At 39.4% G+C, this 49998-nt stretch carries 42 protein-coding genes and 1 tRNA gene; 18 read left to right on the plus strand and 25 right to left on the minus strand.

Annotation, left to right across the window (positions count from 1 at the left end; all coding sequences use genetic code 11):
• Positions 1–573: 573 nt before the first annotated feature.
• Positions 574–1386 (minus strand): SDR family oxidoreductase, encoded by an 813-nt coding sequence (locus K1X82_03485; protein ID MBX7181153.1) that lies wholly within the window; start codon positions 1384–1386, stop codon positions 574–576.
• 254 nt (positions 1387–1640) lie between these two features.
• On the opposite strand from K1X82_03485, the gene K1X82_03490 reads away from it, so the two are divergent.
• Positions 1641–1714 (plus strand) — tRNA-Asp (locus tag K1X82_03490).
• 106 nt (positions 1715–1820) lie between these two features.
• On the opposite strand, the gene K1X82_03495 is transcribed toward K1X82_03490, so the two are convergent.
• Genes K1X82_03495 through K1X82_03505 form a run of 3 tightly spaced genes read right to left on the minus strand, consistent with a single transcriptional unit; the run spans position 1821 to position 4664 of the window.
• Positions 1821–2558 (minus strand): YesU family protein, encoded by a 738-nt coding sequence (locus K1X82_03495; protein MBX7181154.1) that lies wholly within the window; start codon positions 2556–2558, stop codon positions 1821–1823.
• Entirely contained in the window at positions 2534–3076 is a 543-nt protein-coding gene (locus K1X82_03500) for a dihydrofolate reductase family protein (protein ID MBX7181155.1), read from the minus strand. Before K1X82_03500 ends, K1X82_03495 begins: the two co-directional genes overlap by 25 nt.
• Before the next feature lie 16 nt (positions 3077–3092).
• Positions 3093–4664 carry a hypothetical protein gene (locus K1X82_03505; protein ID MBX7181156.1) on the minus strand — a complete coding sequence of 524 codons (1572 nt, stop codon included), beginning with the start codon at positions 4662–4664 and terminating at the stop codon, positions 3093–3095.
• A gap of 553 nt (positions 4665–5217) precedes the next feature.
• Here K1X82_03505 and pdhA point away from each other — a divergent pair.
• The 6 genes from pdhA (at position 5218) to trmD (ending at position 11477) form a co-directional block, all read left to right on the plus strand.
• Complete coding sequence (pdhA, locus tag K1X82_03510) at positions 5218–6213, plus strand: pyruvate dehydrogenase (acetyl-transferring) E1 component subunit alpha (protein MBX7181157.1); 996 nt, start codon at positions 5218–5220, stop codon at positions 6211–6213.
• Between the two features lie 20 nt (positions 6214–6233).
• Complete coding sequence (locus K1X82_03515) at positions 6234–7505, plus strand: pyruvate dehydrogenase complex dihydrolipoamide acetyltransferase (protein MBX7181158.1); 1272 nt, start codon at positions 6234–6236, stop codon at positions 7503–7505.
• Positions 7506–7626: 121 nt separating this feature from the next.
• Positions 7627–7878 (plus strand): NifU family protein, encoded by a 252-nt coding sequence (locus K1X82_03520; protein MBX7181159.1) that lies wholly within the window; start codon positions 7627–7629, stop codon positions 7876–7878.
• A 14-nt stretch (positions 7879–7892) separates the two neighbouring features.
• Positions 7893–9746 carry a 2-oxoacid:acceptor oxidoreductase subunit alpha gene (locus K1X82_03525; GenBank protein MBX7181160.1) on the plus strand — a complete coding sequence of 618 codons (1854 nt, stop codon included), beginning with the start codon at positions 7893–7895 and terminating at the stop codon, positions 9744–9746.
• An 11-nt stretch (positions 9747–9757) separates the two neighbouring features.
• On the plus strand, positions 9758–10786 hold the full coding sequence (locus K1X82_03530; protein ID MBX7181161.1) for a 2-oxoacid:ferredoxin oxidoreductase subunit beta: 1029 nt from the start codon (positions 9758–9760) through the stop codon (positions 10784–10786).
• Between the two features lie 16 nt (positions 10787–10802).
• On the plus strand, positions 10803–11477 hold the full coding sequence (gene trmD / locus K1X82_03535) for a tRNA (guanosine(37)-N1)-methyltransferase TrmD (GenBank protein ID MBX7181162.1): 675 nt from the start codon (positions 10803–10805) through the stop codon (positions 11475–11477).
• 34 nt (positions 11478–11511) lie between these two features.
• Here the strand turns inward: trmD and K1X82_03540 are convergent, their stop codons facing one another.
• From K1X82_03540 to K1X82_03565, 6 genes are all read right to left on the minus strand, one after another.
• On the minus strand, positions 11512–12330 hold the full coding sequence (locus tag K1X82_03540; protein ID MBX7181163.1) for an Omp28-related outer membrane protein: 819 nt from the start codon (positions 12328–12330) through the stop codon (positions 11512–11514).
• Between the two features lie 9 nt (positions 12331–12339).
• Positions 12340–13524, minus strand: a complete 1185-nt coding sequence (locus K1X82_03545) for a hypothetical protein (protein ID MBX7181164.1) — start codon at positions 13522–13524, stop codon at positions 12340–12342.
• Between the two features lie 375 nt (positions 13525–13899).
• The gene (locus tag K1X82_03550) at positions 13900–14541 is read right to left on the minus strand and encodes a hypothetical protein (protein ID MBX7181165.1); all 642 of its coding nucleotides are present in this window, start codon (positions 14539–14541) and stop codon (positions 13900–13902) included.
• Positions 14542–14633: 92 nt separating this feature from the next.
• Positions 14634–15962: a M20/M25/M40 family metallo-hydrolase gene (locus K1X82_03555; protein ID MBX7181166.1), complete on the minus strand. Its 1329-nt coding sequence runs from the start codon at positions 15960–15962 to the stop codon at positions 14634–14636.
• Positions 15963–16020: 58 nt separating this feature from the next.
• A complete protein-coding gene (locus K1X82_03560; protein ID MBX7181167.1) occupies positions 16021–19347 on the minus strand; it encodes a T9SS type A sorting domain-containing protein in 3327 nt (1108 codons plus the stop codon).
• A gap of 63 nt (positions 19348–19410) precedes the next feature.
• Entirely contained in the window at positions 19411–20235 is an 825-nt protein-coding gene (locus K1X82_03565) for a hypothetical protein (protein MBX7181168.1), read from the minus strand.
• Positions 20236–20339: 104 nt separating this feature from the next.
• On the opposite strand from K1X82_03565, the gene K1X82_03570 reads away from it, so the two are divergent.
• On the plus strand, positions 20340–21239 hold the full coding sequence (locus K1X82_03570) for a universal stress protein (GenBank protein ID MBX7181169.1): 900 nt from the start codon (positions 20340–20342) through the stop codon (positions 21237–21239).
• 462 nt (positions 21240–21701) lie between these two features.
• On the opposite strand, the gene K1X82_03575 is transcribed toward K1X82_03570, so the two are convergent.
• From K1X82_03575 to K1X82_03590, 4 genes are all read right to left on the minus strand, one after another.
• Complete coding sequence (locus tag K1X82_03575; GenBank protein ID MBX7181170.1) at positions 21702–22784, minus strand: tetratricopeptide repeat protein; 1083 nt, start codon at positions 22782–22784, stop codon at positions 21702–21704.
• Positions 22781–23767, minus strand: coding sequence for a methylmalonyl Co-A mutase-associated GTPase MeaB (gene meaB / locus K1X82_03580; protein ID MBX7181171.1), 987 nt, complete (start codon positions 23765–23767; stop codon positions 22781–22783). The genes K1X82_03575 and meaB overlap by 4 nt, the downstream gene beginning before the upstream one ends.
• A 471-nt stretch (positions 23768–24238) precedes the next feature.
• A complete protein-coding gene (locus tag K1X82_03585; GenBank protein MBX7181172.1) occupies positions 24239–24760 on the minus strand; it encodes a periplasmic heavy metal sensor in 522 nt (173 codons plus the stop codon).
• 60 nt (positions 24761–24820) lie between these two features.
• Positions 24821–25318, minus strand: a complete 498-nt coding sequence (locus K1X82_03590; GenBank protein MBX7181173.1) for a cupin domain-containing protein — start codon at positions 25316–25318, stop codon at positions 24821–24823.
• Here K1X82_03590 and K1X82_03595 point away from each other — a divergent pair.
• Entirely contained in the window at positions 25317–26522 is a 1206-nt protein-coding gene (locus tag K1X82_03595; protein ID MBX7181174.1) for a glycosyltransferase, read from the plus strand. The two genes, K1X82_03590 and K1X82_03595, sit on opposite strands and share 2 nt — an antisense overlap.
• 71 nt (positions 26523–26593) lie before the next feature.
• Positions 26594–28507 carry a T9SS type A sorting domain-containing protein gene (locus tag K1X82_03600; protein MBX7181175.1) on the plus strand — a complete coding sequence of 638 codons (1914 nt, stop codon included), beginning with the start codon at positions 26594–26596 and terminating at the stop codon, positions 28505–28507.
• A 629-nt stretch (positions 28508–29136) separates the two neighbouring features.
• On the opposite strand, the gene K1X82_03605 is transcribed toward K1X82_03600, so the two are convergent.
• From K1X82_03605 to K1X82_03640, 8 genes are all read right to left on the minus strand, one after another.
• Positions 29137–30012, minus strand: coding sequence for a glycosyltransferase family 2 protein (locus K1X82_03605; protein ID MBX7181176.1), 876 nt, complete (start codon positions 30010–30012; stop codon positions 29137–29139).
• 65 nt (positions 30013–30077) lie between these two features.
• On the minus strand, positions 30078–30266 hold the full coding sequence (locus tag K1X82_03610; GenBank protein MBX7181177.1) for a hypothetical protein: 189 nt from the start codon (positions 30264–30266) through the stop codon (positions 30078–30080).
• A gap of 524 nt (positions 30267–30790) precedes the next feature.
• On the minus strand, positions 30791–32620 hold the full coding sequence (locus K1X82_03615) for an HAD-IB family phosphatase (GenBank protein MBX7181178.1): 1830 nt from the start codon (positions 32618–32620) through the stop codon (positions 30791–30793).
• Positions 32621–32850: 230 nt separating this feature from the next.
• Complete coding sequence (gene bioA, locus K1X82_03620; GenBank protein ID MBX7181179.1) at positions 32851–34146, minus strand: adenosylmethionine--8-amino-7-oxononanoate transaminase; 1296 nt, start codon at positions 34144–34146, stop codon at positions 32851–32853.
• A gap of 20 nt (positions 34147–34166) precedes the next feature.
• Positions 34167–34610, minus strand: coding sequence for a hypothetical protein (locus K1X82_03625; protein ID MBX7181180.1), 444 nt, complete (start codon positions 34608–34610; stop codon positions 34167–34169).
• Between the two features lie 19 nt (positions 34611–34629).
• Positions 34630–36219: an acyl-CoA carboxylase subunit beta gene (locus K1X82_03630; protein ID MBX7181181.1), complete on the minus strand. Its 1590-nt coding sequence runs from the start codon at positions 36217–36219 to the stop codon at positions 34630–34632.
• Between the two features lie 250 nt (positions 36220–36469).
• Positions 36470–37000 (minus strand): hypothetical protein, encoded by a 531-nt coding sequence (locus K1X82_03635; GenBank protein MBX7181182.1) that lies wholly within the window; start codon positions 36998–37000, stop codon positions 36470–36472.
• 63 nt (positions 37001–37063) lie between these two features.
• On the minus strand, positions 37064–37789 hold the full coding sequence (locus K1X82_03640) for an FAD-dependent oxidoreductase (protein MBX7181183.1): 726 nt from the start codon (positions 37787–37789) through the stop codon (positions 37064–37066).
• Positions 37790–38208: 419 nt separating this feature from the next.
• Here K1X82_03640 and purT point away from each other — a divergent pair, with 419 nt between their 5' ends.
• From purT to K1X82_03680, 8 genes are all read left to right on the plus strand, one after another.
• Positions 38209–39378: a formate-dependent phosphoribosylglycinamide formyltransferase gene (purT, locus tag K1X82_03645; protein MBX7181184.1), complete on the plus strand. Its 1170-nt coding sequence runs from the start codon at positions 38209–38211 to the stop codon at positions 39376–39378.
• A 3-nt stretch (positions 39379–39381) separates the two neighbouring features.
• Positions 39382–40677, plus strand: coding sequence for a hypothetical protein (locus tag K1X82_03650; GenBank protein ID MBX7181185.1), 1296 nt, complete (start codon positions 39382–39384; stop codon positions 40675–40677).
• A 375-nt stretch (positions 40678–41052) separates the two neighbouring features.
• Positions 41053–41628 (plus strand): hypothetical protein, encoded by a 576-nt coding sequence (locus K1X82_03655; GenBank protein MBX7181186.1) that lies wholly within the window; start codon positions 41053–41055, stop codon positions 41626–41628.
• A 410-nt stretch (positions 41629–42038) separates the two neighbouring features.
• On the plus strand, positions 42039–42614 hold the full coding sequence (locus tag K1X82_03660; GenBank protein MBX7181187.1) for a hypothetical protein: 576 nt from the start codon (positions 42039–42041) through the stop codon (positions 42612–42614).
• A 15-nt stretch (positions 42615–42629) separates the two neighbouring features.
• Entirely contained in the window at positions 42630–43106 is a 477-nt protein-coding gene (locus tag K1X82_03665) for a GyrI-like domain-containing protein (protein ID MBX7181188.1), read from the plus strand.
• Between the two features lie 76 nt (positions 43107–43182).
• The gene (locus K1X82_03670; protein MBX7181189.1) at positions 43183–43716 is read left to right on the plus strand and encodes a hypothetical protein; all 534 of its coding nucleotides are present in this window, start codon (positions 43183–43185) and stop codon (positions 43714–43716) included.
• Positions 43717–44296: 580 nt separating this feature from the next.
• Positions 44297–45316, plus strand: coding sequence for an SGNH/GDSL hydrolase family protein (locus K1X82_03675; GenBank protein MBX7181190.1), 1020 nt, complete (start codon positions 44297–44299; stop codon positions 45314–45316).
• A gap of 736 nt (positions 45317–46052) precedes the next feature.
• Positions 46053–47447: a T9SS type A sorting domain-containing protein gene (locus K1X82_03680; protein MBX7181191.1), complete on the plus strand. Its 1395-nt coding sequence runs from the start codon at positions 46053–46055 to the stop codon at positions 47445–47447.
• A gap of 89 nt (positions 47448–47536) precedes the next feature.
• Here K1X82_03680 and K1X82_03685 read toward each other — a convergent pair whose 3' ends face one another.
• Genes K1X82_03685 through K1X82_03695 form a run of 3 tightly spaced genes read right to left on the minus strand, consistent with a single transcriptional unit; the run spans position 47537 to position 49925 of the window.
• Positions 47537–48223 carry an RNA methyltransferase gene (locus K1X82_03685; GenBank protein ID MBX7181192.1) on the minus strand — a complete coding sequence of 229 codons (687 nt, stop codon included), beginning with the start codon at positions 48221–48223 and terminating at the stop codon, positions 47537–47539.
• Positions 48224–48233: 10 nt separating this feature from the next.
• Positions 48234–48794 (minus strand): aminoacyl-tRNA hydrolase, encoded by a 561-nt coding sequence (pth, locus tag K1X82_03690; GenBank protein MBX7181193.1) that lies wholly within the window; start codon positions 48792–48794, stop codon positions 48234–48236.
• A 27-nt stretch (positions 48795–48821) separates the two neighbouring features.
• Entirely contained in the window at positions 48822–49925 is a 1104-nt protein-coding gene (locus tag K1X82_03695) for a hypothetical protein (GenBank protein ID MBX7181194.1), read from the minus strand.
• Between the last annotated feature and the right edge of the window lie 73 nt (positions 49926–49998).

Consider the following 49998-nt stretch of genomic DNA (forward strand, 5'->3'; position numbering starts at 1 on the left):
TTTGCTTGTTCCCTTTTCTCCGCCAGACTGAATTTTTGACCCTTAGTTTCCTTGATGTTATTCTTGTAAAATCCAATTCAAACTCCAGGTAAACTTCCTACCCTATTTTTGCTTTTGTTTTGGAACATTTTTTCCAAATAATTTAACTCATGTTCCGAACAACATTCATCCTATTCTAAAAAAGAATAAAGCCATTAACCCCCAATTGGCAATAGTCATTTTAAACCGATTTTCCAGTCAAGTATTGGTGAGGCTTTCAGGGTTATTAGATGTTAAAGATTTCCTAAGCAATAGCGATAGCAAAGCTGCAATTCGTAAAATCGCCATAGTTGATTAATTTTTGCACTTCCCCTATTAGAAAGCACTGCCCCTTCGGGCAGGGATAGAGCAGGTTACCCCACAGGGCCGCGTGGCGATAGCAGCGGACCGAGGAGTAACAGCGATAGCCCGGCCATGAGCCTTGCCTCTGCCGATATGGAACCTAAATAGTATTGCGAATGGGCCCGCATAATTCAAAAAAAAAGCGAGAAACAAGCCCGAAAACCTGATTCCCTCTCGTACAAAAGCAGCTACTTATTCTCCTAAACCTTCTAATACAGCCGGATTTATGCCCATGGAAGAAAAACCTCCGTCGTGGAAAAGATTTTGCATCGTTACCATGCGGGTATAGTCACTAAACATCATCACGCAATAATTAGCACAATCGTCGGCTGTGGCATTGCCCAAAGGTGACATTTTATCGGCATAACCAAAAAAATCGGAAAATCCCTTAACTCCACTTCCGGCAGTTGTTTTGGTCGGACTCTGTGAAATCGAATTTACCCTTACCCGTTTCTTGGTACCATAATGATATCCAAAACTACGGGTAATACTTTCCAAAATGGCTTTGGCATCGGCCATATCATTGTAGTCCGGAAACACCCTTTGTCCGGCAATATAACTTAAAGTTAGCACTGAACCCCAATCGTTAATAGCATCCAATTTCATGGCAGTTTGCAAAACCCGGTGCAGGGAAAGAGCCGATATGTCTAATGTTTTATGAAAAAAATCATAATTGGTATCGGTGTACTCACGTCCTTTTCGAACATTGAGCGACATGCCTACCGAGTGCAAAACAAAATCCAATTTACCACCCAGGATTTCCATGCTTTGGGTAAAAAGCTTTTCCAAATCCTCGTTAAGGGTAACATCGGCCGGAATAATTTGAGCATTGCATTGTTGGGCTAACTCATTCATGGTTCCCATGCGAAGTGCAACAGGTGCATTGGTCAAGGTAAAGGTTGCACCCTCTGAATGAGCCTTTTGCGCCACTTTCCAGGCGATGGAGTTGGAATCAAGGGCACCAAAAATGATTCCTCGCTTTCCGGATAGGATATTGTTTGCCATGCGACAAAGGTAATACCAATTTTAATTTATAAATAGTACGAAGGCTTTTATAAATTTAGATTGGTAAGTACCGAGGATACAATATGTTAGGCCAATTTTTTTAAGATAATTAATACATAAAATTGGACTAAACATAATGTCCATTCGGTATAATTTTTGTTTGGAATTAGAAAATTGAGAAAAGACGAAAAAAAATCAAAAAAAAGTTTGGTTGTAAGAAAAAAGCTACTACTTTTGCACTCCCATTAAGGAACGGTTCGGTAGTTCAGCTGGTTAGAATACATGCCTGTCACGCATGGGGTCGCGGGTTCGAGTCCCGTCCGGACCGCAAAAGCCTAATACATTCAATGTGTTAGGCTTTTTGCTTTTAATCCCTCCCCTTTTTCCTTGGATTGAATTTATTGTCCAATTTCACCTGTTTTTCTTCTTCTTCCCTACTCCACCGACCATACCCTAAAATTCCGGTAACGGAAATTTGTCCACTTCATCTGTCTCCAACCTATCTTACCCCCTCCTAAAGCTTGTTCATCCTTCCAATCAATCACCACCCGATCGTCTACAAAAAACTGAATTTTCCCACCATGTTTTACCAACCTGCATCGATGCACTTCTTTGGATCGCTTTGGGATACCTTCCCGCAACGATTGTACCTTCTTAAATCCTTTGTTCTTGCGTAAATTAGCCTTTACCCTGCCCCACTCCCTCGGATTATTCGCATAATAACTAAGGTGGTAATTGTTGATATCGCCTTGGGTATATTGCTTAAAAACTCCCGTTCTACCTGCCAACTTTTCTGAAAACAAATCTTCTCCATGAAGTCCGGTTGCTGCAAAAAACACAATGCATAACCCAGCCTCCGGATGCAAATTCTGAACCTCCCACTCTGCAATAAAATCGGCCGGGAACTCCTGTGGACACCAAAATACAAAATGCCCCGACTCACCGGGAGAATACAGTTGCAACCAAGCATCCCGTACATTCCATCTTCCCTGTCCTTCCATGCGCCATTCCTGAAGTTTGGTTGTATCCATTAAATCCAATTCATACTCCAGTTTTCCTTTCTTAATGCTTTGACCAAAACTTGCATTCAAGAAAATAGCCCAAACTAACAAAGTACAAACCGGGTAAAAAAATAAGTCTCTACCAGTCATTCCTGTTTTTTTAAATTCCATTCCAAATTAATCAGGCCTGTTTCAAAAACCTGAGTACGCACCAATTCCCAATCACTTGAAACTGAATGTGGACTAAACAATGGTATACCATCACCAATCATGCGAGGTACGATGGTTAGATGAAGGTGGTCAACCAATTGATTCTTTATCAACAAACTATTCAATTCTCCGCCTCCAACCAACCAAATATCCTTTTCATTTTTTGTTTTAACCGACTTAATTAAATCTACAATTTCAGAACCAATTAAGGTAGTTTGAGGGGTAGAAATCGGATAATTTGAGTTGGAACTAACTACATATGTTTGGTAGGATTCATATGGCCATTCAATGCCAAATTTCAGCAGTTCTTCATACGTTTTCCTGCCCATTACCAGGGTATCTATTCTTTCCAAAAGTGCCTGGTAACCATAATCTCCAACTTTCGGATTCGGAATCGAAGTTAACCAATCCAAACTGCCATCCTTTCTGGCAATATATCCATCCAAACTTTTGGCTATATACAAAATTACTTTTCCCATAGTATGCAATCTTAATCTACGAATTATCCTTGGTTACTTTTTTTTGCAATGTCAATATACAAGCTAAAAAAACCGAAACGTACATCAACGGACTCAAGCTATGCATATACCTCGGGAAGCCTAAGGTATGCAAAAAGCCAACGCTGAGGTAGTACAAGAGTATGGCCCCAAAAATAGAACTTCCCCACCAGGGCAATTGGCCTTTCCAAACTGCCAATCCAAGGTAAATCAATGAAATCAAAAACAACACTTGCAAAGGAATACATATAAGCAAAAAGAAGGCATCCATCACCCAAGGCCTATTCAATACAACCAATTGTCCTGGCTTATACCCCATGTTTTGAAGCAAAATCTCCTGCTCCACCCGACTCGACTCAAACGATTGTTCGTATTTTAAATGAAACGGAAAACCCAAAAAATTTTGATAGGTAATAAGCATGGCATATACATTTTCCCTTACCATCTTTTTGGCCAAAGACCAAGGCCTCTGAACTACCAATTTAGTGGCCCAACCATAAAAGTAATTATTATACGCCGAATCACTTTTGGCAGCAAGCTCTTTCGACGAAATACTTTCCATTTTCCCTTGCGACAACCTGGCGCATTTCGAATTAAAATAAGCGTACAAATCCTTACCCGATAACTCGTACTGTAGTTTATCCAAGTTATATCCCAAAGCCTTGTAATAAGCACTTCCGCCTCCTTTCTCCTGTAAAACCAGGTGCATATCACGTTTAAAAAAAGTGGTATCAAAATCAGCTTCAACCCAATTCCCTTGTTCTACCAGGTCTAAAACAGAAGTAACCTGACTATACACCAATTGCCTCATTGCAAAAGAACGACCAACAGTATCAAATTTTCTACTCAAATAAATCTCAGGGTAAACCACTAAGACACTGACTATCAATGACAAAACAAAAAAAACTATTCGGTACCACCCCAAGCGCTTCTCCTTCCAAATTTCCCTGGCCAACACCAGGCCTATACAGCCGAATGAAAGCATAAACCTTGGATGTAACAAAGCAAGTAACACAAGAAAAATAATTAATAACCAGGCTATTAACCATTTCAATCCGGGCGATTCTGCCAAATCGTATTTCAGCAATCCTGAAATTAAAACCAGTAAACTAGCCATTCCCAATCCTTCCGGCCTTAGGCAATGTTCATAAAGATAAATATTTCCATCCCAGGCCATCAAAAGTATCAACAACAGCAGCATGGTTCTTGCAATTGGCAGCAATCCCTTATCCAGCTTGGTTTCTAACCATTCGTCCATGCTGTGGTAAAACAGAACTAAACTTCCCAATGCAATGGTCATTTGAACCAAAGCTACCACAAATAAATTCTTAAAAATGGTCCAGATTCCTAATAAAAACAAGGGATACACATAGGATCGACCGTAAACATGGTCGGGTTGGCCTTGAAGCAGAAAATTCAGTGCCGGACTTGCATATCCGGTTGAATCGGGGTCCAGCAACAAGGTATGAGGTTGCAACAGTCTAAGCAAGATTCCAATTCCCAAAACCCCTATCAATAGTAGGTTACGACGGGCATTCAGCAATTCCGGCAGATTTCTAAGTTTCTCCAAACCTCGATATTTTGTTTTCCATTCGCAAGGTATGATTTTCGCTCCATTCAACAACTCTCAAAAACAAGTCCAGCCTTTTACCTTAAACTTAAATGAATCATAAGCAGGATTCCTAATCCTAACTACTTGATTTAATTGGTTTTACCCCGAGTTAAGGCATTTCTAATGCGTAATCTTGAATTAAAAATCGTCTATAACTGATTAATTTTTAGAGCAATATATTTTTTATTAGGCGGGTCCCATTCGCAACGAAGGAAATTGCAAGCCATAAAATTCTGCATGCTCATGGTCGGGCTATTCGTTTCAAGTCCTCGCCGCCCGGGCTAAAGCCACGGCCGTCTGTGGGCTTTCCACTGCTATCCCTACCCGACCGAACCCCAACCTGTGGTATTTCAAAAGTGGAGTTATCGAATCCAATCCAAAATAAAAAAAACTTGCAAAGGCTACAGAAACTACCACTGCCAAAGCTATTCACAATACATGGTGAACAGCAAGTGTGAAACTTACACTTTCTATTCCCAATTCCCCTACTTTTGCTGTTGAAAATCAGACTATGGGAAAGACAACTTTCAGTAAAGAACAATACTTAAAATGGTACGAGGAAATGCTACTCTACCGCAAGTTTGAAGAAAAATCAGGACAACTTTACATTCAGCAGAAAATACGAGGATTTTGCCACCTGTATATTGGACAGGAAGCATTGGTAGCCGGGGCTTCCAGTGTTATCCGACACAGTGATAACATGATTACCGCTTACCGCGATCACGTTCATCCAATTGCAAAAGGGGTTAGTCCACGAGAAGTAATGGCCGAATTATTTGGAAAAATTACCGGTTGCTCCAAAGGAAAGGGTGGCAGTATGCACATGTTTTCGAAGGAACATCGCTTTTTTGGCGGACATGGTATTGTGGGTGCTCAAATTCCAATGGGTGCAGGTATTGCCTTTGCAGATAAATACAGCGGAAACGACAGCGTTACCCTTTGCTACATGGGAGATGGAGCAGTTAGGCAAGGTGCATTTCACGAAGCATTAAACATGGCTATGACTTGGAAATTACCGGTTATATTCATTATTGAAAACAACAACTATGCAATGGGAACTTCGGTGGAGCGAACTTCCAACATAACCGATTTATACAAGTTGGGGCATGCCTATGAAATGCCTTCTTTTGCTGTGGATGGTATGACCGTTGAAGCGGTGCATGAGGCTATAGCAGAGGCAACCGACCGGGCCAGAAAAGGTTTGGGTCCAACCTTATTGGAAATGAAAACCTACCGTTACCGAGGACACAGCATGAGCGATCCGGCCAAATACAGAACCAAGGAGGAAGTGGAGGCTTATAAAGCACAAGATCCTATACAAAAAGTTCTGACAACCATTTTAGAAAATAAATGGGCCGGGGACGAAGAATTAGAAGCAATTCAAAAACGAATAATCGACGTGGTAGAAGACTCCGTAAAATTCGCAGATGAATCACCATATCCTGATCCAAGCGAACTCTTTGTGGATGTATATGTAGAAAATGATTACCCTTATTTAAAAGATTAATAAAACCAATTTAAGACAGTATGGCTGAAATAGTTAAAATGCCAAAACTCAGCGACACCATGACCGAAGGAGTGGTAGCAAAATGGCATAAGAAAGTGGGCGACCCGGTTAAATCTGGCGAATTACTTGCCGACATTGAAACCGACAAAGCCACCATGGAATTTGAGTCTTTTCAGGATGGAGTATTATTACACATTGGGGTTTTGGAAGGCAAAGCAGCTCCGGTTGACAGCATATTAGCCATTTTAGGGAAAGCCGGAGAAGATATTTCCGAATTGTTAACCCAGGCTCAAACACCACCACCAAGCATTGAAACTCCTGCAACCCCGGAAGCAAAACCTAACAAACCTGAGCCTGTTGTTGCTCCGGAACCGGTTGCCAAAACAGCGCCGGTTCAAACTAAAGAAACTACTTCCAATAGTGTTACAGTTTCAACCCATACAAGTAGCGATCGATTAAAAGCTTCTCCATTAGCCAAAATGTTAGCCCAGGAAAAAGGAGTAGATGTTAATCAGATAAAAGGAAGTGGTGATGGCGGAAGAGTAATTAAACGGGATATTGAAAACTTCCAAACCGGAAATAAAACCATTATACGAGAAGAGAAATATACCGAAGTAATGGTTTCACAAATGCGTAAAACTATTGCCAAACGACTAGCGGAAAGCAAATTCAGTGCGCCTCACTTTTATTTAACAGTCTCCATCGATATGGAGGCAGCAGCGCAGGCAAGAACCATTTTAAATGAAGTAAGTCCGGTAAAACTATCTTTTAATGATTTGGTAATCAAGGCCTGTGCCTTAAGTTTAAAAAAACATCCGGCCATTAATTCATCCTGGTTGGGAGATCGAATCCGATACAATGAACATACCCACATTGGAGTGGCTGTTGCAGTAGAAGATGGATTATTAGTACCGGTTGTTAGGTTTGCCGATTCCAAATCTTTATCAGAAATTTCTGCCGAAGTAAAGGACTTAGGAAAAAGAGCCAAGGAGAAAAAACTTCAACCTGCTGATTGGCAAGGAAATACCTTTACAATTAGCAACTTGGGTATGTTTGGAATAGAAGAATTTACAGCCATTATTAACCCGCCGGACGCTTGCATTTTAGCCGTTGGAGGAATACACCAGGTTCCTGTGGTAAAAAACGGATCGATTGTACCAGGACAGCTAATGAAAGTAACTTTAAGTTGCGATCATCGGGTGGTGGATGGTGCCACCGGAGCCTCCTTTTTACAAACCTTGAAACGTTACCTTGAAAATCCCATTTTGTTGGTTGGAGAAGGTTCCATTTAAAGTCGGTAAATTTAGACTAAACACCTAGAAAAACATGACAAAAAGCAGGATTTAATTCCTGTTTTTTTGCATCTTTGCATAAACGTAAATAAGCCTACACCTAGAACCTATAAAGCTAATTATGAATGATTTAGAAAGCCGTGTTTTATCAGCCTTGGAATCACTTCGTCCGTTTTTGGTAAACGATGGTGGAGATATAGAGTTTATAGAAATAACTCCGGAGTTGGTTGTGAAGGTTAGACTTTTGGGTGCATGTTCATCTTGTAGCATGCGGCATATGACTATGAAAGCCGGTGTTGAAGAAACAATCAAGAAGGCAGCTCCAGAAATCAGTGCAGTTGAATCTGTTCCGGAAGACTTATTTACCATTTAATGAACGTAGCTGACATGAATAAAACAATAGAATTAAAAAAGGATGTCACCATACTTTTTGCCGGTGACAGTGGAGATGGAATTCAATTAACCGGAACCCAATTTACCAATACCAATGCCTTGTTTGGAAACGATTTAAGTACTTTTCCAAACTTCCCGGCCGAGATTCGTGCCCCACAAGGTACCTTAGCCGGTGTATCCGGATTTCAGTTGCACTTTGGCAGTATCGAAATTTATACCCCCGGCGACGATTGCGATGTTTTAGTAGTTATGAATGCCGCTGCATTAAAAGCTAATTTAAAGCAATTAAAACAAGGCGGGGTTATTATTGCAAACATTGATGGATTTGATCCTAAAAACCTCAAATTATCCAAATATCCGGATGGAGTAAATCCTTTGGAAGATAACTCATTAGCTAATTACAAGGTATTTAAATTAGACATTACCAAAATGACTAAGGCAGCCTTGGCAGATAGCGGATTGGGAATTAAAGAAATAGATCGAACCAAAAACATGTTTGTTTTGGGATTTATTCTATGGATGTATAACCGTTCTTTAGACAACAGTTTAAATTACATTAAAGAGCAATTCAAAAAGAAACCGGAAATTGTAGAGGCTAATACCAAGGTACTCAAGGCAGGTTACCATTTTGGAGAAACCAGTGAAACCTTTATGACCCGCTACCAGGTGGAAAAAGCCACCATGAAACCCGGAACTTATAGAAACATTATGGGGAATCAGGCTACGGCCTTAGGATTAATTGCGGCGGCCAAAAAGGCAGGCTTGCAATTATTTTATGGAACCTACCCTATTACACCGGCATCAGACATTTTGCACGAACTATCCAAACACAAAAAATTTGGAGTAAAGACCTTTCAAGCCGAAGATGAAATAGCTGCAGTTGCATCGGCAATTGGAGCTAGCTTTGGTGGAGCTTTAGGCGTTACAGCATCATCAGGACCCGGTATTGCACTGAAAGGAGAAGCCATTGGTTTAGCCCTCATGTTGGAATTACCTCTGGTATTGATAAATGTACAACGTGGCGGGCCTTCCACCGGACTTCCAACCAAAACGGAACAAGCGGATTTATTACAGGCAATTTATGGTCGAAACGGCGAATCACCTGTGGCAGTAATTGCAGCCCAATCTCCATCCGATTGCTTTGATACCGTGATTGAAGCAACCCGATTAGCAGTGGAACACATGTTACCTGTGTTCTTTTTATCAGATGGATATATCGCCAATGGTGCAGAACCCTGGAAATTTCCTCAATCGTCTGAATTACCAACCATCAAACCGGTATTTGCTACCATCAATTCTAAAACTGAAGATGGTAAATACTTACCTTACAAACGTGATGAAAAATTAAGTCGGGAATGGGCCATACCCGGTACTAAGGGACTCGAGCACCGAATAGGTGGAATTGAAAAAGAACATGAAACGGGTAATATTAGTTACGATCCGGCAAACCATGAATTTATGGTTAAAATGCGCCAGGCAAAGGTGGATAAAATTGCTGATTATATTCCGCTACAAACCATTGACAGCGGAGGAGCAAAAGGAAAATTACTGATTGTTGGCTGGGGAAGCACGTATGGTTCCATCACCGCAGCAGTTAAACAGGCACTGGCTGAGGGTTTGGAAGTATCTCATGTTCATATTAAGTACCTTAACCCTTTCCCTAAGAACCTGGGTGAAATTCTCAATAACTTTGATAAAATAATTGTACCGGAAATGAACAATGGACAATTAGTAAGGTTATTACGTGATAAATATTTAGTGCCAGCCCAAGGTTTCAATAAAATAAAAGGTATTCCATTTACAGCCAAAGAGATTAAAGATAAAATTGACGAAGTATTGGCTAATTAAACTCTATTCCTATGACAGAAATTACAGCAACATCCACTGCCTATACCTCCAAAGAATTAGTAACCGACCAGGACGTGCGGTGGTGTCCGGGTTGTGGCGATTACTCTATTTTAAAACAAGTACAAACCGTAATTCCGGAATTAGGAATTCCAAAAGAACAATTGGTTTTTGTATCAGGAATTGGATGTTCAAGCCGATTCCCATATTATATGGAAACCTTCGGAATGCATAGTATTCATGGACGAGCTACAGCCATTGCCAGCGGTTTAAAAGCTGCCCGTCCAGACCTAAGCGTTTGGTTGGTAACCGGGGATGGAGATGCACTTTCCATCGGAGGAAATCACCTTATCCATTTATTGAGAAGAAACTTTGATGTAAATGTACTTTTATTCAATAACCAAATTTATGGATTAACTAAAGGACAGTATTCACCTACTTCTGAAAAAGGGAAAGTGACCAAGTCCTCTCCTATGGGAGCGATTGATCATCCTTTTAATCCACTGGCATTATGCCTGGGTGCAGAATCCACCTTCATAGCACGAAGCATGGACCGTGACCCGATTCATCTTCGTACCATTCTAAAACGTGCAAATCAACACAAAGGCACTTCTATGGTTGAAATCTACCAAAATTGCAATGTATTTAATGATGGAGCCTTTGAAGTATTTACAGAAAAATCTTCCAAAGCTGAAGAAACCTTGTTTATAGAACATGGTCAACCATTGGTTTTCGGTGCAAATAAGAATAAAGGAATAAAGTTGGATGGATTTAAACCAACCATTGTTGAGTTGGAAGGGAATTCAGTGAACGATTTGTGGATTCATGACGAAACTGACCGTGTAAAAGCTTCCATATTAACAAGATTCTTTGATGATCCGGCAAAAGAAGGACATTTACCCAGACCTTTTGGAGTTTTCTATACCGAAAATCGTTTCACCTACGAAGAAGCAATGGAACAACAATTGCAAGAATCTTTGTCAAAAGGTGAAGGCGATTTGGATGCCTTACTGCGTGGAAATAACACCTGGACTGTAGCCTAATTCCTTCGAACCAGGAATGAGAATAGATATTATTTCAGTTATTCCCGAGTTGCTTGAAAGTCCTTTTTCGCATAGCATCGTAAAGCGTGCCAGAGAAAAAGGAATTGTTGAAATTCAGGTACACCAATTAAGAGATTATACCCCCTATAAGCATAAACAGGTGGATGATTATCCATTTGGTGGTGGCGCAGGAATGGTATTAATGCCCTTACCTTTAGCAAATTGTATTGAAAGTTTGACAAAGGAAAGAGTGTACGATGAAATCATTTTTGTTACACCGGATGGAGTTACTCATAACCAGGCTTTAGCTAATCGCTTATCTACGCTCACTAATATTTTGGTAATTTGCGGCCATTACAAAGGAATAGACCAACGAATTAGAGAGAAATATGTGACTTTGGAAATTTCAATTGGAGATTATGTTCTAAGCGGTGGGGAATTGGCAGCGGCAGTGCTTTGTGATAGCATAGTTAGATTAATTCCCGGTTCGATCGGTGATGAAACATCTGCCCTTAGCGATTCATTTCAGGATAACTTATTGGCACCTCCCGTTTATACTCGTCCGGCAGATTTTGAAGGTATGAAAGTACCGGATGTTCTATTAAGCGGCCACCAACGCAAAATTGATGAATGGAGGCATGAACAATCGGTAGAACGAACTAAGATCCGCAGACCTGATTTGTTGGAATAAGCTTATTCCAAGTTCAATTTTTTTTTTGAAATCCTTACTTTAATTTTTGCCTTTTGGCGAGTTGCACCATATTTCCATAAACCGGATCGAAATACCAAACTAAAACATTTACATACAATTCATCTACATTCCATGAATTATCCAAGTTAGTATTAATTGAAAAATTACCTGTTTGATTTACATTCAAAGAATTGGCAACTAATTGTCCATTGTATTCAGTTAAGCATTTCCTTAATACATCATCATGAACATTGGGTTTAAAACTCAAATCTCCAACTTGGGGTGATGAAATGTTGTTTTCAGTAATCAAAACAGAAAAAAACACTTTGGTAGGAAAACTATAAATCGATTTATAATCAATTGAAATTTCCAATAAACTGGAAGTGATGGTAGGGTTTATAACCATAGTCATTGCCGGTTCGATGTTTTCTTGGGTCCAATCTAAAATTACCTGTTGGCTAAAAGCACTCAATCCGGTATAATTCAAGCCTCCCAATTGTCCATTGTATGCAAAATAAACATAAGGTAAAGCGAACAAACTATCTTTTGGAACCTGAATGGAATAAAAATCTGCTAGTCCTTGGCTCCAGGAATTGCTTAATGGATCTACCTTCCCATTGGATTCGTTTAAATGGCAATTAATAATAACTGCATTGGGATTTCTTAATCGCAACGAGTCCATGGCGGGTTTACCTTGCTTTCCTGAAATGCTATCCCAGGTAGCAGTGAAACAATAGAAAACAGGTTGCATTTCTGCCGCCGGGAAAGTTGGATTAGTATCCCCCGAAGTTTCATCCTTCTTGCAGGAACTCAAGCATAATACGAGTAAAAATAAACCGGTAATTTTGTACATAACTATGAATTAAAATAAACTCTTGCGATAAAACTCCATTCGTTTAATTCCATCCGAAAAGGAAGCATACACATACTTCTGAGTAAATCTCAATCGCAACAAATTTCCTTTGGATGAATTAGTTGGAACATAAAAAGGAGTTTCAGTTCCGTCCATAGCCATTGTAAATGGTTGTTGATCTGTTGCATTGGAAGTTGGAAAAACATACAACTTTCCATTTCTAAAACCCTTAATTTCATAGTTTTCATCAGGAGGTAAGGATTTATTCTCCAAAACCGGTGTAAGCACATTGGTTGTCATATCCAACTGATAGAAGCTTATATCCTGGTCCGTATTTGGATTAAATTTATTCTTTATAAAAACCAGGTTTACTATGTTTCCATGTTTTTCAACATAAGTCTTACATAGGAACTTATTGTAAAAAAGGGGTGGATCATGGCTAATTAAGAATGTATCAAGGGTTTGGTTACCACGAGCCACACCTATCCAATTGCCATCATTGCTTGGGTAAAAATAGCCTGTATAAATACTTTGGCTTCCTTGAGTATCATAGTTTTCCGAATCAAAAAAATAGTCAATGTTGTACATGGCTGAAAGTTCAGAGGTCAATAAAAACTGTGGCTCATCGCTTTGATTTAAGGTGCTATAAGGCCAGAAGGAAGTTTCAGAAATGGTTCTAAGCAAATGGTTCTTTACCAGGAATGTTCCCAAGTTATTGCCACCTGTAATGAAATAGCTTCGTTCTCCACCGCTTTTGTTCAGTTCATAGAAATACTTATCCGTTGTATGCCATGATTGTAAGGCAAAATTCTCGTGGTCAAAACAAAATTGCATGAAATTACCCCAATCAGGTCCGGTTTTTTCAGGTGGAGTTATTGTTTCAGTTAGTTTTCCTCCTTTAAAATTAAGCATATACCACTTTTTCCTATCCGGAGGATTATCAATGGTGGATTGAGTCATAACCAAGGCTCTTGTATTATCCAAATACTCCTCAACTATAAATTCTTCCGGGTTAGCATAATAGGCAGGTGCATCTGCTTCTTCGAATGCTCCTACATATTCAAACCCTTTTAAATCGGAGACAAATTGGTAGGAATCTGAATTCGTATTATCGGTATTGTCCTTTTTGCAAGAGGTAACAAAAAGCAAGGTAATCAGAGGAAAAATCTGAAAGGTTCGGTTGAGGATAGACATAAAAATGAATTCCTCAAATGTACTTAATCAAATGAATTAAGACAAAGTTTGAAATTATTCCTACCAGGCAATACCAATATATTATTCCCAAGCTTTTGGTAATAATGGACAAATAATGGAAAGGTGAAATTTGGGGGAAAACCGGGTTTGGGATACAGAAAATGTTGGGTTTTGTATCGGGTAGGGATAGAAGTGGATAGCCCACAGGAACCCGCAGCCTTAGCGGAGGGTGACGAGGACTAGGAACGTATAGCCCGGACCTGAGCCTAACAAAATCTAGTTTAAAATGCTACAGTTGTGCGAAGGTACCCGCATAAAAATAACAAAAAAAAAGTCCGACCGGAAAAGCCGAACTTATTCAAACCTTCTAATTTTTTATCTGTTAAAGCAGCAGCGGTAGGTGTTTTGGGTTGTAACAGCAGCTTCACCGGAGCTTTGGCAATTGGTAGTACCAACCACTTTGGCATTAGAAGCACCTGTAGCATCATCGACCCACTCGCTATTACCTGTCATGTTGCTGATAAGCAAGGTACCTGCACTAGGACAGGCATTGTACCATTCTGCCCAAGTACAAAGGTGAGCCGGAGTTCCATTTACACCAAAGGTTCCACAATTTTGGACTGCATTAAACCAGGTATCAGCAGTTTGTTCGTTGTTTAGGATGCAATACGATTGGTTAACTGCAACAAAATTTGTAGGACAAGCCAGGATAGGAAATTGAACCCAAACCGGCGGACTAGAAAGTGATGAAGAACTATTATACCAGAATTGATTTACATCGGTATTGTAAACCAACAAGCCAGGTGAGCATTGGCCAAAGGTGGAGAAAATTGCATTGATAGCGGTAGTAGCCAAACGAGGAACCAACATACCTCTATCGGTTGCAGTTACTTCTAACACGGCATCTACTTGAGGAGTAGTGGTACCAACACCTACGTTACCGGAAGTGTTAATTTGGGCATTAACCTGAATAGTCAGGGAAAGCATTAAGAAAGAACCAAGTACAAGTTTTTTCACTTTTTAGAAATTACAGAGGGGAACAAAGGTAAGTGTTCTTTGAAAAAATCCAAATTTATCGAGAGATTCCCCTATTTTTTTTTAATACCGTATTACAAGCCATATTCAGAAACCAGCCAAACAAATGCAGCCATGGATGCTGCCCCATTTTTCAGGTCCATTTCATCGATATTTTCAAACACGTCCGTATTGGAATGGTGGTAATAAAAGTACTTGGATGGATCGGGAATAAAACCAACGGAAACACATTTTTTGGCTTCGACCAGGTGTTCAATATCAGATCCACCACCTTCATGAGGCCAATGAGTTAGACCAAAAGGGATAAAATACTTTTTCCAGGAATTCACTTTGGCGTAAAAAGATTCATTTGCCCCTTCGATACCAAAACCAAGAGGTTTACCGGCGCCTTCATCGCTTTCAATAGCCATTAAATGCAGTTCACCCGGAGAACCAAAATCTACATACGACTTTCCTCCTCTTCCACCATTTTCTTCATTCATAAATGCTACTACCCGGATGGTACGTTTAGGTTTAATACCCAATTGATTAAATAAATAGATAATTTCCATCGATTGAACAACTCCTGCCCCATCATCGTGTGCTCCTTCTCCTACATCCCAGCTATCCAAGTGACCGCCTACGGTAATTATTTCATTTGGAAATTCTGTGCCGGTAAGTTCGGCAATGACATTATAGGAAGGCGAGTCGGGAAAAAATTTACATCCTGAAAAAAGGAAAAGCTTGTCTTTTGGGTTAGCCTCCAGATGCTTTTTTAGAATTCCTGCATCCAAGGTGCTAATGGCGAAGCATGGAATTTTGGGTAAGCTATCATTGTATCGCATGGTTCCGGTATGAGGGTAATCGTCGGTACGAGTGCACATGCTTCGAACAATCGTTGCAACTGCACCATACCTTGCAGCTTCTGCCGGTCCTTTCCAACGATAAGCAACGGCCTTGCCATAAGATGAAAATGCATTTTCAACAGTTGAATCCATCACAACCGTATAGAAAACGATTTTACCTTCTATTCCGGCTTTACCAAGTTTTTTTAACTGATCAAAATCCTCCACCATCACCACCTCGGCTTCGATACCATCCTTCCCTGTTTCAACAGAACCGCCTAAAGCCAGAACATCGAGTGGGATAGTTTGATGAGCTGATTTAATTACGGCAACCTCAGGCCTACCCCTTTCCCAATGAGGCACCATACAAGCTTGTTTACTTACCCGGTTGGGTTGTAATTTCTGCATTTCTGCTTCTGCCCAATTCACTGCCTTTTCTGCATTGGGTGAACCACTTAACCGATGTCCGACTTGCTTGCATAGACTTCGAAGCAGGGAATAACTTAACCCTTTTGATTTTTCAAATTCAAAAAATTTTCCAATCAAGATGGAATCTTTGTTTTGGGCAAGGAGAGGCATCCAAAACAAAAGGCTGAATCCAAAAAGAATCCAGCCTTTTTTTAAGAACATATTATTTTTATTCAACACTTAATTTGTGAGTTATTTGTTGTTCACCATTGGATAAATTTAGGTGATAAAGACCTTTAGCCAATTCATCTAAATTAATTTCCATTGTTTCTGTTGATGCGTGATAGTTTGAATATACCAATTCACCTAAGGTATTGATTAAGGAAACTTGCACAGATTTCCCTTGGAATCCTTGGGTTTTAATCCAAACTTTGGATTGTGCAGGATTAGGGAAAACAAGCAAGGAAATAGCTTCAGATAAGGTATTAATTCCTATGGATGAATCTTGAACTGCTTGTGGCAAAAGAATATTATCTAAATAAACAGCATCATCTAAATCGGAATAGTAATTATCCTTTTCATATACCCATTTAAAGGTTTTTTGTCCGGCAGAAACGGCATAGGCCTTTCTGGACCAAGCCGTGTTACCGGTCCATTGATTTTGCAAGGAATTGTTGATATAGAATTTTAGGAAATCATAATCTTGCTCGCAACTGGTTTTAAAGAAAAATGCAACGCTATCAGAAGAAGCCACATTAATTGACAATTGCATAACAGAAGTTTGACTATCTCCGATGCTTCCCGATTTTGAACAGGTATTACCTTCATATGGTTGGTAAGAAGTGGTAATCCAGGGAGAACTTCCACTAAAGGTCCAGGGGAATTTGGAGAAATCTTGACTTTCGAAAGTTTCCAGAATTTGGTTAACCGGAATACTGAATTGGAAGGTATCGCCATAAGGTCCGGAAGCAGCAACAAAAGTGAAATTAGCATAGGCATTCACAGGTGCATTTGCATCGACAGAAACCTGGAAAGTATAATTATCCTGATTAGACACATTTATCGGATTTCCGGCTACTGAATTATTCAAAATATGAACAAAACTGCTTAAAGAAGTTAATGTTCCAAATACCTCCTGCGAATTACTTCCTCCCAAATTACTTACTTCGATGTTAATATCGGCTGTTTCATTACTTTCCAGAACCTGATTAATGGAACCATTGGTTTCAATTAAGAAATCATCAGTTACAGATAAAACCGGAGCTAAAATGGTAACCTGAACTGTAAAGTGCCAGGAATTACCTAGTCCGTCGGTGCAGGTTACCAACATAGGAGCTTGGTGATTATTAGGGACGAAAGTGGCAATTTTTATTCCAAAAGCATCAATTAAACCGGTAGTTGCCCCGGCAGAAATATCACCGAAATTGGCTGTATTATCAAAAATAGTAACATAAGGATCAGAGGTAGAAAGGGTGGCGGTTACATTGGCAGTTGGGGCATTTCCAATATTTTCCAAATCAAAAGAAAGACGAAGAGAATCGTTGTAATGAGCCACTTGTTGTCCATTTCCATTGAGGTCAGCAAGTAACCAATTGTTGTTTCCAACATAAGGTCCGGTGTTAGGAATAACAGTTACTCCACCTAAATAGGGTTTGGTATTAAACGAGAAACCGACAACTTCCAAACTGTCGGTAGTGGCAATAGGTTCAAAAGATAAGGTAACAGTTCCGCCATTAATTGTTCCTGTTGCCAGCACATTTCCGGCTTGAGTAACAGACACTACAGCTCCTTCCACATTACCATTCATGGTAATTGAAGATGTTCCTATTGGGGTTGTTCCATCATGTGTAAGAACAAGTGGAGTTGGCACTGCTGTTTTAATCATGGTAGTTGGATCACCAAAAATAACCCAGGTGGCAGTCATTTCGTCCCCTCCTTGGCCATAATCATCGTTCATTTTCATTAAGCCATTGTTCGCTATACAACCAAAATTTTTAGGTGTAAATCCTGCATATTGCTCGGTAATAATATCCACCATTTCATCTTGTGCACTCATTGGAGGATTCCAACTTTGGTTAATGGTAGACATCATGGCATCAATGGCCCCTGCCGGATTACCATTGTCATCCGTAGCACGAATCCAGCTTTCTCCAAAGCAAGTCATATCAGTAAAATTTCCGTTAACACAACCAACTGAAACAAATACAGGGTATTTATCTACATTGTTCAATTGATTGACCTGGGTAATGCTGTAATTGGTAGTAACAATCAAATCTTCACTTCCATGTCCGGTATAATTCACATAAGAAACTCCATTTTCAAGGATAATGCCTAAATCGTTGAAATTAGGGTTTCCGGCAGCATCGTTTCCTCCTTGAGATCCATCATATAATTCATAAGCATGCGTAAAGGTATAACTAGTCATTTTACCTGCAATCACACGTTCATGTTCATAATCATACTCATTGTCGTCGCCTGGACCTTGATCAGAGCCAATGCAAACCGTTTCACTATACCAGTTGCCATTGTCCTGAGGAAATTTTTCATAGCGTATTACCCGTTGCACCATGGTATTTAGTTGATCCACATTTTCAGCGGAGAATCTTCCCATAAACAATTCCGGGTACCAATCATTTCCATCAATCATAGCATAATAATTATCACTATATCCATAATTGGTATTAAAGGCAGGAATTTGTTGATGATCGCCTACGAGCAAAACATATCCAATATTTTCATTTTGATACTGATCTTGGATATATTGGTCCATGGCATTCGCGCTACCAAGGGTTGCATAGTCGGTTAGTTTAACTGTATAACCGATTTGTTGTTTCCAAAGGATAAACGGAGCCAAGGTCTGAAAATAGGAATTAGGCGCAATGATTAAAAGTTTATCTCTCTGACCTACATTGTTATACTTTGCCTGGGAAAAGTTTACAAAATGCCTGTTAAACGCGCCTGCAAAAGATTTAGTAAGTGAAGGCTTATGAAAATCTTGGCCATTCGGATAAGAATAGCTTACCAGAACCCGAATGGAGGAATAAACTTTTAATTCCTTAGAAACCGGATTATACTGAATGGGATAGAAATTTAAACACAGCCCCTCGATCGATCTTAATACATAGGAATGACCTATTTCGGCTGCCTGTGAAGGATAAAATTCATTGGATTGGTAGGCTGGTCCAAATTCATATGGCAAGGTTTCCGGTTGAATATTCCTTTTAATATTTCCTTTAGAAGGTGCCAACAGGTAATTTTGGTAGGTTGTTGACTGTTCCGCAACAATTTGAACATGGGCAATTGCTTTATTCGGAATGGCTATGGAAACTGCCTTGGTTAAAACCTGAGGTGCAGCTTTTTTTAAGACTGGTACAGTTTGTGGAACAGAAGGTAATACTGCCATACCTTGACTTGTTTCAACAGTTCTGAAAGTGGGGGAAGCAAACTGAACTTCTAATTCAGTATAGTCGCTACCATCATGAAAAACAGTTTGAGCATACAAACTAAGATTAACAAGGAATAGAGCAAAAAAAACAGGTAAAATTCGGGAGTGCATACAAGTAATTTTAAGTTTGGCTAAAATACTAAGTTTTTGGAAATAAATACACTACCATTGTTTTTAAGGAAATGTACTAATCCTGATTTTGTTGGAATTCGGCAATAAGAGCAAGGTATAATTTTGATGAGGATATAGATAAATCAACTCTTTTTCCATTTGAAAGTCATCCATTTTCAGAGCAAGCCTGGCTTCACTAAAAAAGAAGTCTTTCGCAGTCATAGGAGCCAATTGAACAGAGAACCAATTATATCCATCCTGGCTCAATTGGAAATGCAAAGTTTGATTGGAAATATTTTGAATTGGGTAAGAATTAAGTGACTTCCCTAACATTTGCAAATCTTCATCTACCCACGCTGCTACTTGCAGTTGAATAAATAACTCCTTATTCATAACGGGACTTAAAACGCCGAGCCATATTTTTGAGCCAGGGCAATCTTTTGCAGAAAACTCAACAGCCTTACAAGCTTTAGTCCACCTAAATCCTTTTGAATAATTTTCTAATAAGGAATCAACCTTGTTAATTTCCGGCTTAATGGTCGTTGAAAAAAAATCAAATTGTCCACTTTCATAGGTTTGATAATCCTGATATTCAGGTTTAGAATTTAATTTCTTCAACAAGCCTGGTGTACCTGGCAACTCATCTTCAAAAATCTCTAGCTTTACAGCATAAGCTAAACTACCCGCCGGTAAATCAATTTCATAAATGGCTAGTTGTAAAGAATCTGAAACATTTACCGTTTGCAGAATTTCACTACGAAAATAAACCTCCTGCCAGGTTTGAGCAGAAATGGTTGAATAAAGCAAAACAAAAACAATAAAATATGGGAATAGGATTGTATATTTGAAGTTAAATCTCCTTGGTCTTTCACCCATATTAATTGGCATTCATTTATTATTCGCCAAAGAAAAACAAAATTCTACTGACAAAAATCATACTCTTAATTTCATCTGTCATATTTTTGCAATAATAACCAACCGATATTTGAGCCATGGAAACATTTAACATCAAGAAAATATTGGTACCAACCGATTTTTCAGAAACTTCAATGAAGGCATTAAGTTATGCCATTGAGTTAGCCAAACGCACCCAATCTGAAATCACCATTTTGAATGTCGTGGAATCACTTTTGGCTACTAATAATCCAAGTTTTGTATCGGTGCCCAATAGTGCTGAATACGAAGAAGTAGTTTTAGAAGCTTGCAGAACAAAATTGGCCGAATTAGCATACTCCAAAGCAGAACCTGATTTTCCACCCTTTCAAACCATGGCGGTTTTAGGAAGAACTTACTTGGAAATTGTTAGATGCAGCAAGGAACTATCCATAGATTTAATTGTGATGGGAACTCACGGAGTTTCAGGTATTCGTGAATTTATGGTGGGTAGCAATGCCTACCGGGTTGTAAGTGAGGCAGATTGTCCGGTTTTAACCATTCAATCTACTTTAAAAAATGGCATTTTCAATAAAATACTTCTTCCATTTAATGACCGTCAACATTCCAGAGAAAAAGTAAGGTATGCTTTAAGACTAGCCCAAATTTACAATGCATCAGTTCACGTGCTTGGAGTAGATGAGGAAGGAACTCAAAAGGATACTTATAAAATTTCTAAAGAAGCTGAACAGATAAAAGCCGTTGCTGATTCAAAAGGTATTGCCTGTACGGTTGAAGTGGTTTCCGAAAATTACTATTCCAACTCTTTGTTAAACCATGCCATGGAAACCGGAGCAGATTTAATTGTAGAAATGAGAGGAATGGACAAATTGAATATTACAGAGTATTTTCAAGAGTCATTGGAAAAGAGTTTGGTAAACCATTCCCCCATTCCTATTTTGACTATTAAAGCCAATTTTAATCCGGATGCAGTTAACCTGCATGGTTACGGTTGGTAATTAGGTTTAAATTCAAGTATAAAAAACCAAGTCAAATCATTAACATCTAAAACCTTATGGTTATTGGTTAAAGCCAGATTGCGTATTAGAAATGCATAAACGAGTTAAGAATTTGTAAATCAGAATTGGCTAAGTTAAAATCCCCGACTTAAGTTGAGTATCCCGTAAAAGTCAATTGGCTGGGTAAAATTATTTTTTTATACTTTGTATGCGGGCCCCCTCCGCCTAACTTTTTTTTGCAAAAACCTATTACATCTTGCACGGCGTTCGGGTCACGCTATCGGCTGTAGTCCTCGTCCACCTAGGCTATCGCCGTAGGTGTACTGTGGGCTACTTGCCTCTATCGTTGCCCGAGGTGCAACCTCCTGATTTTATAACAATTTCATTTGATAACTAGTCTAAAACTATATTGAATTTTTTTCACTTTTATTCGAAGAATAGTCAAATAAAGTCTGAAAAAATTTATTTCCAATATTGAAGACGATACACTTTATTTTCCGAATCCACTTTCATAGGATTATCAGAAAACCAGGCTAGAAACTCCGTAAATTTAGCTTGATTTTTCTCGTACCAGGTTGCCATAAACTGTTGATCCCCTTCCTGAAATAACCAATAATTATACATCTCGAACTTTCCTTCATCCTTCATTTTTTTGAGGTATGCAAAGAGTGCATTAGGGAAAGCCTTTTGACGGTTTTCATTGAACCAATCGGTTAAAAAGTTATTGCGATAATTAGCCAAAACCCCCAGATTGAAATTTTTCTGAATGGTATTTTGACTCATACATTCCGTAAAAGTTTGTTCAAAGGTGCGTGTAGCTTTAGGTTTTATGAGGGTTCCGGATTTTGCCTCCGCTTTAAGCCACATTTGAGTTAGTTGAAGGTATTTAGCCGTATCAGGTTTATTTACGAAAGCATCCTTATACAAATCAAACAACAACATTCCCATATCGATGGTTCGATCCGTATTACGTTCAATATTCATAAACATTTCGCCATAAACCATTACCCATACCTTTTCTGAACTTTGGTTATAAAGCTTTGCTGCCCAATAGTAGTTTGAAGCATAAGATGGATCGGTTTTTATTCCTTTCTCAAAATATTCCAAAGCTATTTTGTAATTCTTATTAAACATTTCTACCAAGCCCATTTCCATCAACATTTCTCCTGAATTTGGAAATGCTTTTAAACCAAGTCGATAGGTTTCAATGGCTTTCAACCTCTCCCCTTTTAATTCATAACAATTCCCTAATAACTTATAAGTATTCGAATTAGCATTACCTGATTTAATAAATGCCTCTAAATTGGAAATGGCTTCCGGATATTGTTTCTTTTTGTAAAATAAATAAGCTTCTACATATTTTAAATCCAGGTTTTGAGGGTCCAGGCTTTTGGCTTCTCTAATTTTTGAAGAAGCTTCTGCCAGCTTCCCCTCCTCCATCATTTTTATTCCTTCCTCATAAAGTTTTCTGGCCTTAGCCGGATTATCTTGGGAAAAAACAAATGCAGTAAGAAATAGAAATAAAATAGTAAAAGTAATCCTCATGGTTTTTTAGTAGAGTAGCGTTGGGTTAAAAATTCATTTACAACTTGTTGAGCTTCCAATGATGTGATAATATCTGGACGATTTTTTGCGAATTCCCTATACGTTTCAGACGATAAGAAAGCTTGGTTTAAGGCTTCCTCTAAAACTTTTACCGACCAAAAAGTATTCTGTTCCAAACGCCGATTGTTCAAATAACCGCTCAACTTCATTTGTTGAAAAAAGGTTTCAATCTGCCTCCAAATAGCCTCCATTCCGGTATGATCTAAAGAGGAACAAGAAAGGATTGGGGTTATCCATCCATTATCTGCGGCTCTGAATAAATGAATGGCCTGGGCAATTTCAGTTCTGTATTGTTTGGCTTTCAATAAATTATCTCCATCTGCTTTATTGATTACAAACAAATCCGCCATTTCCATAATTCCTCTTTTTATTCCCTGCAAATCATCACCGGAGCCGGTAACCAGCAACAAAACAAACATATCTGTTAAGTATTGAACGGCAGTTTCATTTTGGCCAACGCCAACCGTTTCTATTAAAACAACATCATACCCTGCAGCTTCACAAAGCAACATGGCTTCTCTTGTACGTCTGGCAACTCCCCCCAATTCTCCTCCACTTGGAGAAGGCCTGATAAAGGCTGATGGATTTCGGGATAGTTCTTCCATCCGGGTTTTATCGCCTAAAATGCTTCCTTTGGAAATTTCTGAACTGGGATCAATACTTAAGACAGCAACTTTTTTGCCCAAACCACAAAGCAAGGTTCCCAAAGAATTAATGAAAGTGCTTTTGCCAGCACCTGGAGCACCGGTAATGGCAATCCTTAATGAATTACCGGTTTTAGTAATTACCCGGTGAAGAATCTCTCCAGACACTTGTTGGTGTTCCAACCTGGTACTTTCAGCAAGGGTAATGGCCCTGGCCAAAGCAACTCGATTGCCTTGCAGCAATTCATTTACTATGGTGTTGGTATCTTGCAAGTCGATGAAGGAAGAGCAAAGATATTCGCGACCACCTCCATCCTACCCCGGCCATACTTTACTAATTAACAAACCAGGGTGAATAAAGCCAGTTAAAAGAAAAACAACCTTAAATTGAATTGATTTGAAACCTGTTTTCCAATCCAAACATCTTTATTAAGGTATGAATCCGATATTTTTGGGGCATAATTTCCATAAATCGTCCCAAATACAAATTGAATTTTAATCATTTAAAAATCTTTAAAATCCATCCGTTCATTCCTCAAGGATCTTCCATACACTATTTTTCAACAATAACTTTCAGGGCTTGCACCCTCGGGCAACGATAGAGGTAAGTAGCCCACAGGCGCTCGCAGCCTTTTGGCGGAGAGCGACGAGGACTACAACCGATAGCGTGACCCGAACGCCCAAGAACATGGTTGGGATTTGCCCCAATAGTGGTTGGCGGAGGGGGCCCGCATCCTTTAAATTATAATTCTAATCTTCTAAATCATCCATCGGAACATCGTTGTTACCGCGGCGATTAGGTTTGCCATGGTTGCCTTGTTTAGGGTGCTTACCATGGTGGCGAGCCTGTTTCATAAAGGCCTTCCGATTCGAATCAAAAAGTATGCGTTGCTCCTCGTTCAATAATTTACGAAATTCCAAAAACATCCATTCCCGCTTTTTTGCCAAATTGGTTTTCAATTGACCAATTTCATCCATTAGGGCGGAAATTTGGTTAAAATCAGGATTGGCGGCAGTGCGAAGGGTTTGCAAATGCGCTTCTTTTTCGCGCAATTCATTTTTAAGCGGCAAGGCTTGCTTCATTAATTGCAAATGCAGGTCCTTCATTTTTTGTTTCTGTTCCGGACTTAATTGATTATCAGCCGCATCAACTGCAGGAGGTGGAGGAGGCAAAGGGGTTTGAGTGGCTGGATTTCGAAGAGCAGGAGTTGGTCCCTGAGCCAAAGTTTGAAGACTTAACCCACAAAGAAGGATAAATGCAAGATGTTTCATGGTATTTTTTTTCAACTTGGATAGGCAGAAAGGTTTTTGGTTTAACACAGCATTCAAAAATTACGTTAATTCCATAATGAACTCCTGAAAATCAGGAAATTGAACCAGAAGTTCGGACCTATCGCCCATTTCGAAATCGTTGAAATCGAAACCGGGAGCAACTGTACAACCAACCAGGCTAAATCCATTGGGTACAGTGCAGCGAGAGCCAAACCAACTTCCGGCTTGAATAACCACATGAAATTTTTCACCTTTTTCGATTCGGTTACCCAGTTTGTGAATAATCAGTTGATTTTGGGTATTTAATTCGATAATTTCCAAGCTGTTACCTGCATAGAAATGCCAATGTTCTTCAGAAGCAATTCGGTGAAGTTTAGAGCATTGTCCAAATTCCAATAAAAAATAAATATGTGTACTGGCCACCCGATCACCAGTAAATCGTTCAGGCAATGCATCTGACGGAAGAAGCAAATCGCTTCTAAAGCTTTCCTTATAATAACCACCTTCCACATGGGCAGTTAATTCGAGTTGTTGGATATAATCTTTTGCTGTTAACATGGCAGTGCAAATTAAAAGCTTTGGATGGAATTTTAAATTTACTTTGCACACTGCCTTGGATAAAAAAATCCACATACTGTATTTATGCTCTTGGTTTCCGAACAAGTATATCCCTTTTCTTGGAAATTTTGTAGAGAACCATGCCTTTAGTATAGCGAATACTTGTACTGTAAGCTGTTTGTATGTAAGGGCCAATTTGGAACTTAGTGAACAGGTTTACCAGGTAGACTACAGGCGAAAAGAAGGAGTGGATGAATGGGTGGTTTATTACCGGAATAGCAATAACATATTGGTAAAAACCTGGAGGTATATTCAATCCCATTATTTGGGAAGAAAGCTAGCCATTGCCAGAAATGGAAAAGTCGATATCCTTCATTTACACGTAATCAAGCCGGCAGGTTTTATTGCTTATTTATGGAACATGGCTCAAAGAATTCCTTTCATGGTCACCGAACATTCCACGGCTTATTTAGAAATGAATCGGGAAAAGATGGGATTTACGGAAAGGTATTTAGTAAAAAAGGTTTTAGAACAGGCCCAATTAGTGACGGTTGTTTCGGCGCATTTGGGTGAAAATTTGAAAGCATTCGGGAAAATAAAAAAGATGGAAGTTTTGAACAATGTGGTAGATAGCCAACACTTTTTTCCGGATGATAAGAAGGATGATAGCTTCTTTACGTTTATCCATATTTCAACTTTGGTAGAAGAACATAAAAATGCCGGAGGGATTATTCGTGCCTTTTCCAAGCTAACTAAGGAAGTCAACCATACCAGGTTATGGATTATTTCAGATGGGGATTTTTCCTATTGCAAACACTTAGCCCAAACCTTGGAATTAAGCGAAAAGATCAGCTTTATGGGTCCGTTGGAGTCGATGGAAGTAGCCGAAAAACTAAGGCAAAGCCATTGTTTAGTTTTATTTAGTAATTATGAAAACATGCCGGTGGTAATCAGTGAAGCCTGGATGTGCGGAATACCGGTGATAAGCAGCGATGTTGGAGGAATTAGGGAACATGTTAAACCAATCAACGGATTGTTGATTAAGCCTGGAGATGAAGAAGGCTTGTTGCAGGCCATGAAGCGAATGATAGAGGATAAAAACAAGTACGATTCAGCTCAAATTTCGGAAGGAGCCAAGAAAGAATTTTCGAGCTTAGCAGTTGGAATAAAATTGAAAAAATACTATTTGGATATTTTGGGTTAAATAATTCCTAACCCTAGCTTAATTTTTCAATGATTTTGATACATTTGCCCATCCCGAATTTTAATATTTCAATGAAAAAACAATTACAACTTTTAACTCTTGCAGCATTAGGCCTTACCTTAAGTGCCGGAGCGCAAACAGCAAAAATGAAAATGCTGGACAAAGCCAGCAGAACCGGTAATACCAAAAAGGTAACAACCGTTAAGCGAGTATATACCGGAAATGAGCAAGTTGTTGGCCATGGAACACCAACTGCAACCAACAAAAGTGCAGCATTTTTGCCTGAAACTACCATTGCTAATACCACCTACGATTTACAATCCAATTCATCGGTGGCTAATCGTTTTTTAAGAGATGAAAATGGGAAGATGGTATATGTTTTCACCTATTCACAAGAACTTTCTCCTTACAGCGACAGAGGAACAGGTTATGTAAGCAATTTGGATGGAACCTGGTCAGGACAACCGGACGGGAAAATTGAAACCAGCAGAACCGGATGGCCTAATGTTACCTGGAATGCAAATGGAGCTGAGACCGTTTTATCGCACAATACTGTGGCCGAAGAATTGGAACTTTGCAGCCGCCCTACCATTGGTTACGGCAGTTGGACAGAAAGTACCACCACTTTGCCAAGCCCAATAGCAACCGGTAACTGGTGGCCTAGAATGGTTTCGGGTGGTGCTGACAATAATTCATTGCATGCCTTATCTATTACTTACCCGGTTGCATCGGGAGGTACCTTACACAATGGATTAGATGGAGCATTACTTTATAGCCGTTCAACCGATGGCGGTGCAACCTGGGATAAAGTGAACGTTCAAATTCCAGGAATGGATACCACTAAATTTAAAGGTTTTGGAGGTGATTCCTATGCAATGGATGCTAAAGGAAATACCATCGTTATTGTTACCGGAGACTTGATGGATGATGTGGTTTTATGGAAATCTACCGACAATGGTGACACCTGGACTTCACAAGTTATTTACGACATGATGCTTCCTGAACCTTATGATTTTGGTCCGGCTATTTCAGATACTAACGCAGATGGTATTGCTGATACCTTAATTGGAACAGGAGGTTCTTTAGCTGTTTTGCTTGATAACAATGATAAAGTTCATTTGTTTTTTGATATTCAACGAATTTTTGATGATACCGTATCCGATCAGGGATATTTTACCAGTTTCCCTTATGCTAATCCAGGTTTGGCTTATTGGACTGAAAACTATCCAGATTCTTTAAGAATTATTGGTGACATTTTGGACCTAAATGGAAGTGGTGCTATTGAATTCTTTGCTGACGCTGATGGTAATGGAGCAGATGAATTTGGACGTTATGGAAATACAGGTTTGGTTAGTCAGCCTTCTATTTCGGTTGATGGAAATAATACCGTTATTGTTTCTTACTCTGCCTTCATTGAGAGAGGATTTAATGACTATTTAAAAGCTTACCGTCATACCTACCTTAAAAAATCAACCGATGGTGGCTTAACATGGTCTGATCCAACTGATATTTACAACGATACTTTATCGGAGTGTGTTTTTGGTATTTTGGCTCATAATTCAGATTCTGAAGCTCATTTGGTTTACATGAGAGACGGTGCTCCCGGTCATGGAGTTCCTCCAACCAATGGTGGAGATCCAGATCCTGATAATGGTTATGGAGATTTTATTTATGTTGCTTTACGTGTTTCAGAAATTGGACTTCCAATCGGAATTGATGAAAAAACCAGTAACTTTAATCAGTTTGTAGTTTACCCTAACCCAAGCAATGGATTAGTAAATTTACAATTGTCAAATAAAGTTTCAGGAAAACTTAATGTTGAAGTACTTAATGTTTTAGGTCAAACTGTTTTCACCTATTCTAGTGAAAACCCTTCAACCTCCCATTATACTCAAATGGATATGAGCAATCTTTCAGCCGGTTTTTACGTGGTAAAAGCTGAAATGAACGGAGAACAAATTTCCAAAAAGCTTCAAATAAAATAGACTAAAGTTCGTGTAAAAAAAAGAGGCTGTCCTTAGTTTAGGACAGCCTCTTTTTTTTTGATAGCTATTTTAAACCCGGATGCCAAATGAAGTTAAACTTCTTTAGGAATTTGAGTTAAACTAGCATACGTTGAGAAATAGTCTAAAACTATTTGAAGAATTACATTGGTATATTCCGATGCGAAAGCTGTATAAACCCGGTTGGTGAATTAGTATTGCACATTTGGACTAATGGCATCCTCTAATGAGCTCGCCTCCTGAATATAATGCCGAATGGACAAAATGTATAGTCCAATTTTATACTTAAATTTTCTTGAAAAAATCGGACTAACATTTTGTATCCTCGGTACTTACCAATCTAAATTTATAAAAGCCTTCGGACTATTTATAAATTAAAATTGGTATAAAATAAACTGATAGGTAGCGCCTCGGGCAACGATAGAGGCAAGTAGCCCACAGGACCCCTACGGCGTTAGCCTAGGGGGACGAGGACTACAGCCGATAGCGTGACCCGAACGCCCAGGCAGGTTATTTTGGGAATTATAAAAAAGCTAGTTGGGCGGAGGGGGCCCGCATACAAAGAATTTATAAACCTGACATTATCCTTCCGGTTGACTTTATAGCCAAACCTATTTAAGCAAAATATAATTCTTATTCTCCCCAATTTTTTTGCCTAATACTTTTTCGATGTAGTAAAGTACTTTCTTATGCCATTGTTTAATGTGTACCCCAGGTTTTAAACCCGAAGGAACCGTATATTCCTCTACCCTTTTTTTATAAACATCCGGATGAGTTCCTTGAAAGATTTCCAACACATCAATTTTAGAATAATCGAATTCTGATTGATTGCCTACATGTTTTTTCACCCATTCATCATTATGCCAAAGTGTATGAAAGTACTTTTGTTTGTCTTGCTGTTTGTCGGGTGACTTAACCCAGCTATAATGGTGAACACGAGCATTTGCCCTTTTCACTTTCAGCTTTTGTCCATTTTTAAATCTAAAACCTTGAGAATCTTTGTATGGAATAATATCCGGGTTGTTTCGGATAATCCGAATTTCATTTTTATACCACTTACGGCCACTTGCCACCAGGGAATAATCGCCATAAAAATGAGTATACGAAAACAGCAAACCATCCACTTTGGAATTACCTAAATTATCCTGCATGGCCTTATTAATGGCAGGATAATCTTCCTGATGAAAGCATTCATCTGCTTGGATGCAAATGAGCCAATCAGCTTTAGGATTAACCAAATTTTTCGCTTTTTGGGTTTCAACGGCCAATACTCGACCGCCTTCCCGAATACTATCATCCCACACCGAATCATGGATTTTTAGTTTCGGCGAATTTATTTCTTCAATAATTGAACGAGTGCCATCATCTGAGTTTCCGACCAAAACTATTAATTCATCAACCAATGGCAGCAGCGAAAGTATAGCTTCCCGAATAGGGTAATCGAACTTTACGGCGTTGCGAATGAAAGTAAAACCGGATACAAACATGGTGGAAAAAGCTAAAAAAAAAGGCTATCCGATAAGGGATAGCCTTGCGAAATTTCAACTAGAAATTAGTGAGCAGCCGGAGCAGCAGCAGCGGCAGTAGAATCAACATGGGCAGTATCAGCAGCAGCTGCATTTTCAGCGCCTGTGATAGAATCCATACGTGCTTGTTCAGCAGCAATAATTGAATCTTGTTTTGCCTTGTTAGCAGCTTCAACATCTTCTTTGGATGGACCACAAGCAACTAAAGAAGCCATAGAGGCAACAAGGGCAAGAGCAAATACTTTTTTCATTTTTTTGTTTAGATTGGGGGTTATTAAAAACGGATGCAAAAGTAATTAAAATATGCGTTTGAAAAACAAAAAAAACATGTCCCTTGATTTTGGAAATAAGCCTTAGAATAGGTTTATAATTTTATTACATGGATCTATTTATAGTAATACCTATTATGCGGGCCCCCTCCGCCCAATCATCTTTTGGCTTAACCCAAAATAAATTGCATGGGCGTTCGGGTCACGCTATCGGCTGTAGTCCTCGGCCCACTTGGCTGGCGCCGCGTGTGCCTGTGGGCTACTTGCCTCTATCGTTGCCCGAGCTGCAACCTCATCCTGTTGTAAATAAACCAATTAGTCATGGTATCTAGATGTTCGCTACCAAATTGTTAATTCAAGAAATCTCCTTGAATTTCGCTCGCTTAAATGAAAACCTAATTATGATTACCCAATGTTCTGCAAGTTCTAATTTGAAGCTTATACCCGGTTATAACTATGCCAAGGCTGAATTAATACAATACTCGGAATCGAATAGTGGCCGCAACCTTTTTCAATTCTTCCAAAACATGGGAATCGTACTGTTTATTGATATCCGTAACAAGATAACCCACCAGGTTGTTGGTAGATAAGTATTGTTGGGAAATATTTAAACGGTGTCTGGCGAAAGTGCTGTTTATTTCGGCAAGTACCCCGGGAACATTTCGATGAATATGGAGAAGGCGGTGAGCATGAGGAAAGGTCTTCAAATCCATTTCGGGCAAATTCAAGCTGGAATTGGAATTTCCGGTATTGATATAAGAAATTAATTTTTGTGCCATTTCCTTAGCAGCCAAAAACTTGGTTTTTGTTGTTGAAATGGATTCCTGAAAGCTGAAATCCAAGGGAAAATTAATGGACAATTGTCTCATTTTCTCCCAACCTTCCGGAAGTTGAGCATCCATGCAAGCTTGTATACATTTCTGTGTTTGGAATAAGTGAACCACAATGGCATAAGGTATGGCTTTAAAACCGCCGGAGCAAATAAGACTAAACCTGGTTTTTGATTGAAAATTTGATTTTTTCAATTCAGGGTACTTCTCGTTTGAATGCCTGCAAAGCACTACCACATCGGAATGAAGTAGCGATTTAAAACTTTCCAACCTCCCTTCCACATGGTTGGGATACACCTTTTCTGAATCCCAAACCATCACCTCTACTCCTAGCCCAACTAACTTCTGATACAGCCATTTTCCTTCACTTCCCATTCCGGAAATACCCACCTTAATTTCATCCAAGAATTTCCCTCCTTGTTCTCCCGATTTGGCAATTTTTAGGATTTTATACAAATCATATTCTGCTCTTCCTATGGCTTCTGCTTCCGGTGTGTGGAAGACTGCAGTACCTCTCAGGCTTAAATCGGACAATCCTTCCTCACCGGCACTTCCTGCAATTCCCAGGCATAGCAATCGTTTAGCCGTTTGAACTTCCACAGCGTTTAGCAAGGAACTTTCCTTTAGACACAAAACAGTAGATTCGGAAAGGGCGGAAGTCAAACTTTCTTTATTGAAATACTTCACTTGATATCCTTCCTCCAAAAACATTTGTTCTGCAATAGGATGCAGACCGTTTTCCAATAACACTGAAATTCGATTCTTGGGATAAGAAATACTACCTTGAATTTTGTTCAGATATAAAAATTCATCGAAACTAGGAGTAATATGATCGGCAGTTGAAAGAATCTTTTGTCGGGTAATATTCTCGGTATAGGCAAAAAATTTATGTGCAATACCGGCTTCCCGCATCTGATAATCGCTGTAACCATCACCGATAACATAAATATTGCCTTGCAGGTTTAACTTCTTTAACTGGTAAATTTTACCATCCGGTTTCGACAATTCATTTTCATCATCAAATCCCACAATTTTCTTTTGATCATCCAGCTTAAAAGTATTGGCATAAATTCGCTCCGATGGAATACCTAAAGGCTTTAAAATAGGATCAATAAACTCCTTAAAACCTGCCGATATGACAATAATTTGTTGCCCATAATCTTTAAAGAACCGTTGGTTTCTCTTCACTGAACCTGAAATCTTTTTTTTGAGTCTGTTCACTAAAATATCGAGGTGTTTTTCTTCAGCCCCCAATAAAGCGATTCGTCTTTTTAATGATTCAGTGAAACTAATTTCTCCATCAATCCCCAAGTCCGTAATATGCTTGATTTCATGGAGAATTTGGTTTCTTTTAGGATTCCCTTTTAATGAGATTTCGCCTAATTCCTCAAATGCCTCTACCTGGGTAAGGGTGCTATCAAAATCAAAAACAAAGGTGATATCTTCTAGTTGCTTCTTTCGGCTTGTCATTGAATCAAGGTATGGATGGTTAAAAAACCTACACCCATAGCTCCAACCAAGGTGGTATGGTTTCGGTAATTTCGTTGGTGGTAAAAAAATCTTTCGCCCACAGGTTCTTTCGGGTTTAACTAATACAGAATCGTTTTTGAACTCCAAGTCAAAATAGTACGATTTTAGAATGGCAAAGGTAGAATGGTCTAAGCTTTGCTTGTTCTGATTATCTTGAAAGTAGTTGACAATTAACCAACAATTTTTGGCTTGAAATCCAATATGGCCCGATATATTAATTGAAGTTGATCCTGGGTTATACAATAAGGAGGTACTACATACACCGTATTGCCAAGAGGCCGCATCAGAATGGACTTTTCCAGAAAGTAATTATACAATTCATTGCGTAATTCGCTTAAATAACCGGGCTCACCTTGGGCCTTATAATCAATAGCCAACACTACTCCCATCCTTCGAATGTTTTGAATGGAAGGATAATCGCTAAGTGGAGTATTGTTCTGAAAGTTCAAATGACTTTCTTCTATCATTTGAATAGCCGCTTGGCAGGAGTCTTCCAGGAATAAATCCAAACTTGCTAAGGCGGATACACAGGCCAAAGGATTTGCCGTAAATGAATGCCCATGAAAAAAGGTTCTAATATTAAGCCCCTCCAAATCCTTCGATAAGTTCTTTTGCTCTTTGAAAGCTTGATGAATACGTTCAATACATAAAGTAACACCAAGGGGCAATGCTCCGCCGGTTAATCCTTTCGACAAACAAATTATTTCCGGTTGATTTTTAAGGTAATCGATGGCGAAATTGGATCCGGTGCGTCCAAAACCGGTAAACACTTCATCGGCAATGCATATAACCTCATTTTTTTGCGCAATTTCAAGAATGGAATCCAACCAGGTTGCTGAATGCATCTTCATTCCGGAAGCTCCTTGAATCAAGGGTTCAAATATGAAGCAACTGTATTCTCCGCTGGCAAATAATGCTTGGGCTTTTTGGATAGATGATTCGTGGATTGGTAAATATTCCACTTCAAACAAAAAAGGTTGAAAAGCCTGTGTGAATATGGAACGCTCTCCAACACTCATGGCACCAAAAGTATCTCCATGGTAAGAACCTTCCAAAGCCAATACCTTTTTCTTTACCTTTCCCAAATTGTACCAATATTGAAAGCTCATTTTCAAGGCAACCTCAATGGCTGTGCTTCCATTATCAGAATAAAAAATCTTGGAAAAATGACCGCGAAATAATCCAAGTAATCTTTCAGCCAACTGAATGGCAGGTTGATGAGTAAAGCCTGCAAACATCACATGTTCGAGCTTTTGGGCTTGTTCAAATATTTTTTGGGCAATATATGGATGGGAATGTCCGTGCAAATTAACCCACCAAGAACCCACTGCGTCTAAAATAGCCCTTCCTGATGAATCAAAAAGAAATACACCATTGGCTTTTTCAATAAGTAATGGAGATTCTGAATCCGTTACTGCCGTATACGGATGCCAAACCATAGCCTTATCCTTCTCCAAAAAACCCATCCAATACGGGATGAAATCAATTATGGTTGAATTCCAAAAGCTCTAATAAAGCCTTTTTCATTGCCATTTTGGTCAATTGCAACTACTTTAATGGAACAAATTGAATTCACATTCGGAGCAATTAATCCGGTATCAATATCCAGGGTTTTACTGGCCGAATACCAGGAACCTACAAATAATTTGCTTAAGCTATTGCTATCAACTACTTCCACATAAATGGAGTCTAATCCAACATCATCGGTAATATTAACCATTAATGGAATGTATGAACCGGATTGGTAAGAACTGTAAATTTTGTAAAGCTGTCCGTTAATAATGGTATCTCTCGCAGGTGGAGGTGATACAATGGTAACCTCCGGAGCAATTAAATCGGAAGGAACGGACGGTTCATTTTTTGAACAGGAAGCAATTAACCCTAGTCCTGCAATAGCAACAAAAGATGAGTATAGTATGTTTTTTTTCATAATCGGTTGGGTGTGTAATTTACATTCTAAAGACACCAAATTCCTTGGAGCCTAAAGGTTGTTCTGAATAGATAATGGATAAACAAAATTTGAGATAGTTTCGGGTCTGTCTGGGATCAATAATTCCTTCGTCCCAAATTTGACCACTTGCGAAATAGGCATTGTTTTGCTTTTCAGCCTCAGCAACCATGTATTGTTTCATTTGTTTACCTTGTTCCTCATCGTAGGTATAACCGCCTTTGGCTGCTGCTTCTCTGGCAATAATCTCCATCACTCCCGAAAGTTGATCAGGACCCATTACTGCAATTTTGGAATTTGGATAGGTAAATAAAAACCTTGGCTTATAAGCTCTTCCGCACATAGCATAATTTCCGGCACCATATGAAGAACCAACAATAATTGTTATTGCAGGAACCTTGGAGTTGGAAACAGCATTGATCATTTTAGCCCCGTGTTTTATAATTCCTTCTTCCTCGTATTTTTTGCCAACCATAAATCCGGTAATGTTTTGAAGGAAAAGCAATGGGGTATCATTTTGATTACATAATTGAATAAACTGGGCTCCTTTATTGGCAGATTCAGAAAACAATACACCATTGTTGCCTATAATCCCGATTTTGTAGCCACCCACATTGGCAAAGCCACATACCAAGGTATTACCATATTCGGGTTTAAACTCATGAAATTCCGAGCCATCCACAAAACGCATAATTAGTTCCTTGATATTAAAAGGAGTTCGTGGATCTGCACTTACAACGCCCAATATTTCTTCTGAATCATAAATTGGCTCACTGTAAGTTTGCAAATTAACAGGGGCTTCTCCTAAATTGGCCATGATGTCTCTCGCAATACGAATAGCATCTGCTTCGTCTTGAGCCAAATAATCCGAAACTCCTGAAACCCTGCTATGCATTTCTGCACCACCTAAACTCTCGTCATCCGTAATTTCATTGGTGGCCATTTTTACTAAGGGTGGACCGGCTAAAAAAACTTTGGCTTGTTGCTTTACAAAAATGGTATAATCACTCATTCCTGGAATATATGCACCGCCGGCTGTGGAGTTGCCAAATACAACAGAAATAGTTGGAATATTTTGGGCCGAACGCCTAGTGATTTCTCGAAAGCTGGAACCACCATAATTGAAAATTTTGGCCTGATCAGGCAAGTTAGCTCCTGCCGACTCAACCATATTAATGGTGGGTAATTTATTCTCCAATGAAATTTCAGCCAATCGCATACTCTTTTGCAACGTGGTGTAATCAATGGCTCCTCCTTTGATGGTTCCTATATTGGCAGTAACCATACACAATCGTCCGGATACATAACCTAAACCTGCTACCAAAGTACCACCTAAACAAAAATCATCGGTTCCCCAACCTGCTAAAGGCATCAACTCCATGAAAGGTGAATCCGGGTCTAATACCAATTCAATTCGCTCCCTCGCCAGAAGTTTTCCCTTTGCCTTAGTTCGTTGAATATATTTTTCCTCTCCTTGAAATTGCGATTTCCGCATCCATTCAGCCAGCTCAGCAACTTTTTGCTTCATGGCTTCATAGTTCGATTTATAAGAAGGTGAGTTGGTATTTAGCTTGGTTTTAAGAACAGACATCCTATGTTTCTTGGTGCGAAGATAAAACTCTATGCTATTATTTCAGTGATATTCTTGAAAAAGTCCGAAACTATTTTACAATGGCTAACTTGTCCCAATTAGTTTATGGCTGTAGCTTACCATTTTACATCTTGAATCAAGAATCTCCTTTTTACCTTTCGACACCATTCCGCCATACAAGGAATTAGCCAAACTCGAATTCAATACCGGAAAGAATAAAAAAATTCGAACCGGTCCTTCGACTAGTATCCTAAAAATAGGTCGCTATCTCTTCTTTTATGTAATCAATAGCTATTTGAGTAGGCAACTTTTCTATCTTGGAACTTGCCTCTAGTATTAATTGACCCAGTTCTGTTCCACTTGCCTGATCATTAAGTTTCCCTGCCGACAAATTCACCAGCTTTACCATTTCTTCCTTGGCATTCCTGGTTAACTCCCAGGCATTTGACCCCATATAAATTTGTTGACTCAGATTATGCTCAAATTCCTGACGGATAGTTCGGGTTAATTCTGCCTGCAACATCCTGGCCGACATTCCGGGTTTGCTAACCCTAAGCAATATATTAGCCGGACTAATCCGCTCTAAAAACAATACAATTCGCTCATAGGCCTGCAACCGAATCGGAGTCATGTCCTTTTGGTTATTCATTTTCAACTCCAATGCCTTCATGCGGTTTTGGCTGTCCATAAACTGCTTCAAAGTCAATACAGAGGTAACAAACACAATTAAGGATGGAAGTATGTAACGAAGAATATCAGATAAGAAATCGGTTGAGTTCATTTGTTTATAGATAGGTTGCAAAAGTAACGGAAAGAACTCATCTCCGGTATACTATAAATAGAACTAATCGTATAATTCAAATTTAATGACCGATTTATCATAACCCATTTCCATTAAATTATGCTTGGCTTGCATAATCATTTCCTTCCACCCACAGAGGTAAAAATGAGCAGGTTCTTTATGATGAAACAATTCTTGATAAACCCCATGAACATACCCTTTTCTCCCTTGCCAATCTCTTTGCCTCGATAATACCGGGTGGTAATAAAAACACGGACATTGGGCTTCAAACGCTTCCATTTCCTTTCGATAAAGAATATCACTTTCCCAGCGACAACCGAAAATTAAATGAACCTGAAAATTGGGATTATGTAAATTCCTACTCAACATATAATTAAGCTGGGACCTAAATGGAGCTATACCCGTTCCAGTACAAATAAAACAGAGATGAGAATCAATTGACTCCGGAATAGTAAACTTACCCAAAGCTTTTGAAACTTTAATTGGACTGCCTATCCGAATATCCTTTTCAGAAAATAAATAATTGGTACCTAAACCTCCTTCTTTCAAAACTATTACCAACTCAATTACATTGCTGCCATCGGGCGCCGATGCTATAGAATAACTGCGGGTATTTATTTTTGAACTCAATGGCAAATCCAGCATCACAAATTGTCCCGGCTTAAAATCAAAGGTGGAAGCCTCTCCCACTTCAATAAAAAACCGTTTCACATTCGGTGCCTCGTCCTGAATATCTACAATTCTTGATTGGTAAAAATCATACGCCATGTGAGGTAAAGGTAAGTAAGATTTTTAACATTTCCGCTACCTGTAAATTATTACCCCAAAAGGGTCATAGAAACCATTCTCCCTGATCTTCAAGACCAATACCTACCCGGTTTCCGTGAAAGAAAATTGGAATGAAAATCTAACTAGCATTTCACGGGATTAAACCCAAATTATCATTAGAAATCGGATTGAAGCCTTCAAATGCAGTAAAGACAAGGGCTTCAGGTTGATTTTTGGGTGAAGGAATAGTGAACTATTTTGAAGTCAAAAAATGTTCTTAAATCCTTGTATTTGAAGCAGTTGGAAGCTGGAATAGATTTCTATTATTGAATTTGGGTTAAATTTATCCCCAAATTTCAACATCCCTCCTACCCTATCCATTTTTATCCTTGCTTTGTCATCCATTATTTTACCCTTCCATGCACAAAAAAATACTTCTTTTAGGCTCCGGTGAACTGGGCAAAGAATTCGTCATTGCCGCTCAACGCCTGGGACAATTTGTTATTGCAGTTGATTCATACCCCAACGCTCCTGCTATGCAAGTTGCCAATACCTTCGAAGTTATCGACATGCTGCAAGGGGATCAATTGGACCAAATAGTGGCTAAACACCAACCCGATATCATTGTTCCGGAAATAGAAGCCATTCGAACCGAACGCTTGTACGAATATGAAAAAAATGGTATCCAGGTGGTACCTAGTGCCCGTGCTGCTAATTTCACCATGAATCGCAGAGCTATTCGAGACCTGGCCGCAAATGACCTTCAACTGAAAACTGCCCGATTCCAATATGCCACCACCCTATCCGATTACCAAAAAGCTGTGGAATATGTTGGACTGCCTTGCGTTGTTAAACCATTAATGAGTAGCAGCGGAAAAGGTCAAAGCACCGTTAACCATCCCAACGATATTGATCAGGCTTGGGAATACGCCTCCAACAACGCCCGAGGCGACCTGAAAGAAGTTATCGTTGAACAGTTTATCCACTTTCATACCGAAATTACCTTATTGACCATCACCCAAAAAAATGGCCCAACCTTGTTCTGCCCTCCCATCGGTCACCGACAAGAAAAAGGCGATTACCGCGAAAGCTGGCAACCTTGCCCAATCTCCGACCAACACCTAGCTCAGGCCCAAGAAATGGCATCCAAAGTTACCAATGCCCTCACCGGTTTCGGAATTTGGGGAGTTGAATTCTTCCTCGCTAACGAAGGTGTTTATTTCTCCGAACTATCCCCTCGTCCGCACGATACCGGGATGGTAACTCTTGCCGGAAGTCAGAATTTCAATGAATTTGAACTCCACCTCCGGGCCATTCTAAACCTGCCTATTCCTGAAATAAAACTCGAAAAAGCCGCTGCCAGCGCTGTAGTATTGGCAACCGACTCCAACCCCAACCCTCCTCAAATCAACGGACTCAACATGGCCTTGCAATACTCCAATAGCGACGTTAAAATATTTGGGAAACCATCCACCCGCCCCAATCGCCGAATGGCCGTAGCACTTACCTACGATGCCATTAACTCTGATGTAAACGCCCTCATTCAAAAAGCTCAACAAATAGCTGCTGAAATTAAAGTCAATGCGTAAAGCATGGTTCTTCCAATTCAATTACCAAATCAATACCCAGTCAACAGCACCGATTATCTGCTTCTGCTTTTCCACAAACAACTGCGCAAACAAGGTAAAACAGGAAATGTGGTACGAACCGTATTGTATTTCGACGGTACCATCTCCCTAACTCAACTCCAAAACCTGGTCCACCAAAACCAACTGCTTTCCTCCCTAAATTCCTACCGGGTTCACGAATCATTTCCGGGTAAACCAAGCTGGTGGAAACTTGGCCCTTCCCCCCTTCCGGTAAGCGTTTCCGAGTGCTATTCTCCATCCAATTCCATCCCAACCGAAATCCTTCAATTGAACCTCGACCCCTGGGGAGATGGACTTATCCACCTTCACCTGCTCAACCTTCCCGAATCCAAACAGGCTCTCGTGGTTTCGGTTAACCATTGTTTTACCGATTACCGAGGTGTGCAAGAATTGGTTCAACTTATCCTTCAACCCTCTCATCCCCTCAACCCTAACCTGGTTTCCAAGCCGGATATCGAACTTCCTTTTTGGCCCAAATTAACCAATAGCCTAAAAATCGTTGGGTTTATGTTAAGGTCAATCACCTCAACCATTGCTACCATCGGCAATCGTAAACTGGGAAAGGAGTTCCAAACCAAACGCATTCTTTTTTCGGAGTCTCAATCCCAAACCATCGATCAAGATATTCAATCCAAAGGTCTTTCCTTATTACCCAATGTCTACTTTCTCGCCAAAACTATTTGGTCCTTTCATACTCAAATCGGATTTAAACAGGGTAACCTTCTCTGGTTAAGTATTCCCATCGATTCCCGAAAAAAAGGTGCACCCGCAAGTATTCTAGGCAATAACCTCTGGTTTATGTTTTATCAAATTCCTCTTTCCATTCTCTCAAAAGGGTTTCCGGAATTGGTTCAACAATTGCAACAACAAACATTGGATCAATTAAGACTCCAACTTCCTCAAAAATATGCCATTATGGCTTCCTGGTGGAAAGCTTTACCCCATAGTTTCTACCGCATTTTTGTTAATATGCCAAGCCGGGGACGCATTTCTTCCTTGTCTTTTTCCAATTTGGGCAACTGTTTCCCCAACTTAAATAACGTGTTGGGCCATCCAATTATCGGTATCGAAAATATTCCTTCCAACCCTTCACCTCCGGGAATAGGTATCGTAATTATGAAATGGAACAACCAATATGCGATCAACCTCACTTGGGAAAAAAATCTGCTTTCTAATTCCGAAGTTGAGGCAATTATCAATCAACTTTCCAATTTGCATCTGTCTTGCGGTTTAGATTAATTTTATGTTCTTTTGGGTGCGGGCTGCCCTTAGCCAACAAACCGTTTCAAGCCACCGTAATTGGGTAATGGCTAAGGTCACCGGGCTTTCGCGAGTAGTCCTCGGTCTGCTCCGTTATCACTGCGCATTCCTGTGGGCTACTTCGCTCTATCCCTGCCCGAAGGTCCGTGCTTTCTACACAGGGTAGTAAACTATTCATTAAGCTTTCCGTATTTAATTTCTATTCATTCACTAACCTTAAGTAAACACTTTCCTAACCGAATATCCCAATATTTCTTAAGAAACTAAAAACCAGATAAATTTCAAAAATTGAAATCAGGTTAATTGCCTAACTTTGTTTTCATCAACCCAATAAACCACACCAATACACCCAAAATGTTAAAACCAATTGTAAAATCATCCTTTGTTTTTGCTTCTGCTATTGCCTTATTTTCATTTACCTTGCCAAGTAACTGGTTTAAAGCAGGAAGTTCACCCAAAAGCTATGAAATGGGCTTGGTAAAAGGCCTGGGATCCAATGGAAGCAATGCTGCTACTATTAAATCCATTGATAAAAACATTAAAGGCTTCGGAACCTTAATGCAAGAATGCAAGGCCGATAAATTTTTAGGTAAACGTGTAAAAATGACTGCCTTGGTTAAATCCGAAAACGTAAAACAATGGGCCGGTTTATGGCTTAGGGTCGACCAAGCCAGATCCCAACAACCACTTGCTATGGATAATATGTTTAATCGTCCCATCAAAGGCAATACCGATTGGAAAAGCTACGAAATCGTTCTTGACATTCCGGCCAATGCCACTCAATTAGCCTATGGTGCCTTGCTTCATGGAACAGGACAAATTTGGTTCGACCAAGTGCAATTTGAAATTGTACCTAACACCACCTCTACTACCAACACCACAGCCAGCCCGGTTAATCAGGAGCCGGTAAACCTTGGATTTGACGAATAAGTAGCTCATACCTTAAATGCTTGCTACAACCGGCAACTTTACCGCTTATTGGATCGAAAAAAATCCTGCCACTTCGAAAAACAGTACCATCCTAATGCTTCCTGTTGTTTTGGGGTAGCAACCATCTTTACGGCTAGTTAATCGCATGGATGGATAAGTTATACCAATTTTAATTTATAAATAGTCCGAAGGCTTTTATAAATTTAGATTGGTAAGTACCGAGTATACAGAATGTTAGGCCAATTTTCTCAATAAAAATTAATACCTAATATTGGACTAAACATAATGTACATTCGGTATTAACCGATTAAAAAAAGCTTGTTCCTACCAACCAATACCTGAATACCGGTTTAATTACCAACTACCACTTCCCTATTCCTTCACCACATCACCTTCAAAAACCCAATTGCTTGATTAAATTAAAACAACTCGGCCCTTTGGCCTTCCTACTTACCTTCCTGCTTGGTGTAGGCTGTGGGAGGAAATCCACCCAAGCCCCGGCAGAAAAGCCGGTATCAACAGATAATAACCTAGAACTTACCAAATTATATACCCAAGCCATTTCAGAATTCATAAAAGCAGAATATAAAAAGGATCAAACCCGGTTCGACACCCTATTCTTTGGTAAACATACCTATGGGCAAGCCGACGATTTCCCACCAATAAAGCTTCCATCCAGTATTGAAAACACCCACATTCAACTCATTAGTACCGAACAAGGTAATAGGTTACAATCCAGAACCAAACCCTTGGTTTACATCAACTTGATGGGTTGGGTAACACCCGAAAAGGCTGAATTTTTATTTGTGGTTTTTTCCAATGGTTTTGCACATCAGTATGACTATTACATTCATTTCATAAAGCCGGTCAACAATAAAGAATATCAACTAGAAAAAATTGAATGGGAAAATTTCAAACAGCCTCTGCAAAGCAAGCCCAAACGCTTAGGCATTTTCAGAAATGGTGAATATTGCATCGAACATTAACACAAACATTTGAACATGCATCCTGAACTAATTAATAATCCCGAAATAAGACTCATCGGATTAAAAACTACTATAAGTTTGGCTCAAAACAGAATAGCAGAACTTTGGCAGAATTTTATGCCTCAAAAACAATTCATTTCCAATCCTCTCAGCAACGATTTGTATTCAGTAGCAGAATATCCTCCCCATTATTTTTCGGCTTTTAACCCAAACATTGAATTTCACCGCTGGGCTTGTTTGCAGGTTAACAATTTCGATTCCATTCCTCCCCGGATGGAAAGTCTAATTATTCCTGCAGGAAAGTATGCCGTTTTTCACTACCAAGGTCTTTCCAGCGATACCTCCATTTTTCAATACATTTACCAAGAGTGGCTCCCGGCTTCCAACTACATCCTTCGCCAAAGTCCGCACTTCGAGGTATTGGGCAATCAATACAAAAACAATGATCCCAATTCCAAAGAAAGTATTTGGATTCCCATCCAGGAACGCTAAACAAATAAACTCTACCAGGTTAAAATTTAGTTCTGTACCACTGCTGCGAATAAACAAAAATCCTACCTTTCTTGCCATGAAATCAAATAAAATTGAACTTGGAATAATAGGATTATTCCTGGTATTTCTTATCTTCAAACGTTTACAGGTCCCCGGTGGTCCCATTCTCGTTACCATCAGTTCTGCTTCATTAGCTACCTTTTATCTGATCAAAGCTTTTGGGTCTTTTAAAACCATGAGCCAAGAAAAAACTGCATCCTTCGGAAATTTCTTTTTCTATTTATTAACCGCCCTTTGCCTGTTTAGCCTTCTTTTTCAAGTCATGTTTTGGCCTGGTGGACCTTTGCTCAGTTATAGAATTCTCCAATTGACGTGCATTATTATCCCAATTTTGTATATCGCTTCCCTTTCCAAGGGCTCAAAAAACTTACCCTTGCTATGGAATTCAGTCAGGCAATCCATTCTTCGCCTACTAGCCTACCTAAGCATAGTATTATTATTAACCCTGCTTCCCACTCCAATCAAAATCAAACTATTTTCCTCCAACCCGGAAAGAGATCTTCAAAAAATCGAAAGTTTCAATGCTCCGGTAAATAGTAATCCTCATTAAAATATCAAACTGTAAACTATTCCTTTGTCCAACCAAGGTATCTTTGGAATACTACTAAATTCCACATGCAATATTCCGGGTTAAAGAAATTATTTTGATTTGGAGAAGTAATTTTAATAGCTATAAAATACTTTTTTTGAACCTAATTTAATAGGTAGGAGAATTGAAAATCTGAACTACTTGATTTAATTGAGGTTACCCCGAATTGGATTTTGTTTTCATTTTTCATAAGTTATTGAAATACAAACCCTTATTTCGTTTGTACATTTCTAATGCGCAATCTGGGTTGAAACCATTTACCTGGTAATTTTTACCTCCAATTCCACCCATGTTTGCTAAATTCTATTTAACTAAGTCTAACCTAAAATTCAGCCACCCATTCCTTTCCGGTTAATGTTTTATTTCATTTTATTTATTGACCATGGTATCAGAAAATTACACCGAATGAACCAGCTATTCAAAAAACCCGGCAGCTACCCCAAATCCACTTGTTTTAACCCAACGAAATTCTCATCTTTGCTCTTTAGATAACCAAAGGCTAAGTATGCGAAAAAACATCTTCCTAACTTGTTTTAGCATTGTGATTTCGTTACTGGGTATCGAATTAGCCATCCGTTTAACCGGAAAATTCAAAACCTATACCGAATCCACCGGAAAAAGCTATACCAGTTATTGGGGTTTTCAATCGCCGGGTTGGTACTGGACCCATACACCCAATACCACCTACCTCGAAAAGAATTCAGAATTTAGCTACCAAAACAAGTACAACTCCTTCGGTCACCGGGAATTGGAACCGGTTCGCCTGTTTAATACAAACTCCTGCAGAGTAGTGGTGCTGGGCGATAGTTATGTGGAAGGCGTTGGTGTACCATATGATAGCAGTTTAACCAGGTTCCTCGATAATTTCGCTTCCCGGGATTCTATTCCTGTCCGCTTTTACAACGCAGGCGTGGCAGGCTCCGATCCATTTTACAGCTATTCATGGCTTCGCGACCACCTTACAAGCCTGCATCCTAATCTGATTATTGTTGCCATTAACCCTTCAGACTACAGTGATTATGTATTTAGAGGTGGATTCGAACGTTTTCATTCCGATGGAACAACCCGATTTAAGGAAAAACCCGGAATTGAATTTTTCTTTAGGTATTCCCATATTGTCCGCCTTCTGATGTCGGCAAACGGATATGCAGGAGAAACATTTTTAAGGGTTGAAGATTATATTCAGGCACAGGAAAAAGCCCATTTGGCCTTCCTGGCCCTTGCCGATAGTTTTAAAACTCTTGCCACTAAATCCAATACAAATCTGGCCTTTTTTCTCCATCCAAACCGAATTCAAGACCTCTGCAATACCAATTTCAATTCCAAAGTTGTGATGACCCAATTGGAATATGATCTGCAAAAGCAACACTGCAAGGTATTCAATGTATACCACCCAATGGACAGCCTTATCCAAGAGAACAATATGCTTCAATTCGGTTATCCTATCGACGGACACTACAATGCAACCGGATACCAATTAATGGCTCAACAACTCTACCTGCAGCTACTTGAAAACAAAATGATTTCCAAAGAGCATAGCTGCAAATCAGTAACAGACTAATTGCTAATAAAACCAATCCATAACCTGATTTTTTGAATCTTACCCACAAAAAATCAATCCAATTCCGATTCTAAAATTCCACTCTATTATCCAACTTTTGGGTTGAACAGATATCTTCATCAAATTTATTCTTACAAAACTGGTTATTCAACCCAGATTCCATATTAGAAATGCATAAACGAGTTAAGAATTTGTAAATCAATTTTTTTGTACAAAATAGTAATACCGATAGCAAATTTGTAATAGTCCAATTATGCTTCGCATTAATTTGCCTAAACACCTTTTGCATCGGCATTTACCACTGTAATGTTCAAACTAGTTTTTGGACTATTTTTCAAATAACATTGATATTACAACTTCTTCCCGAAATGCTTCGGGAGGGGTAAACCCAACTAAATCAAGCAGTTCGGATTTGAAATCCTTCTATTGATTAATTTGGGTTCAAAGAACAGCTTTTGGGGTTTGCACCCGCGTGAGGGATAGAGCAGGCTACCCCACAGGCCACCGCAGCCTTAGCGGAGGTGGCCGAGGAGTAGCAGCGATAGCCCGACCTTGGCGCCTCCACCGAAAGAAAACAAATGCTACTAATCTAGCACTTCATTTCTAAATACCCGCCAAGGGCACGCCCAAATTCTCAAATTTAAACTACTGAGGTTCAATATTTTCCTAACCATATGAAATTAAAAAAAGCCCGAATTGCAAATAAAACCTACATTTACTCTAATTACCTATGCTAATGATGATTCCATTTCGTACCCTGTTTACTATATTAATTGGTCTGTTGCTGGTTACTCAAAGCTTTGCCCAAGGCATTTGTAACGATCCGACAGCTATCAATTTTATGCAACCCGGTCCTTGTATATATGCCAATCCAATTGCAGGATGTACCGACCCGTCTGCTCTTAATTTTAACCCTGCAGCAACCATTGACGATGGCTCTTGTGTTTATTCAGGAACACCAGGATGCACCGACCCCGCTGCCCTGAATTACAACCCCAGCGCAACCCTTGATGATGGCTCTTGTCAGTATGCTGTTTATGGTTGCACTGACCCTAATGCATTGAATTACAACCCTTCTGCCACCAATGACGACGGCACTTGCCAATACCCGATTTATGGCTGTACCGATCCTTCTGCCCTAAATTACAACCCAAGCGCTACCTTCGACGATGGCTCCTGCCAATACGGTGGAGGAATCTGGGGATGTACCGACCCCTCCGCTCTTAATTACAACCCTGCTGCTACCTACGACGATGGTTCTTGCCAATACCCACTCTACGGCTGCACCGATGCCTCCGCTCTTAACTACAATCCCAGTGCAAACGTAGATGATGGGTCTTGCCAATATCCAATTTACGGCTGCATGGACCCTATTGCCATCAATTACAATCCTAGCGCCACTAACGACGATGGCTCCTGCCAATATGGTGGAGGAACTTTTGGTTGTACCGATCCGACTGCTATTAACTACAACTCCTCGGCCAATTACGACGATGGTTCTTGTATTTATGCCATTTACGGCTGCACCGATCCTTCTGCTATCAATTATTACCCTGATGCCAATGTAGACGATGGTTCCTGCCAATATGGAATTCCGGGTTGTATGGACCCATTTGCCATCAATTATGACCCGAATGCCAGCTACGACGATGGTTCTTGTATTTATGGACCAATTCCGGGTTGCATGGATGTGAATGCCATTAATTACAATCCCAGCGCTAACCTAAGCGACAATTCCTGCATTTATACAGTTGATTGTAACGGCGATTCCCTGGGTACGGCATACCTGGATGATTGCCAAATTTGTGTTGGCGGAAATACCGGTCAATTGCCTTGTATTCCAATCGGCATGCCCAATCACCCCTTCCGTAAGGCAGTTCTGGAAATTTATCCCAACCCTTCTAATGGTTTAGTATGGGTTCAATGGCCACAAATGGAAGCCGGAAATGTGGAAATTCGCTTGCTTGACCTGGTTGGCAAAGAAGTACTTCAACTAAACAAAGAAGTAAAAAAAGGCTTGCCCCTTCAGTTGGACCTAAGTCTTGAAAATGGAATTTATCAAGTACAAATATTTATTCAAAACAATCATCAAAAGCTCTTGTACCTCGGCAAAGCGGTACTTAAAAAGTAGTTTTCTAGTTGACGGTTCATTTATTGCCACCAAGATTCCACCACCCGAGAAAGGAGTCATTGACAAAAAGACTACAGGCAGCTATTTTTCTAAATTCTGCCTTGGGCTAATTTTTCAAAATAATCCTTTTCTATTAATTCCGGACGGTTTAATCCTTGTTTAATCCAATGAATCAATAGTTCGGCTTTTTCATCTTCGGGCAATGACCAATTCAGGTCCGATTGCCTCAATTGTTTGGTTAATTCGTACAAACTTAAAGCGGCACTAACTGAAATATTGTAGCTTTCGGTAAATCCATGCATAGGAATAACCACAAACTCATCAGCCATTTCATGAACAATAGGACTAATTCCTTCCTTTTCAGTTCCAAAAACTAAGGCTAATTTGCCATTCAAAGGCAATTGATCTATTCGGCAACTTCGGGTATGCGGAGTGGTAGCAACAATGCGATAACCTTGCTGCTTAAGTTGATTTAGGCAATCAGCAGTATTGTTATCCTTACCCCGATAACGGTGCAATTGAAGCCATTGAGCCGAACCTAGTTCCACATCAGGATTAAGGTCGAATTTATTTTTGTTTTCTACAATGTGCACGGTTTGTATTCCCATACAATCGCAGGTTCGCAAAACAGCCGAAGTATTTTGAGTTTGGTAAATATCTTCTAAAACCACCGTAATATGGTTGGTTCTATCGTTTAAGACCTTATTCATTAAGGCAAAACGCTTTTCGGAAATAAATTGACTCAGGTATAGAGCATAAGCCTTTCTTTCATCCATAGTAACACACTTATCCATTAAACTGATTCATAGTCATGTTGATGCCAACAAGGGCAAAACTTTTAACGGCTTCTGCTGATTTTAAAATTCGTTCTTGCAAGGTTTTTTGCTCTTCTTCATTCCATTTACCCAACACATAATCTACTTGCCTTCCTTTAGCAAACGAATTACCAACCCCAAACCTTAATCGGGCATACTGATCCGTAAGCAAGGTTGCCTGAATATTCTTTAGACCGTTATGCCCTCCATCACTTCCTTTACCTTTCAAACGTATTGTTCCAAATGGCAAGGCCAAATCATCGGTAACAACCAATAAGTTTTCGATGGCTATTTTTTCGTGATTTAACCAATATTGTACGGCCTTTCCGCTCAAATTCATATAGGTTGAAGGCTTCAACAAAAGCAAGGTACGTCCTTTTACTCGAATGCTGGCAATGGATCCTAAGCGGTCTACTGAAAATCTAACACCTTCAGAATGAGCCAACTGATCTACAATATTAAAACCTATGTTATGTCGGGTGTTTGCGTATTCATCTCCAATATTTCCTAAGCCAGCAATAAGGTATTTCATTTTGCAAAGCAAGGAAAAAAACTAAGACTAAGGCGTTTTGGTTTCTGACTTTTGAAAAGTATCCAATTCCTGAAAGTCCTCTTCGGTCAAATCAAACTTATCGATTGCATCAATATTCAAGGGTTGAACATCCAAATTAATGCTACCAACGTCCAATTGTCCGAAATCGATCAAATCATCATCTATCCAGGTGGATAAGCCATCGAGTTCACCCGAAGGTTTAGATTTTGGCTTACGTTTAATTGGAGGAACTTTTCCGAACCTATAACCAATTCCAAGGTTGATGTAAGGCGCCGGAGCTATTTTGGAATCAAAGTATTTGTTTTCCGTTCGATCTAAACCTGCACCGATATCATTTTTCTTGTTTAAAGGAGTAATGGTAATTTTCCTCAGGCAAAGAATTCCGGCTTCAAAACTAAAATTAAACTTTCCTTTGATATATTGCAAATAACTGGCTCCTACTTTATACTCCCTTCTTCGCAAAATTACCTGGTCAGACAGAGTTCCGAGATCAGCCTTGGCATTTCCAAAATTGGAGACTCCACCGTTGGGTTGCATAAAAAAGCGAATCATATTTTGTTTTCCAGGGGTCCAATTTAGGTTTGCATTAAATGGGAAATTGATGTTTAAAAGCACTTTGGGTGACATTCTCCAGTTAATACCGAAAATAGGCAATGGAATACCTCTTCCCAGTAGAAAGGTGTAAACCGTTCCCACTCTTAGGGCAACCTTAGAGGAAAGGCTGTAGCGCCATTGAATATAGCCTGTATAGCGAACAGTTGGATTGGATAGTGTAAAATTATCTTCGTTACAATAGCCGAAAATCCCGGTAGTAATCGCCGATTTTTTTCCATTGAACCAAAAATAATTGAGCCCCAGATTCAAATTTATTAAAGGATGACTCCAATACAAAGGAGAACCGATTGTTTGAATTTTAGAATAAGAACCACCCAAATTCAAACTTAATTGATGAATTATTGGTTTTTCGAACTCCTCAGGATATTTGAATTTCCCAAACAAAGGCATGAAAAAATTACCCGATAATTGTCCGAAACTTGCCAGTATTTTGGTTTTTTCGGAGTAATAGACAAATTTCAGGCTGTAAAATAGACGATGGCTTCTAATAGACAAATTTCAGGCTGTTTATTTTCTTTTATAGATTGGCTTGTTATTAGAATTGATTTTATTTGCCGAGTCTGTATAA

Source organism: Bacteroidia bacterium (assembly GCA_019695265.1).
Classification (GTDB): Bacteria; Bacteroidota; Bacteroidia; order JAIBAJ01; family JAIBAJ01; genus JAIBAJ01.

Coding starts and splice junctions, on each gene's coding strand:
- K1X82_03485 (MBX7181153.1), bottom strand. CDS start 1,386: ATGGCAAACAATATCCTATCCGGAAAGCGAGGAATCATTTTTGGTGCC.
- K1X82_03495 (MBX7181154.1), bottom strand. CDS start 2,558: ATGGAATTTAAAAAAACAGGAATGACTGGTAGAGACTTATTTTTTTAC.
- K1X82_03500 (MBX7181155.1), bottom strand. CDS start 3,076: ATGGGAAAAGTAATTTTGTATATAGCCAAAAGTTTGGATGGATATATT.
- pdhA (MBX7181157.1), top strand. CDS start 5,218: ATGGGAAAGACAACTTTCAGTAAAGAACAATACTTAAAATGGTACGAG.
- K1X82_03515 (MBX7181158.1), top strand. CDS start 6,234: ATGGCTGAAATAGTTAAAATGCCAAAACTCAGCGACACCATGACCGAA.
- K1X82_03520 (MBX7181159.1), top strand. CDS start 7,627: ATGAATGATTTAGAAAGCCGTGTTTTATCAGCCTTGGAATCACTTCGT.
- K1X82_03525 (MBX7181160.1), top strand. CDS start 7,893: ATGAATAAAACAATAGAATTAAAAAAGGATGTCACCATACTTTTTGCC.
- K1X82_03530 (MBX7181161.1), top strand. CDS start 9,758: ATGACAGAAATTACAGCAACATCCACTGCCTATACCTCCAAAGAATTA.
- trmD (MBX7181162.1), top strand. CDS start 10,803: ATGAGAATAGATATTATTTCAGTTATTCCCGAGTTGCTTGAAAGTCCT.
- K1X82_03540 (MBX7181163.1), bottom strand. CDS start 12,330: ATGTACAAAATTACCGGTTTATTTTTACTCGTATTATGCTTGAGTTCC.
- K1X82_03545 (MBX7181164.1), bottom strand. CDS start 13,524: ATGTCTATCCTCAACCGAACCTTTCAGATTTTTCCTCTGATTACCTTG.
- K1X82_03555 (MBX7181166.1), bottom strand. CDS start 15,962: ATGCCTCTCCTTGCCCAAAACAAAGATTCCATCTTGATTGGAAAATTT.
- K1X82_03560 (MBX7181167.1), bottom strand. CDS start 19,347: ATGCACTCCCGAATTTTACCTGTTTTTTTTGCTCTATTCCTTGTTAAT.
- K1X82_03565 (MBX7181168.1), bottom strand. CDS start 20,235: ATGCCAATTAATATGGGTGAAAGACCAAGGAGATTTAACTTCAAATAT.
- K1X82_03570 (MBX7181169.1), top strand. CDS start 20,340: ATGGAAACATTTAACATCAAGAAAATATTGGTACCAACCGATTTTTCA.
- K1X82_03575 (MBX7181170.1), bottom strand. CDS start 22,784: ATGAGGATTACTTTTACTATTTTATTTCTATTTCTTACTGCATTTGTT.
- K1X82_03585 (MBX7181172.1), bottom strand. CDS start 24,760: ATGAAACATCTTGCATTTATCCTTCTTTGTGGGTTAAGTCTTCAAACT.
- K1X82_03595 (MBX7181174.1), top strand. CDS start 25,317: ATGGCAGTGCAAATTAAAAGCTTTGGATGGAATTTTAAATTTACTTTG.
- K1X82_03590 (MBX7181173.1), bottom strand. CDS start 25,318: ATGTTAACAGCAAAAGATTATATCCAACAACTCGAATTAACTGCCCAT.
- K1X82_03600 (MBX7181175.1), top strand. CDS start 26,594: ATGAAAAAACAATTACAACTTTTAACTCTTGCAGCATTAGGCCTTACC.
- K1X82_03605 (MBX7181176.1), bottom strand. CDS start 30,012: ATGTTTGTATCCGGTTTTACTTTCATTCGCAACGCCGTAAAGTTCGAT.
- K1X82_03610 (MBX7181177.1), bottom strand. CDS start 30,266: ATGGCTTCTTTAGTTGCTTGTGGTCCATCCAAAGAAGATGTTGAAGCT.
- K1X82_03615 (MBX7181178.1), bottom strand. CDS start 32,620: ATGACAAGCCGAAAGAAGCAACTAGAAGATATCACCTTTGTTTTTGAT.
- bioA (MBX7181179.1), bottom strand. CDS start 34,146: ATGGGTTTTTTGGAGAAGGATAAGGCTATGGTTTGGCATCCGTATACG.
- K1X82_03625 (MBX7181180.1), bottom strand. CDS start 34,610: ATGAAAAAAAACATACTATACTCATCTTTTGTTGCTATTGCAGGACTA.
- K1X82_03630 (MBX7181181.1), bottom strand. CDS start 36,219: ATGTCTGTTCTTAAAACCAAGCTAAATACCAACTCACCTTCTTATAAA.
- K1X82_03635 (MBX7181182.1), bottom strand. CDS start 37,000: ATGAACTCAACCGATTTCTTATCTGATATTCTTCGTTACATACTTCCA.
- K1X82_03640 (MBX7181183.1), bottom strand. CDS start 37,789: ATGGCGTATGATTTTTACCAATCAAGAATTGTAGATATTCAGGACGAG.
- purT (MBX7181184.1), top strand. CDS start 38,209: ATGCACAAAAAAATACTTCTTTTAGGCTCCGGTGAACTGGGCAAAGAA.
- K1X82_03650 (MBX7181185.1), top strand. CDS start 39,382: ATGGTTCTTCCAATTCAATTACCAAATCAATACCCAGTCAACAGCACC.
- K1X82_03655 (MBX7181186.1), top strand. CDS start 41,053: ATGTTAAAACCAATTGTAAAATCATCCTTTGTTTTTGCTTCTGCTATT.
- K1X82_03665 (MBX7181188.1), top strand. CDS start 42,630: ATGCATCCTGAACTAATTAATAATCCCGAAATAAGACTCATCGGATTA.
- K1X82_03670 (MBX7181189.1), top strand. CDS start 43,183: ATGAAATCAAATAAAATTGAACTTGGAATAATAGGATTATTCCTGGTA.
- K1X82_03680 (MBX7181191.1), top strand. CDS start 46,053: ATGATGATTCCATTTCGTACCCTGTTTACTATATTAATTGGTCTGTTG.
- K1X82_03685 (MBX7181192.1), bottom strand. CDS start 48,223: ATGGATGAAAGAAAGGCTTATGCTCTATACCTGAGTCAATTTATTTCC.
- pth (MBX7181193.1), bottom strand. CDS start 48,794: ATGAAATACCTTATTGCTGGCTTAGGAAATATTGGAGATGAATACGCA.